Origin of the sequence: Natrinema salsiterrestre, from assembly GCF_029502005.1 — an archaeon.
GTDB classification, from domain to species: domain Archaea; phylum Halobacteriota; class Halobacteria; order Halobacteriales; family Natrialbaceae; genus Natrinema; species Natrinema salsiterrestre.
This window is the reverse complement of record NZ_JAMQOT010000003.1, coordinates 170191-227522: the sequence shown is the minus strand read 5'-3', so window position 1 is coordinate 227522 and position 57332 is coordinate 170191. Positions and strand designations below refer to the sequence as shown.

Below are 57332 nucleotides of genomic sequence, written 5' to 3'. Positions count from 1 at the left end.
GGACCTGTCGCGATGACTCACGTCGCCGATCGAACGGAGAGCCGATACCCATGATGGCGCTCGACGACATCACGGTCCTCAGTCTCGAGAGCGGGATCAGCGCGCCGCTTTGCACTCGAATGCTGGGCGACTTCGGCGCGGAGGTGATCAAGGTCGAGCGCCCGGGCGTGGGCGACGTCAACCGCCACTGGGATTCGGTGGTGGACGGCGATTCCTCGGCCCACGTCTGGGTCGATCGCAACAAGCTGAGCGTCGAACTGAACTTGAAGTCCGACGAGGGGCTCGAGATATTCCACGAACTGGCCGAGGAGGCCGACGTTGTCGTCCAGAACTACTCGCCGGGCGTGGTCGAACGACTCGGCGTCGGCTACGAGGATATCGCGGCGATCACCGACGACATCATCTACCTGAACATCTCGGGATACGGGCGAACGGGCCCCTACAGCGACCGCAAGGCGTACGACATGGTCATGCAGGGCGAGACCGGGCTCATCCTCATGAACGGCTCGCCGGACGCACCGGCGAAGATCCCGCTGAGCGTCTGCGACATCAACGCCGCGACCTACGGCACGATCTCCGCACTGCTCGCGCTCTTTCACCGCGAGCGGACCGGGGAGGGCCAGAACCTCGACGTCACCATGTTCGGCGGGATGCTCTCCTGGCTCGGCTACTTCCCGCAGAAGTACTGGCACGCCGACGAGGTTCCAGAGCGCATCGGGATGCGACACCACTTGCTGACTCCGTACGGGCCCCACGAGACGGCCGACGACCAGTACGTCAACTTCGCGATCCTCAGCGAAGCCCACTGGGAACTCCTCTGCGACGCCGTCCTCGAGCGACCCGACCTGCTCGAGGACGAGCGCTTCGAGACGAACGAAAAGCGCGTCGCGAACCGGGAGACGCTCGAGCCGATGCTCGAGTCGCTCATCGCGGAGCGCCCGCGCGACTACTGGGCCGAGCGGCTGGCCGAGGCGGGCATTCCGTGGGGCGACGTCAACCGGCTCGACGAGGTGCTCGACCATCCCCAGACGGACCACCTCGACCTCGTGAAGGAACTCGAGACCGAGGACGGCCCGGTGCCGTACGTCGACACCCCGATCGACTCCGACTCCCTCGAGTTCGCCGCCGAACCGATGCCGGACCTCGGCGAGCACACCGACGACGTGCTCGAGGCGCTGGGGTACTCGAGCGACGACATCGAGCGGTTACGCGAGTCCGACGCGATCTGAGTCGACGGGTGCGTTCGGCCGCCGCTCACTCCGTCTCGGAATAAGACAGTCCTGGTGTCACTACGAATCCGATGAGGACGCCGAGGACGGTCACGCCGACGCTGACCGCCAGCCGTGCTTCGGGGGTGGCGATCGTTTCGAGGGACGTCTGTACCGTCTCGGTGACTCGGGCCACGTTCGTACTCGAGTCTCCCCGTCCCGGTAAAGAAAGTGCCGGCCGCCCGGACGGTCTCGGAAAGTGAAACGCGGAGGCACATTTCATTTCCCTCCCCGTCGTGGTGGAACCTATGTCATCGACCGAACCGAACGGGGAGATCGTCCTCGTCGACGGTGCGCGAACGCCCCACGGAACGCTGCTCGGCTCGCTGGCGAGCGTCGGGGCGGTTGAACTGGGCCGAACGGCCCTCGACGGCCTCCTCGAGCGCGTCGACGTCGAGCCGGAGGACGTCGACTGGGTCGCTCTCGGCAACGCCATTCAGGCCGGGATCGGTCAGGTCCCGGGCCGACAGGTCGTCGTCGAGTCGGCGCTGCCCAACGAGACCGAAGCGACGACCGTGAACGAAGCATCTGGATCGGGGCTGCGTGCGATCGCACTCGCCGCGGATCGCATCCGGGCCAGCCGTGCGGAGCTGGCGGTCGCCGGCGGCTTCGAGTCCATGTCGAACGCGCCGTGGATCCTCCCAGACTATCGCAAAGGGCGACGGTACGGCGACGTCGAACTCAAGGACTCGATGCTCCTCGATTCGCTGTGGGACGTGAACCTCGACGTCCACATGGGCGAAATCACCGAGCGACTGGTCGACCGCGAGACAGTCTCCCGAGAGGCGCAGGATCAGTACGCACTCGAGAGCCATCAGTTGGCCGCCGAGGCGATCGAATCGGGCGCGTTCGACGACGAGATCGTTCCGGTCGGGACCGACGGCGCAACCGTCGACCGGGATCAGGGGCCGCGACCGGAGTCGACGCTGTCGGACCTGGCCGAGTTGCCGGCGTCGTTCCGCGAGGACGGGACGATCACGGCGGGGAACGCTTCGAAGCTCAGCGACGGTGCCGGCGTCGTCCTGCTGGCAGACGGCGACGCGGCCGCCGAGCGCGGCCTCGAGCCATTGGCGACGCTGGTCGACTACGACCTCGTCTATCGGGACCCCGACGAGTTCAACGAGGCCGTCGGCGACGTCGTCGAGGGGCTCCTCGAGCGCAACGGACTCACGGTCGGGGACGTCGACGCCTGCTGGATCAACGAGGCGTTCGCGGCCCAGTCGGTGTACGTCATGGACCGCGTCGGGATTCCACGCGAGAAGATGAACCCCTGCGGGGGCGCGGTCGCGTTCGGCCACCCGATCGGGGCCTCCGGCGGCATGCTCGCCGCGAGCCTCGGCTACCAGTTGCGAGACGATCCCGACGTGACCCGCGGCCTCGTCGGGATGAGCGTCGGTGGCGGCGGCGCGATCATGGCGCTGCTCGAGGAGCGCTGACAGACTCTCTCGCGAACCGATCAGATTTCCAACCGTGGGGAGCACGACTATACCGCTCCCCGAGAGATGGACGGACATGAGAGACGCAGACGCGGCCGGAGTCGCCGGCGAACTCGCGACGTTCGTGGCGTCGCTCGCCGCCGACGACGTGCCGGACGAAGCGTATCGACTGGCGGAGCGTGCGATCCTCGACACCGTCGGGGTGACGATCGCGGGCGCGGGTGCCGACGCCGGGGAGATAGCAGCCGGTGCGGTCGGCATCGAAAGCGGCGCGACGACGGTCCTCGGGCGAAACGACCGACTCCCCCTGTCCGACGCCGTGTTCGCGAACGCGACGGCGGGCCACGCGCTGGACTTCGACGACGTCGCCCTGGCGGCGATGGACGGCCATCCGAGCGTCCCGATGGTCGCCCCGCTGCTGGCGATCGGCGAGCGAGAGGCCGCAACCGGTCGGGAGCTCTTGACCGCCTACGTCGCCGGGTTCGAGGCACAGAACTACCTCTCGAGACCCATCAGTCCCGGTCACTACGAGGCCGGGTGGCACGCCACGTCGACGATCGGCCTCTTCGGGGCCGCCGCCGCGGTCGCGAAGCTGCTCGAGCTGTCCGCGGAGCGAACCGAAAACGCGCTCTCGATCGCCGCCTCGATGCCGGCCGGCCTCAAGCGCAACTTCGGGACGACGACCAAGCCGATCCACGCGGGGCAAGCCGCCCGCTCCGGGACGACCGCAGCCCTGCTCGCCGCCGACGGTGCGACCGCCGACTCGAGGGCGATCGACGGTGACCGGGGCTTCTTCGATCTCTACCGGGGCGACGGCGAAGCGGACCTCGAGCGACTCCCGGACCTCGGCTCGCGGTGGGCGATACTCGACGACGGCATCGACGTCAAGAAGTACCCGTGTTGCTACTACACCCACGCCGCGATCTACGCCGCGATCGGACTCGCGGACGAACACGACCTCTCGGCCGCGGAGATAGACGAGGTAGCCGTGACGGCCTCGCAGGGAGCGGCCGACGCCCTCGCACACGACGACCCGGAGACGGGACTCGAGGCGAAGTTCTCGATGCCGTACCTGATCGGGAGCGCGATCGCCCGCCGGCAGGTCGATCTGTCCGCGTTCGACGAGGATCGGATCGACGACCCTGACGTCCAGACCGTTCGCGAACAAGTCTCGGTGACCGTCGACGAGGCGCTTCCGTACGACTCGAACGCCGCCCGCGTCGCGGTGACGACCCAGGCCGGCGAGGAGTACGAGCGCATGCGAGAGCGGCCGCCCGGGACCCACGACGATCCGCTCTCCGACGACGAACTCCGCGCGAAGTTCCGGATGTGCGCCGCGCACGCACCGGGATCGGTCGCCATCGACGACGCGCTGGCGGCGCTGGACGACCTCCGGTCGGTGACGGACGTCGGTGACGTGCTGGAGTCGCTCTGAGCCGCCGGCCCGCGGGACCGTCGCGTTCGCGGGCTTCGAGACGTTTACGTGTGAGCCGTCCCCACGTACCGGCAATGACGCTGTACTCGCGGGTTCGCCCCCTCGCGTTCACACTGCCGGCCGAGACGGCGCACGATCTCGGCAAACTGACGCTCCGGGCGGCCCAGTCGACACGGCCGACGCGGACGGCGCTCTCGTATGCGTATCGGTACGACGATCCCGCCCTCGAGGTCGACCTGTTCGACGCCACGTTTCCGAACCCGGTCGGCGTCGCCGCCGGCTTCGACAAGAACGCCGAAGTGACCCACGCGCTCGAGGCGCTGGGCTTCGGATTCGTCGAGATCGGAACCGTCACGCCCTACCCGCAGGAGGGCAACGATCGGCCCAGACTCTTCCGCCTCCGCGAGGACGAGGCGATGGTCAACCGGATGGGATTCAACGGCCAGGGGATGGAACGGGTCAAGTCCCGACTCGAGGACGACGGCACGCCCGACATCCCGATGGGCGTGAACGTCGGCAAAATGAACGCCTCGACCGAGCGCGAGGCCATCGAGGACTACCGGCGCGTCTTCGACCGGCTCTCGCCCTTTGCCGACTACGTCGTCGTGAACGTCTCCTGTCCGAACACGCCCGACGAGTTCGACGAGGGCTCGCCCGAGCATCTCCGGGCGATCTTCGAGACGCTCGAGGCCGAAAACGACCGCGACGTGCCGATCCTGGTGAAGATCGGCCCCGACTCCCCCGACGACTCCGTCTTCGACCTCGTCGACATCGTCCGGGAGTTCGACCTCGACGGCATCGTCGCGACGAACACCTCGACGAGCCGCGAGGGGCTCGACTCGCCCCGTCGGGACGAGTGGGGCGGCCTCAGCGGCAAACCGCTCGCGGACCGGTCGACGGACCGTATCCGTTCGATCGCGAAGTACACGGACGGCCAACTTCCGATTATCGGTGTCGGCGGCGTCGATTCGGCCGACAGCGCCTACGAAAAGATCCGGGCCGGCGCTTCGCTCGTCCAGCTCTACACCGGCTTCGTCTACGAGGGGCCGTCGACTGCGAAGCGGATCAACCGGGGGCTCTCGGCGCTGCTCGAGCGCGACGGCTTCTCGTCGGTCGAGGACGCCGTCGGTGCGGACCTCGAGTAATCCACCCGCCGTCGAATTCCGCGAGATACCGTGCTTGCGTGGGCCGATCAATCGAGGTGGAACCGCTCGACGGAGCGGACGGCGTAGGCCGCGGAGAGCGACCCGGCAGTCACTGCGAGGGCACACGACGCGACCGTTCCGACGATGCGGACGACCGCCGGAGACGGGCCGATCGCCGACGCGATCGCGTGGCCGACGATCGAACTGTGGGCGGCCAGTGTCGGGATCGCGACGAGGAAGACGACCAGCGAGTAGCCGGTAAACGCCAGCTTGCTCGGGACGATCGCTTCGGTGCTCCGGGAGACGCTGACCGCCTCGAAGCGGGGGAATATCGCGCCGACTCCGGTGGCGATCGGGGGCGCAGCGACGGCGAGCACGAGCGCGCTCACGGCGAGGGTGAGGACTGCCCCCATCGAGTGGGGACTCGCCGCCCCGAGTCCGACGACCGCCACGAGGGTCACCGGCACCACGAGGAGGACGCTGGCCACGACGTGTCCGGCGACGAGCGCGCGGCCGGGAGCGTCGCTCAGGAGCGTCGCCGGGAGCACGGCCCCTTCGTTCCCCACCACGTTGAGTGCGAACAGTGCGCCGGCGATCCAGGGACCGAAGCAGACGATCCAGATCGGGAACCCTCGACCGATCGTTCCGGTCTGGACGGCGTTCATTGCCGGGGAGAATAACAGAAAGAGCGGGTAGACAGCGAACGTGAGCGTGATCGGAGCCCGCCGCGCCCGCTTCCAATCCGTCGCCGCGACACCCGCGACCGGCTGTGGAAGGACGCTCGACAGTCGGCCCGCCGTCGACGAGGACGCGGGCTCGACTTCGTGCTCGATGTGAACGCCGTCAGCGTACCAGACTCCGGCCGCGAGTCGCGGGAGGACGGCGGCGCTGGCGAGCATGAACGCGGCACTCGCCAGCACCGTCCCGACGCTCCGACCGATCGACGCCGCCGGCACCGTGCCGACGAGCGCGAGGTCGCCGTACCAGCCGATCGGCGTCGGGGCGAGGAGGCGATACACCGGCTCGAGAACGGACGCGAACGACTGCGTGAAGAGCACACCGAAGTAGACGACGGCGAGCACCGCGATCAGAACCGACCGGAGTCGCGTCAGCAGTCTCGAGCGAACGCCGGCGCTTCTGACGACCAGTGAGACGAGGAATCCAGTCGTGAGTGCCGTCGCCAGCGTGATGCAGACGGTGAGAAAGAGCACGGGTGCCGACAGCACCGAGCCGGTTCCCGCGGCGAACAGGAGCGAGCCAGCCATGGCGAGCAGGACGCTCGGGACGCCCCACAGGACGAGCTCCGCGAACGCGAACCCGGCCAGCAGTTCGCGGTGGGAGACGGTCGTCAGATAGCCGTCCAGTCGATCCGGACGGAGCGCCGTCGCGTACGCTCGATACCCGCCGAACCCGGCGACGAATAGCCACGCGTAGACGAACCCGGGCCGGATCAGCGCCAGTGGCGTCTCGATGTCCCCGGACGCGATTCCCGCACCGAACAGGTAGGTCCCGACGATCCCGCCGAGTCCGACCGGAACGAGGAACAGCGCCGCGATCGCGAGCGCGATCACCTGAACCGGGTTCCCAGTCACCACCCGCCAGCGGCGGCTGAGTTCGAGACGAGCGATCGTGACGACGCGGTCTCGTGCGAGCATCGTCACTGCACCGTCGCACCGTGGTCGGTCGTGACCGCGAGGAACACGTCCTCGAGCGTCGAGTCGGACCCGCTTTCGACCTGCCGAGTCAGGTCCTCGGGAGCCCCTTCGGCGACGATTCGGCCGTCCGAGAGGACGCCGACGGTATCCGCGAGCTCCTCGACGACGGGGAGGATGTGCGTCGAGAGGAAGATCGTGTGGCCCTCCGACGCCATCTCCGCGATGGCGTCGATGACCGTTCGCGCGGCTCGGGGGTCGAGACCGCTCGTCGGCTCGTCGAGGAAGAGCACGTCCGGTTCGTGCAACAGCGCCTGAACGAGTCCGACCTTCTGGCGCATCCCCTTCGAGTACTCCTCGATCCGTTTCCCGGCGTCGCCGGCCAGATCGAACCGCTCGAGCCACGCGTCGATCCGTCGCTCCGCCGTCGACGCGGGGATATCCCGGAGCCGCGCGAAGTACTCGAGCTGTTCGTACCCGGTCAACTCGTCGAAGACCGGCGGTTCCTCGGGGAGGTAGCCGATCAGGTCCCGGACGGCGTCGCGGTCGCCGACGGAGGCACCGAGGATTCGCGCCGCTCCGGCAGACGGCCGAGTGAGCGTCGTCAGCATCCGCATCGTGGTCGTCTTTCCCGCCCCGTTCGGACCGAGAAAGCCGTAGACCGTGCCGGGCTCGACCGCGAAGTCGATGCTATCGACGGCGACGGTGTCGCCGAATCGCTTCCGCAAACCGGTCGCCTCGATCGCTAATTGAGTGTCGGACATCGGAGTCTCTCTCGACGACTTGTTACCTGCGCAACTTTTTAGTACCGAATAGAATCGCAGACACGACACGGAGACGTCGAAGCGATGATAGTGTCGCCGACGCTCGGATCAACTCACCTCGGGATCGTCGATCGCGTCGTCGAGTCCGTGGTGTTCCGCGGGACCGACGACTTCGTCGGTTCGTTCCGCGCGGATTTCCCGGGAACTGGAATCATCCCGCTGGGATTCGATCATCGGCTCCGCCTCACCGCCGGTCACTGAGAGGTACACCGATCTGAGCTGTTCCGTCTTGTCCGCACCGTCCGACTCGTCGCTCGCGTCGGCCGCCTGGTCTACTTCGGTCATGTTCGATCGTCATCGAATTCGAACGGATCGGGTGTGAATATAAGCCGGCCGCGACTTTCAGGTCCTGAGAATCGTCACGCGGAACGACCTACAAGCGGGTTCTCGGCGCATCCGGTCCGGAACGGCGGCGGTCCTCACTCGACGTCCACGCGCGTTCCGTACCCCGAGTCGCCGACGACCGCACCCTTCTCGGCAACGATCGCACCGCGGACGACGGTCGCGACCGCTTTCCCGGTAAACGACTCTCCCTCGAACGGCGTCACGCAGTTTTTCGAATGCAACTCCGTTCGGTCCTCGAGCGTCCATTCGCGGTCGGGATCCACGACGGTGAAGTCCGCATCAGTGCCGACCTGCAGCGACCCCTTCTGCGGGTACATCCCCCAGACCTGCGCCGGGCGCGTCGAATGGCGACGGACCCACTCCTCGAGCGTGAATCGACCCCGATCGACGAAGGTGAGCATGGCCGGGACCTCGGTCTCGAGGCCGACGAAGCCCGAGATCGCGTCCCAGGTGTTCCCGAAGGGGTCGTCGACCATCTTTTCTTCGGGCGTGTGGGGCGCGTGATCGGTGGCGATGCAGTCGATCGCGCCGTCGTCGATGCCCACGTCCCAGAGTCGCTCGCGTTCGTCGGCGTTCCGGATCGGCGGCTGGACGCGGGCGACGTTGCCCTTCTCGCGCATGACGTCCTCGGTGAACCAGAGGTAGTGAGGAGTCGTCTCGGCGGTGACGTCGACCCCTCGGGATTTCCCGCGGGCGACGGCTTCGGCGGCCGAGCCAGACGAAACGTGGAACATGTGGATCTTCGCGCCCGTCTCCTCGGCGAAGGTGAGCATCCGCTCGACGGCCTCCCGTTCGGCGATCACAGGTCGCGAGTGGGAGTGATCGATCGGCTCGTTTCGCCCCTCGGCCTTGAACCGCTCCGTGTAGTGGTCGATAATCTCGCCGTTCTCCTCGTGGAAGCCGAGCCGTTTGCCCGTCTCTCGGATCTTCTCCATCGCCTCGAGGATCTCGCCGTCGTTCGGCGGCGGCACGTCACCGACCGTCGAGCCGAGGAAGATCTTGAACCCGAGCGGGCCGATCTCGGCGATTTCGGGGATGAGCTCGAGGTTCTCCGAGGTGACGACGGCGTAGCTCTGGAAGTCGACGTGGGCCGAGGCTTCGCCTCGCTCGAACTTCAGCTCGAGGTGCTCGGGCCGGTCGATGACCGGGTCCGTGTTCGGCATCCCGACGACGGTGGTCACGCCGCCGGCGGCCGCCGCCCGCGTCGCGGATTCCCAGTCTTCCTTGTACTCGAGGCCGGGTTCGCGGTTGTGGATGTGACAGTCGACGATACCCGGCACGAGGACGTTCCCCTCGGCGTCGAGGACGCGATCCGCGTCGGGGAGGCGGTCGCTCCGCCCGACGGCGACGATGGTTCCGTCCTCGACGGCGACGCCCGAATCGGGCGAACGACCCGCGGGCGTGACGACGGTACAGTTGCGCACGACGAGATCGACGGTCATTGGCGAGGACTTGCCGAGGGCGGCGCATATAGCTTCCCCAAACGGGTCGCGGCCCCCTGTCGACGAGGCGACTGTGGAGTTGCCGAGCGCTAACTCGGGGTCGGCCGTCGCTCGAATTTCCCGCCGACGAGCGCAGCGAGTGCCAGGATGACGAGGTCCAACGCAAGCGTGAGAAACAGACCTACTGCGAACATGGAGACGATACCGAATCCGACCGCGACAGTGCCAGTGATCGCCGCAGCCATCCGTCCGTCGTCAGCGAGGAACCGATACACACCGAATCCGACCCCGATCTGAAGAGCGAACGCGACGATACCCAGGAGACCTATTGCAGGCATTTATTACACAGTATATATTCGAATATATGCTTATTTCGAATATCGTTCAGAAGCGTTCCAGACGAGAGACCCACGGTAGGGTTGAACCGACGACACACTCGAGTACGTTGACGTCCGTGAGGACCGTGACCTCGGTCGGCAGTTAGCCAGTCATTCCGTCGTTTCGTCAGAGTCCATCGATCCGAAAAGCGCTTCTCCCGCATCGATCGGCGTCGAATTCGCCCACTCGCCACGCTCTGCTGTCGCCGTCTGCAACTCCGACCTCGGCTTCGGCGTGATTTCGAGGACGGATCCGATGAGCGTGGCCGAAATTCGATCGTTCGGTTCGATACCCAATCGCTCTCGAACTCCCTTCGGAAGCGTAACCCGTCCGTGACCGTCGACCGTGAGGGTGACCTCCTCCCCCGCAGATTCGTTTCGACCCGGACGGTGTGCGATGTTTCCCATTCTCGATCACCTGTTACAAGGTTGGTAGAAAGACCAATGCTAGGGCCGACACTACGAATATAGCGATCGAGCACCCACGCGACGACGGTTTTGAAAAACCACTACGTTACGACGAAGGCGCGCTCGAGCCCCGCGTACGTCCCGATCGGCCGGCGAGTGATGTCGACGGCAGGTGGTGCGTGGTGATCTCGACTGGCCGTGTCGACCGACCGGGTGACCGCCGAGGGCTTGAGTCCGAGCCCTCCCCTACTCCTCCCGCAACTCCGCGAACAGGTCCGGCGGCACGGAACAGCCACAGGGCTCGACGGTCCCGGTGGTGGGGCCGGTGACGACGGCGAACAGGACCGGCTCTCCACAGTGTGAGCAGTCGGGGATCGACGAGGATCCGTCGTCCCCCTCGGACTCGCTACACACGGCGATCACACCCCATCCGTTGAGACCCCAAAACTGGACTCGAGGCTGGTCGTGTCGGTCGATTCCGAGTGCGTGCGGGACGTTTATATCCCGTTGGTTTGAACGTAAGCATGGCTCCTGAACCCTTGCGGGTTGGGAAGCCAGTCTCGGGTGGTGTGCACACCCGGGACGTTTGCGGACGCCCCCGACGGAGACCGGCTTCCGTTCTAATAGTTGATCTAATGTGACTTATATCTACTGCTAATTCGTCGAAACAAGGACGGACTCGAGGGCAACGAGAGCCGACAATCGAACGAGACGAGACGATACGCTACCGGTTTTTGAAATCGTGGTCGTCGCTCAGCTCGCCGAGCCGCTCGAGTTCCCGTTCGGCCTCGGCGGACCGTCTGTGCTGGGGCGAGACGATCGCCTCGCCGGAGCCCTCGATTCGGTCCTCGGGATCGTCGACGGCGATCCACTCGCGGAGTCGCGAAAGGGCGTTCCGTAGCATACGTGACCGATGGGGAGCCACGCTCAAAAGTGTATTCCAGGTCGGATTTTCGACTGACAGATCGGTCGACGTCACGACACGGTCGTGTCCTCGGCTTGCCGTCGGAAACCCGCGATCGAAGCCGTAGGCACCGCCTATCGGTCGAGTAGACACCGGCTACGCGGCGGTACGAGCGCGATACTAAACAACGAGCTCCTGATCGGGTCGGGACGATGGACTCGCCAGCGATCCGCGACAGCACGATCCTCGTGACCGGGGGCGGGGGCTTCATCGGGAGCCACCTCGTCGACGCCCTCTGCCCCCACAACGAGGTCAGAGTGCTCGACGACTTCTCGACCGGCGACCGAGCACACCTCCCGGAGGACGCGACGGTCATCGACGGCGACGTTCGCGATCCGATCGCCCTGCAAAAGGCCGCCCGCGGCGTCGACCTGATCTTCCACCACGCGGCGGTCGTCAGCGTCAGCCGGAGCGTCGACGAGCCCCGGCAGAGCAATCGAACGAACCTCGAGGCGAGCCTGCTGGTCCTCGAGCAGGCCCGCCGGGAGGACGCCCGGGTCGTCGTCGCCTCGAGCGCGGCCGTCTACGGCCACCCCGACGAGCTTCCGGTACCGGAGACGGCGCGGACGAATCCGACCTCGCCGTACGGCGTCCAGAAGCTCGCGCTGGATCAGTACGCCCGGCTCTACGAGGAGTTATACGGCCTTGAGACCGTCGCGTTGCGATACTTCAACGTCTACGGCCCGCGCCAGCAGGGCCCCTACAGCGGCGTCATTTCGACGTTCCTCGAGCAGGCGCGAGCGTCGGAACCGATCACCGTCGAGGGAGACGGCCGCCAGAGTCGCGATTTCGTCCACGTCAGCGACGTGGTCCGGGCGAACCTGCACGCGGCGACGACCGATGCGGTCGGCGAGGCGTACAACATCGGCACGGGCCAGCGAACGTCGATTCTGGACCTCGCCGAGACGGTCCGCGACGCGACCGGGTCGTCCTCGTCGATCGTCCACCGGGCCCCTCGTTCCGGCGACATCAGACACAGCGGTGCCGACACCTCCAAAGCGACCCGCGAGCTCGGGTTCGAGGCTCGCGTCGGTCTCGAGTCCGGAATCCGGTCGCTGATCGGCGACGGACGGAGCGGCGGAACCGGTGCGGACGCTGAGGTACCGCTCGGACCGAATCGAGAAGAGGAGTCGTATAGCTAACCCGACTTCCGTTCACTTCTTTCCTCGATTCGATTCTCCAGTCGGGTTGAATCGGACGACGTTCGAACCCGGCTCCGGCGGCCTCGACGAATCCGTTTTTCGCTCGTATCCGATCGAAAGAGTGTCGCACCAACAGGGTATTACTGACTGAATCCGGAGCGAATCCGCGCTAACCGTCCGAACGTCCAGTCGTGTTTATTCAGACCGTCGATCAAAGACCGCCTATACCATGACTGGCGAGTGTCCCAGCAGGACGACCGTGCGGAGAGTATCCGCAGTCCCCGTTACCGATCGCCGGCCACTCGCCGGACTCGAGAGAGTCGGCCGCGCGCATCGAAACCACAGTGATCGTGATATACAGATGAACCGCTATCAGAATATGTGTTATAAAAAACAATTTGTAGAGCGGTCACGAGGGTATAGGACATGAATTACGCGACGACAACCCCTCACCAGCCATGAGCAACCGACGACACGGTTTCACGCTACTCGCCGGGCACAGGTCGTCGATTGTCGGTGTAGCCGCGTCGACAGTTGCCACGAGCTCGTGGACGGGCGTCCTTCCCGAGTCCAGTCGACCGCTGCAACTGGACGGGAACGCACACCTCGCGGCTCTCGCGGGCATCGTCGCGCTCGCAGTACTCGGTGGCGTACTCGTCGCCCGTAACCGATACGAACGACCGGTCTCGCGCCCGAACGAGACGGAGTCCGAACGCGAGGAGTTCGTGACCGATCGGGAGCTGGTGCGCCGACTTCTCAGGGAGAACGGCGGGCGAATGAAGCAATCGAACATCGTCGATTCCGTCGACTGGTCGAAAGCGAAAGTCAGCCGACTGCTCGCCGATCTCGAGGAGGACGGTCAGATCACCAAGCTTCGGCTCGGGCGGGAGAACCTGGTCTGTTTGCCCGGCCACGAACCGACGGCCTCGAAATCGCCCGAACAGGCCAACGACGACTAGCACTGCCGTTTCGCTCCGCCGGGGTGCGGGCGGCTTGGCCCTGCTCGAGCGAAACGGAGTACGGTCGACCGATCGTTCCTATCAGCAATCGTTGTTTTCTGCCGTCGAGCCCGCCACTGAACACGCACTGCTGGGCCGTAGTATTCGGTTTCTTAGCGTAATGGTTCTGCCTGTTTATCCGCCGAACCCCCGACGTGATGGATGCCTTCACGGCAACTATGAACGCACGCAAACAGGTACTCGTCGTACTAGTCGCGCTGCTAGTCGTTTGCTCGGGCGGGGCGATGGCCACAGCCGCAGCGTCCGGCAATGGCGTCGACCAGAGCACCGACAGCAGCCAGGACGAGTACGACTCGGCGAACGCGGATTCGACAGACGAATCGGATACCGAACGAGAAGAGACGGACACAGCGACCGGACTTCAGGAAGATAACGCGACACCGATAGAGGCCGACGACGGAGAGAACGAAACGGACGCCCAACAGGGCGCGTACGTGACGTTTAACGACCAGACGACCGAGGGCGATACGGTCGTCGTCGAGAACGTCTCGCTCGCGAGCCCCGGCTTCGTGACGATCCACGACAGCAGTCTCCTCGTGGGGAACGTCCTGGAGAGCGTTATCGGCACCTCCGAATATCTCGAGGCGGGCACGCACGATCAGGTCGAAGTCACGCTGGACGAGCCGCTCGAGGAGGACGAGACCCTGATCGCGATGCCACATCGCGACACGAACGATAACCAGCAGTACGATTTCGTCGAGACCGACGGTCAGGCAGACGGACCGTTCCTCACGCCCAACGATGAACCAGTGACCGACGAGGCAGTGGTCACCGTCGGAGCAGCGGACGATGTCGAGGAAGAACCGGTCGAAGAAGAGCCGGTCGAGGAAGACGACAACGTGACTGAAGAACCGGTCGAAGAAGAGCCGGTCGAAGAAGACGACAACGTGACTGAAGAACCGGTCGAAGAAGAGCCGGTCGAAGAAGACGACAACGTGACTGAAGAACCGGTCGAAGAAGAGCCGGTCGAGGAAGACGATAACGTGACCGAAGAGCCGGTCGAAGAAGAACCGGTCGAAGAAGAACCGGACGACGAAGAGCGCGTGGCGATGGACGGACTCACGATCAACGTCCAGATCGAGCAACTCAACGTCTTCCACGTCACTCAGGACGAACTCGACGACCTCGAAGACGGCAATGCGTCGAGCATTGGCGACGATCTCGGGGATCGAGCGATGTCCTTCGATCAGGTGAGAATGGCAATCTCCGTCGGAGACATTCAAATAAACGGTGCCGACCATGTGTCCGACGAGCAAGCTGATGATAACGGCCTCGGGATCGAAGACGACAACGAAACCGATACCGAAAGCGAGACCGGCGGAAACGGCGCCGACGAATCCGCCGAGGAAGCGGCCGGCGACGTGCAAGTAACGATCGACGAAGTTACTGTGTTCATCGTCCTCGAGGACGCGCCGGACGAGGAAGAGGGTGAAGAGGAACCCGTCGACGAAGAGGATAACGAAACCGAAGAGGTCGACGAACCCGTTCTGGAAGATCCCGTCGACGGCGACAACGAAACTGACGACGCTGAAGAAGATAACGAAACCGAGGAGATCGACGAACCCGTTCTGGAAGACCCCGTCGACGGCGACAACGAAACTGACGACGCTGAAGAAGACAACGAAACTGAGGAAATCGACGAACCCGTTCTGGAAGACCCGGTCGACGAAGATAACGAAACTGACGACGCCGAGGAAGACAACGAAACTGACGGCGTCGAAGAAGACAACGAAACCGACGACGTTGAGGAAGAACCCGTCGACGACGAAGACAACGAAACCGACGTCGAAGAAGAACAGACCGAATCGTTCGACGTCAGCGAGCTGGATGCTCCCGAGAGCGCCGAAGTCGGTGACACGATCACCGTGACGGCGACGGTCTCGAATCCGAGCGATCAGGAGCAAACCGAGACCATTCAGTTCCGTATCGACGGTGACCTCGCGGCCGCACAGACCGTAACGCTCGAGGGCGAAGAGAGCGACGAAATCGGATTCGATGTCGATACGAGCGGCCTCGAGGCCGGAAGCTTCGTCCACATGATCCTGAGCGACGAGGCCGGAGAGGTCGCGTTCCTCGAACTCACTGAGGATGACGATACTGACTCCGAAGCCGCAATCGGGACCCTCGTGAGCTAAGGCCCGTCAGCTCCGCAACGGCGCATTTTTGCCTTTCGCGCCGTCTCGACGGAACACTGCGATGCGGCCGTCACGACGAATCACCTGCCGGCAGTCGATTTCTTCGATGACGGATCCGTTCCGTCGACTGGGACGGCGTCCCCGACTTCGATACCGGAGCGTCGACTCGCTGGATTCTCTACCGAATCGGGGGGAGCGTCCGCGGGCGACGCAGCGGTTCGTGCTCGCCGTTCAACCCAGTAATCGATAGAGACTACTCGCAGCGACGGCGAGAAACACGAGCACGCTCGAGAGAACCGGATCGACGCTCGAGACGACCGGCAGGCTGAGCCCGGCGAGTGCGATGATGGCGAGACCGAGAATGCAAAGCCCGAGATGGATTTGCAGGATTCGCGAGTGGTCGTCGGTGTGGCCGTCGACGTACTGGAAGACCTCCTCGAAATGCTGGCCGGATTGAATCGTCTTCGAATCGGAATCGTACTCGATGACGGCGTCTTCCTCGAGTTGCGGGAGATGGGTCTGCTGAAGGGAGACGTAGACGCTCTTGTAGAGGTTGTTCGGAACGGGCGTGGTATCCGATTCGGTCGCGGCGATCTCGCTCGCCACGTCGGAGACGTCGACCTGTCTCCCCTCCTCAGCGAGCAGCTGTACGATAGCCCGCCGTCTATCGTTACCGAGGATGTGAAACACCTCGCTCTCTTCGAGCGGGTCAGTTCTGTCCGTTTGAACTGACATCGATTGGAGAGAAGGGGAAGCGGCACTCGGCTGACAATCCACCACCAGTGGGCATGTCTCCCCACTTCACGCACCACTAACTTTAACTTTTGCAGAGTACGGTGTCGTTTGGTTCCCCGGACGGAAGCGACGGATTCGCGAACGGTGGTAGGCGGAGGATACGATCGTTTCTCCCTCGGCCCATCGCTCGCGTACGGGAGGTGTGGCGATGGCTCGCGTACGGGAGGTGTGGCGATGGCTCGCGTACGGGAGGTGTGAATGGGGCGTCGTCGGAACGAGCGTGAAGACGGATCGGGACGAGAGCCGGCGTCGGGGCCCGTTCGATCGCGTCGTCGGATCAGTCCGGGCAGTACTCGAGGGTCGGCGTCGGAGACGCGGGCGACAAAGAGCAGGAATCGAACTCAGTCGCCGGGAAGGTGACCACCGGATTGCATCTCCCGATAGGTCGTACAGGACGGACAGCCGTGGACGATGTCGCCGTTGTCACCGAAGACGCGAGCGAACTGCTGTGTCACGTGCGTTCCGCAGTTTCGACATCTGGCGCCGGCTGTCGACGATTCCATGGGCTTCCAGTCGTGTTGTGTGGAGTTCATGGTTTGTGGGGTGTACTCGGACGAGTCTCGCGAGCTCGCTGGCGGGGTCGTCGCCTCACCGTGACGCGTTCGACCCCATCGCGATATCGCGAGTCGCCGCGGTACCGGTCCGAGCATCATGGTATCGAGGGGAGCAAACGCGAATAAAGGACGGAGACCGTTCAGCGGCGAAGCGGCGGTGAGAACCGGGAAATAGGGTCTTTCCGACCGACAACGGACCTGAGGCGGTTCGAAACTGCAGATCGAATCACGGGCCGCCGAGAGACCTCAAGCCGAGTTCAGCCGTGTTGGGCCGCATTCGGCGCTCAAACAGGGTATTGATCGACCCGCCGTTTCGCCGAAACATGTAGTTTCCGAGGCGAAATACGATCTTACCTCACGGAACGAAATGGCGACACGGTGTAAGGTACATCGTTATAAAATACCACTATCGCTTACCGATTTCCGTGCCGGAACATACTGGTGGTGCCTCCGACAGTGGTGGCCCGACTACCGACTCTCTCGAATCGCCGCCTCTCCCGAAGAGCGAACGGACCCTGTCCGCCCCGAACGAATGACCAGGCCAATGTCAACGCACGCGAGCGATATGCGATCGGAATCGACTGCCAATCCGTCGGCCCAGCTCGACGTCCTCGGGGACGACTGTGCTCGAACGATCCTCGTCGCGACGAGCGACGGCCCGAAGACGGCGAAGGAACTGACCGAACGAACGGATAGCTCGTCGGCGACGGTCTACCGACGAATCAACAACCTCCTCGAGAGCGATCTCCTGGCGGAGTGTGTGCGGTTCGACGACGACGGCTCGCACACGACCGCCTACGAGGCGACGGTCGACGTCCTCCGGGTTCGGATCGCCGCGGACGGGATCGACGTTGCGGTTTCGGACGGCGAGGAGTGATCCCGTCCGAACGTGTCCGAATCAAGAGTCGTTTCGGGTCGGAGCGAACCCGATCCGGGTTCACCGGGTGATGACTGGTTCGAGCGCGCCGGCGACGGGTCGTTCCGATTCGGGAGACTGCTAGAAGAATAGCCGCTTTCGATCGAGTAAAACCGTATAAACGTGGGAGAAAGGGGCTGTATGATACGGATAACAAATATCCACTCAGTAGAACGGTCAGTGTGATTGAGCAATGCACGATCTGACCGGCTTCCAGCGCGACCTGTTGTACGTGATCGCAGGTGCCGATCGGCCGTCGGGACAGACTGTCAAAGACGAGGTCGAGAAGTACTACAGTTCGGAGATCAATCACGGACGGCTGTATCCGAACCTGGACACGCTCGTCAACAAGGAGCTGGTCGAAAAGGGCCAACTCGACAGGCGAACGAACTACTACGCGATCACCGAGTCCGGTCGACAGCAGATCGAAGAGCGACGGGAGTGGGAGGAACAGTACGTCGAATTTTAGCGCTTCGAACGGCGGCGGACTGTCGTCCAGCGATCGGTTCGTCTCCGCCCTGCACGCCCGTCGAGCAGCCGCCGGTTCCTGTCGGTAACACGACCATAACAAAGAACGCGAGAGTACACCGATGCACCGAGAATGACAGGCGCTCTGTTCGGACGGAGATCGAACGGTGACCAGCGAACGTCGGTGTGTCATCGATGAGCCATCGACGGAATACCTGGATGGGGCTGGGCCTCGTTCGGCGGTACCCGATCGATCTCGCAGCCGTCTCGATCGGTGCGGTACTCGCGTACCTGATCGTGACGTCGGTCGGACGCGAGAGCGGCCTGCGGCTCTTCGTGACGTTTCCGCTCACCCTCTTTCTTCCGGGCTACGCACTCGTGTCGGCGCTGTTCCCGGCGAGCGCGCGCGACCCGGCGGAGACGCCGACCACGACTGCCGAGGGCCGCCCTCGAGGAATCGACGTCACCGAGCGCGTCGGACTGGGGTTCGTTCTGTCGCTGGCGATCGTCCCCCTGGTCGTCATACTGCTCCCGGTCGCCGGAGTCGGGTTGACTGCGACGTCGATCGTAACGGTACTCAGCGTCGGGACGGTCGTCGTCGCACAGGTCGGCGTCGTTCGGCGGCTCCGAACGCCGGACGGCGTACGGTTTTCCGTCTCACCGGGCGTGGCTCTCGGGCGTCTCGTCGGCGACGACGACGCGCTGGCGACCGCGTCGACGGTGTTTCTCGTCCTGGCGATCGGAGGGGCGATCAGTGCGTTGTTCGTGGCCGTCCTGTTTCCCGTGTCGGCCGGCGGATTCAGCGAACTCGCGCTCTACGGCGAAAACGAGGACGGCGAGGTCGTCGCCGGCGAACTCCCCAGCGAGATCGAGGCGGGGGAATCGATCCCCCTGACGATCGAAATCGAAAACCAGGAGGGGACCGATCGGGAGTACACCGTCGTCGTCCAGGAGCAGTTCCTCGAGGACGGGACGGTCGTCGAGCGCACGGAGTTACGGCGCATCGACGCGACGGTGTCGGACGGCGCGACGGGAACCGGAGAACGATCGGTGACGCCCACGGCCGAGCCGGGTGACACGGTTCGGATCAGCGTGTTGCTCTACGACGGCGCTCCGCCGACTTCGCCGACGAACGAGAACGCTGTCGAGGAGACCCACTTCTGGGTCACGGTGACCGAGGAGTGAGGGCGAGTCGAGACTCGCCGGTCGGAGCTCGGTCGACGGAGTCCGATTTCTTTCGCCCGTCACGGTGATCCCGTTCTCGAGGAGACGGCGGCGAACGTCGCGTCGTTGAGAGCGGTATCGGAATCACCGACAGTCAGTTCGCACCCGATCACACGGACGCGTTGACGGCGTGGAAACGGGTCGACGGAACGGAGCGGTCGCCATATCGTTCCCACGGAACGGTGTCGAGGGATACCACGGGAGGAGAGCGCCGACTGCGGGACGGAACAGGAGCGGCAGAACGCGAGAATCCCGACGGCTATCGGCTCGCACGCTGGAACGGAAACTGTAGCTCCGGACGACGTGAGACGTGCTGTGCGATCGAGAGGCCGAGGACGACGACACAGAGTGCGAGTGCGACGATCGGAGCCATGGCCGTCGTCAGCGGTCCGATCGCGAACGCCGTCAGTCCGAAGGCGACGGTCCCGAGGAGCGTCGCGGCCGCGTACCGGCGATGCCACTGCGTTCGATCCTCGAGGTGGCGATCGAGGTACGGTTCGAAGCGCTCCGTGCTCGGCAACAGCTCGATCTCGTGACCGTCCGGGTCCCAGTCGACGATCCCGTGATCTTCGAGCATGGGCAGGTGGGTCTGGTACAGCGAGATGTAGACCCGCCGTCGCTGTGTCCGGGTCACGTCGTCGATATCGGTGTCGTTCTCCCAGGCGGCGACCTGTTCGACGAGCGGGGCGAGGTCGCAGGACCCACCCTGCCGTTTCAGGAACTGGACCGTTCGCCGCCGGCGCGCATTGCTAAAGACGTCGAACAGTTTGGCTTGCGTGAGTTCGCTGTCAGACATGTGTGCCCTCGGTGTGTCGGATCGGCTCCCGTTCCCGTCCGACGGGTGTAGTCGGATTCCTCACAGCAGGGGATGCCAGCGTGTGACACTTTACTATCACTCTGCTACCCGTCCGAAAGCGAATTGTACCAGTTAGCACCCGTGACTGACGTCTCAGACGAGGGTTTTCGGATTCACTCCGGCAGGGACGTTCCATCGCGGGCGCAAACGAGCGAGAGACGGCGGTCGCCGTCCGTTCGGCTCGGTGATACTGTAGTTCGTGGCTACGGACGCCACAGGCCGGGGATAACAAAGCCTCGTTACCGGCTGTGTGAGCACGACTGCCCACGCGGGTATCGATTCACTATGAAACGAATACGGGACGGACCACGAGATGGATTACCGGTTCGAACGGACGCGACGGGCCGTCGTCGCGGTCGAGCGAGCGAGAACAGGGGAACCCCGCCGGACGAGAGAGGTGAGAGGCGATGAGCGAAGCGGTCCGCGAGGTGATACGCGGCGACGGTTGTCTGATCGACGACGACGCAACGGTCGGCTACGGCGAGTTCGACGACCCGACTCGGATCGGCGACGACGCGACGATCAGGGCCGGGTCGATCGTCTACGGCGACGTGACGATCGGCGACGGGTTCGCGACCGGCCACGACGTGCTGGTTCGCGAGGGGACGACGATCGGCGACGACGTCCTCGTCGGAACGAAGACGGTCATCGACGGGGAGACGACGATCGGCGACGACGTCAGCCTCCAGACGTCCGTCTACGTCCCGACGCAGACGACGATCGGAAGCAACGTCTTCGTCGGCCCGGGGGCGGTGTTGACCAACGACGAGTACCCCGTCCGGACCGACGACGGACTCGAGGGGCCGACGATCGAGGACGGCGCGTCGATCGGTGCGAACGCGACGCTGTTGCCGGGCGTCACCGTCGGCGAGAACGCGTTCGTCGCGGCCGGTGCCGTCGTTACGGAAGACGTCCCGGCCGACAGTCTGGCCGTCGGGACGCCAGCCACCGACCGGGACTTACCCGAGCCGCTCGAGGGGGCGAACCGGCTCGCATGACCGAACCGAATCCAGAGACCGACGGCGGTATCGATTCCGGTGGCGGTTCCGAGTCCGGTACTGACGCCGGTGTGGGTACCGACGGGACGGACAGCGAGCTCGGGTCGGACGGGGCGTCGACGCCGGTTCCGATCGCTGATCCGGAACTCAGTGCCGACGCGATCGAACGGGTCGAATCCGTCCTCGAGAGCGACCGGCTCGCCGACGGGCCGGAAGTGAGAGCGTTCGAGGACGAGTTCGCGACGTACTGTGGCACCGACGAGGGAGTGGCGACGGCCAACGGAACGACCGCGCTCCACGCCGCGCTCGAGGCGCTCGGCGTCGAAGACGGAGACGCGGTGATCACCTCGCCGTTTTCCTTCGTCGCGAGCGCGAACGCGATCCGACTGGCCGGCGGGACGCCGGTCTTCGCCGATATCGATCCCGAGACGTACACCCTGGACCCGGACGCCGTCGAGCGGGTACTCGAGGAGCGAGACGACATCGTCGGTCTCCTTCCCGTCCACCTCTACGGGCTGCCCGCCGACATGCCCGCGCTGTGTGCCCTCGCCGACGAACGCGATCTGTTCGTGGTCGAGGACGCGTGTCAGGCCCACGGGGCGGCGATCGACGGCACTCGAGTCGGCGGGTTCGGCGACGCCGCCTGCTTCTCGTTCTACCCCACGAAGAACATGACGACCGGCGAGGGCGGGATGATCGTCACCGACCGTGCCGACGTCGCCGATCGATCCGCGAGCTACGTCAATCACGGCCGGGACACGAGCGGCACCGGGGGATACGACCACGTCGATCTCGGCCACAACTACCGACTGACGAGCGTCGCCGCGGCGATCGGCCGCGTTCAGCTCGAGCGGCTGTCCCAGTTCAACCGCGCTCGGCGGGAGAACGCCGCCGCGTACGACGACCGGTTCGCCGACCTCCCGCTCGAAACGCCGACGGAGCCGGCGGGATCCCGACACGTCTACCATCAGTATACGGTTCGAACCGACGATCGGGACGGGCTCGAGACGACCCTCTCGGAGCGGGAGGTCGGAACCGGCGTCTACTACGAGACGCCGATCCACCGCTTGCCCGCCTACGAAACGGTCAGCACGGCCGCGGCGACGCTGCCCCGAGCCGAACGGGCGGCCGACGAAGTCCTCTCGCTTCCCGTCCATCCCGGGCTCTCCGAGCGCGACCGACGGATCGTCGTCGAAGCAGTGCGCGATCACTTTGCCAGTCAATGACTACGAACCGGAGGACGAACACAACGACCGAAGAACCGATTCGGGCCGGCGTCATCGGCGTCGGCTCCATGGGACAGAACCACGCCCGCGTCTACGGCGAACTACCGACCGTCGACCTCGTCGGCGTCACGGACCGCGACGACGAGATCGCCAGAACCGTCGCTCGCGAGCACGGAACAGAGCCAGTCCGACTCGAGGCGCTGCTCGATCGGTGCGATCTCGTCACGGTGGCCGTCCCGACCGGAGCCCACTACGAGACGGTTTCGACCTGCCTCGACGCGGGGGTCCACGTCCTCGTCGAGAAGCCGATCGCCGGGACCGTCGAGGAGGGGCAGCAGCTGGCCGAGCAAGCGCGCGAGGCCGGGCTGGTGTTGCAGGTCGGCCACATCGAACGGTTCAATCCGGCAGTCCGGACGGTCGCGGATCTGATCGACGACCTGGACGTGATCGGCGTCGAAGCCGAGCGGCTCGGCCCGCCGGTCGACCGGGCGGCACCGGGCAACGTCATCTACGACCTGATGGTTCACGACGTCGACATCGTCGGTTCGATACTCGACGCGAAACCGCGATCGATCGCCGCGATGGGGACCGACGACGGGCAGTACGCCACCGCGACGATCGAGTACGGCGACGTCGTCGCGACGGTGACCGCGAGCCGCGTCACCCAGAAGAAGGTGCGAAAGCTCACCGTCACCGCCCGCGACTGTCTCCTCGAGGTGGACTACCTCGAGCAGTCGGTGTTGATCCACCGCGATTCCTACCCCGAATACCTCTCGGGCGACGGCCAGCCCCGCTACCGCCACGAGAGCGTCGTCGAACGCCCCCACGTCGACACCGGCGAACCGCTGCGATACGAGCTCGAAGCGTTCGTCTCGGCGGTTCGAGCCGGTTCGGAACCGGTCGTCACCGCCGAGGACGGCATTCAGGCCCTCGAGACGGTCCAGTTGATCGACCGGCTCGCGACGGGGCCGACGGACGACACCGAGGACGACCCGTCCCGGGAACGGGAGGTGGAAGCCTGATGTCCGGAGATTCGACCGGCCGGACCGACGGAGCCGACGAATTCGAGGAAAGCGATTCCCGGGCGGCGTCCGGGCTGTACGGCTCGAGCCTGTCGGAGCGCCGACAGCGCAACCGGGTGACGAACGGCGAGCTCCCGGTCGCGGTCTACGGACTCGGCAAGATGGGAGTCCCGCTCGCGGCCGTCTACGCCGAGACGACGGGGAACGTGATCGGCGTGGACGTCGATCCCGCGGTCGTCGACGGGGTCACGGACGGCGAGAGCCACGTCGTGGGGGAGCCCGGACTCGACGCCCTGGTCGCCGAACAGGTCGATGCCGGTCGGCTCACGGCGACGACCGACGGGACGGAGGCGGCCGAGATGGCGCGGATCCACGTCGTCATCGTTCCGACGCTGCTGGATGACGACGACCAACCGGACCTCTCGACGGTCGAATCCGTCGCAGGCGATATCGCGGCCGGGCTCGCTCCCGGCGACCTGGTGATCGCGGAATCGACGCTCCCGCCGGGGACCTGTCGCGACGTACTCGAGCCCCACCTCGCGGCCGAGAGCGGCCTCTCGCCCGACGAGTTCGGGATCGCGTTCTGTCCGGAGCGGACGTCGTCGGGGACGGCGCTGCGGGACATCCGCGGCCGGTATCCGAAGGTCGTCGGCGGCGTCGACGCGGAGAGTACGCGAGCCGCGGCGCTCGTCTACGACGAGGTCTCGGAGAACGACGTGCACGCGGTTTCCGACGCGACGACGGCGGAAGCGGTCAAGGTGTTCGAGGGGATCTACCGCGACGTCAACATCGGGCTGGCAAACGAGCTGGGCCGACTCGCCGACGAGCTCGGAATCTCCGTTCGCGAGGCGATCGACACGGCCAACGATCTCCCGATGTGCCAGTTACACGATCCGGGGCCCGGCGTCGGCGGCCACTGTATTCCCTACTACCCGCACTTCCTGCTCGACCGGACCGACGAACCGATGGACCTGACGCGGACGGCCCGCCGCGTCAACGACGCAATGCCGTCGGTCGTCGTCGGCCGGCTCGAGCGGGAACTCGAGCGCGTCGACACCGGCCTCGCGGACGCCTCGGTCGTCGTCCTCGGGATAACGTATCGCCCCGGCGTCGAGGAAACCCGCGCCTCGCCCGCGATCGGCGTCATCGAGACCCTGCTCGAGCGGGGAGCGGACGTCGCGGGCGTCGACCCGCTCGTCGATCCGGCCGACTACGGCGCGCGCCCGGTCGCGACGGACGACCTGACCGAGGAGGCCTTCGACGCCGCCGTGATCGTCACTCCCCACGAGGCGTTCGACCGAATCGACTGGGACGCCCTCGAGCCCGCGGTCGTCGTCGACGGACGAGACGCGGTCGATCTCTCGGAGACGGCACATCGCGAGTACGCCTTCGCGGGCTCGAGCGACGGCCGGCCGCCGCGTCCTGAGCGACCCCCCGCTTCGGAGACCGGATCGACGCCGGCGGACGGCGAACCGACGCCGCGGCCGACGGACGGTGGAACCGATGTATAAGGGCAAACGGATCGGCGTCGTCGTGACGGCCTACGACGAGGCGGCGTTCGTCGGTCGCGTCATCGAGACGGTCCCGGACTTCGCCGATCGGATCTACGCCGTCGACGACGGCTCGCCGGACGAGAGCTGGGACGTGATCCGACGCGTCGCCGAGAGCATCAACGAGACCGCGGCCGATGGAGACGCCGAACCGGCGCTCACGGTGGCCGACGGGGGGGACGACCGGCGCGTCGTCCCGATTCGTCACGAGGAGAATCACGGCTACGGTGCGGCCGTCAAGACGGGCTATCGTCGTGCCGCCGACGACGGGATCGACGTCGTCGCCGTCATGAACGGCGACGGGCAGATGGATCCCGCGATTCTCGATCGGATCATCGACCCCGTGGTTACCGGCGAGGCCGACTACGCCAAGGGGAACCGACTCCTCCATCCCGAGGACCGCGAGGACATGTCGCGGTTCCGGTTCGTCGGAAACGCCATGCTCACCGGCCTCTCGAAGTTCGCCTCGGGCTACTGGTCGATCGGCGACCCCCAGAACGGGTACACGGCCATCTCGGCGGAGGCGATCGACGGGCTCGACCTCGAGTCGATCACCGACCAGTACGGCTTCCTCAATCACCTCCTGACGCATCTCAACGTCGCGGGGTATCGGGTCGCGGACGTACCGATGTCGGCCGTCTACGGCGACGAAGAGAGCAGTATCAAGTACGTGCCGTTCGTCCGGTTCGTCTCGCTGCTGTTGCTCCGGAGTTTCTGCTGGCGGCTGAAGACGCGGTATCTCGTTCAGTCGTTCAATCCGGCGGTCGTCTTCTACGGGACGGCCGGCCTGGGTCTCGCCGGCGGGCTTACAGGAATCGTCGGCTCGCTCGGCCGGGCGGCGCGAGGCGAGGACGGCATCGCGGGCGTGGTCGCCTCGTTCGTCGCCGCGTTGCTCGGTCTCGTCTCCCTCGGCACCGCGATCCGGCTCGACGCCGAGGCGAACGAACCCCTCGAGGTCCACTCGGTCGATCGCACTGGAACGGCGAAACGGGATCGAGAGGAGAAGGAAGACGAGGACCGAACACAAGCACGCCCGCGCTCACGGTAGCGTCGGGCTCGAGGACCGAGACGTCGGTCGAACCGCGTCGCGTTTCCGCGACGACGGGGGACGGTACCAGCGGTTTCTACAGTAGCCACTGCGAGTCGATGCAAACCCGATCGCGCGACGGCTGTGCGATCAGTGTGTGAATAGTCGCAGTGGCTACGATACCGGCGGTGGCGGAACGGGACGGTGTCTACTCCGAAACGGACCGCGGACTCACTCGATGGAGTACGTGACGATGTCCTCGCTCTCGCAGGCGGGACACCGATTCGTCCCGGCCGAGACGTTCGTTCCGCAGTTTCGACACTCGTAGACGACCGTGACCGTCGGGACGCCGTCGCCGTCTTCCGAAGCGGATTCGGGAGTGTCCGCCGCGGTGTTCCGGCCGGGTAACAGTTCACTGAGGAGTGTGGAGAGACTCATAGAACGGGGGCTTGTCGGACCTTTTCCGGATACGAATAAAAGTGTTTCGTGACCAACGAGACGGCAGTCGTTTCGGTGAGACGGTATCGGCGCGAAGAGCGAACGAACCCTCAGATCGTCCGTGAACGCGGCTGTAGTGCTCGTTTCGTCGACCCGTCGAGTCGGCCGGGTTCGCCTCGAGACGTGGCCACGTCGACGAGGAGGTCGGTGAGGTTCACCAGCCCGCCCACGTACTCCCGCCGTCGGCTCTGCCACCGGTCGCCTGCGTCGTCGGCCGCGAGAATCTCGAGGGACCGATCGCGAATCGCCTCGTACTCGTCGAACTGTTCGGCCAGACCGGCGCGCTCGAGTTCCCGGAACTCGCCGTACTCGTGGTCGTCGGTGCCGCGATACCGGAACGCGGGCGTTCCGAGGAGCGCGGCTTCGGTGGCCATCGTCCCGGTGTCGGCGACCAGCAGCGAGGCCTCGGCCATCGCGTCGTGGATCAACGCGGGGTGGAGGTCGTACGGCCGTGCGGGAAGGTCCCGGAGGTCCATCTCGTCGCCCTCGTCGGAGACGAAGACGGTCGCCGCTTCGCTCAGCCGCTCGATCAGGTCCCGTCGCTGGTCGGGACGAAACCCCTCGAGGCCGGCGTCGTGGAGCGCGTCGAGGGCGTTGAATCGGACGATGACGTACGGTTCGTCCGGACCGACGTCGAGGTACTCGCGGATATCGCCGTTCGTCTCGAAGACGTCGGGATGGAGATAGGCGCACTCTTTGAAGCCGTCGAAGGTGTAGTGGTCGTCGCCGAGATCGCGGCGGGTGACCGCCGGCGAGAGGATGCAATCCGCGAAGGGTCGCGAGACGGTGTGATTGAAGTCCCCGGGTTCGTCGTCGAGCACGAGTACCACCGGCGTCCGCGTGAGCGTCCCGGCGTAGGCGGCGAAGGGGCCGCGACCGAAGACGACGTCGGGAGCGAACCGAAGCGCTTCGATCCCGATCCTGCAAAACTGGCCGCCGAGTTCGCGGGCGAACTGGAGCGTCGAGTACCCGTCCGTCCGGTGGCGGCCGTACGCTCGGTAGGGGAGGTCGAAAAAATCGAGTAGATCGGTCGTACAGGCGTATTCCCGGGTGAGAACGAGCACCTCGTGTCCCGCTTCCTCGAGGCGATCGACGGTGTGTCTGTACAGGTGAACGTGTGCGGGCGTGTTTGCCAGGACGAGAATCCGCATCGGTGTTCGCTACCCCCTCTCGACTCTTTGTAATCGCATAGCTACACCGCCCCTTGATCGAACGTCGACGTGTCCGGCCCTCACATGCCGGTGTACGTGAAGAAAACTCTCGAAGCGGTGTGGCTAACAAAACGACGCCGATCCCTTCTTTCAGCTGCTTCGAGATGGACGTCCTCACGCTCACGACGAACGCCGACGCCCCGTTCATGATCCAGCAGATGGCCGCGCTCGAGGACCGGGGCGTCTCGTTTTCGACACTGTCGGTCGCCGGCGACGTCGACGCCGATACCGACCGAAGCCCGGTGGATTACGTTCGCACCGTTCCGAAAGTCGTCCGAGAGTCCGGGAACGGATACGATCTGATCCACGCCCACTACGGCCTGACGGCGCCGATGGCGCTCGCACAGGTCCGGAAACCGGTCGTCCTCTCGCTGTGGGGATCGGACGTACACGGACCCGTCGCACCCATCAGTCGACTCTCCGTCCCGCTGTGCGACGCGGTCGTCGTCATGTCCGAGCGGATGCGCGAGGCCATCGGCGGCGAATGCACGGTGATTCCGAACGGCGTCGATCTCGAGACGTTTCGGCCGGAACCCCGGGCTCGAGCCCGATCGGCGGTCGGGTGGGACGACGGGGACGCACACGAGGTGCTATTCCCGTACCCGCCCGCACGCGAGGTGAAAAATCATGCCCGGGCCGAGCGGATCGTCACCGTGGTCGACAACCTCCTCGAGCGGCCGGTGCGGCTCCGGACCGTCTACGGCGTCGACCACGACGCGATCCCCGACTACATGAACGCCGCCGACGCGCTCCTGTTGACCTCCGACAGCGAGGGCTCTCCCAACTCGGTGAAGGAGGCGCTGGCCTGTAACCTCCCCGTGGTCGCCCTCGACGTGGGCGACGTCCGGGAGCGGCTGGCCGGCGTCGCCCCCTCGCACGTCGCCACCAGCGACGACGAATTGATTCGCGGACTGATCGACGTCCTCGAGCGGGGCGAACGATCGAACGGCCGGGAGGCCGCCCGCGAGGTCAGTATCGACCGGACCGCAGAGCGGATGCTCGAGGTCTACGAGCGGGTCGCCGGAAAGAGGATCGAAACCAGCGGTGAAAAACGGCGAGCACAGGGCGTCGATCCGCTCGAGTGAGGGACCCGTCGGGCACCACTCGACGGGAATGGACAAAGCATAGTTTTCAGGCCAAAAGATATGTTCTGTCAGTCCGTAGAACGGCGCATGGGAGAAGACGGCATCCGGACCGCCGACATCGATCCGTTTCCGGAGACGGACGGCGACGCCGGGGTGAACGAAACGGCCGAACGAGAGTGGACGGCTGCAACGACGGCGTTCGAACGCGTCGAGGCCGTGCTCGGTCGAACGACCGACTGGCAGAGCGCGAGCGAGATCGCCGATCGGGCTCGCGTCTCCGAACCGACCGCCCGCAAGCATCTCACGGCGCTGGCCGAGACGGGCCACGCGGCGACGGCGGAGACCGAGACTGCGACCCGCTTTCGTCGCAATCCGGACCGGCGACGGCTCGAGCGAGTGCAGCACCTCGCCGACGAGCATTCGCGCGGGGACCTGGAGACGACCATTCGCGATATGAAAGCGCGGATCCGCTCGTTCGAAGACGAGTACGGAGCGACGAGTCCCGAGGAACTCGTCGAACTGCTGGAGGCGGACGACGAAGACGGCTGGGACGACCTCTCGCGGTGGAAGACGACGCGTCGAAACCTCGCGTTCGCGAAGACCGCCCTCTCGTTCAAAGAGACCCGACTCGTCGACTCGAGGAGTACCGGGGAGGAACGCGCGGAGAATGCCTGAGGAACGCGGCCCGATCGACTGGGACGCATTGCGGGCAGTCGAGGGCGTTTTCCGAGACCGACTGAACGGATTGGTCTCGGACGTCGAGTACGTTCCGAACGCGATCGATCCGGTCGAATTGCGGATTACACTCGGCGTCGGGTTCGAGGCGAACAGCAGCCGATTCGACGTCCAGTGGTGGACGAATCACGGATACAAGTACCACTACAGCGAAGCCGACCTCGAGTTTCGGTTCGGCTGGGAGATTCGACCGAACTATCCGGACAAACACTTTCATCCGCCCGAAAACCCGGCCGAACATCGCGAGTCGTGTATCACACACGAGGAACCCGAACTGGTCACGCTCGCCGTTATCAAGTGCTGGTGGGACGCGCTCGAGGCCGGCGATCCCTCGACGCTGAACGTGAACGACAATCCGCCGTGACCGTGATCGCCGTCCGGTCGGCAGGATTCCGGCGATTCGCGACTACTGTACTTCCGCCCGATACCACGCCATCGCCTCGGGCACGTGCGCCTCGAGGGGCTGATACTCGTAGCCCAGCTCCTCGCTGGCTTTCCTCGAGGTGTAGAACAGCCGCTGTGTCGCGAGGCGGGCCATCTCCCGGTCGAAGGGGAACACCCGGCGATCGGCGACGGCGTCGACGGCTTCGGCGACGGGGCCGGCAGCGCGGATCGCGGTCGCGGGAACGCGGATCCGTGCGGGGGAGCCGTCGGCGGCGTCGGCGATCCGGGACACCGCCCGGTCGTAGGTGAGGTTCTCGCCGCCGAGGACGTAGTGTTCGCCGGTGGTGCCGCGTTCGTACGCCGCCAGTAGGCCGTCGACGACGTCCGAGACGCCGACGATGCTCAGGCCGCCCGGCAGGTGGGCGGGCATGGTCCGGTCGACGCCCATCGCGAGCAGCTGGGCGGTGAACGCCTCGTCGCCGGGGCCGAATATCGACGTCGGGTGGACGGTGACGGCGTCTCCGTCCGCCTCGGCGTATCGATCGACCAGCGCCTCCGCCTCGGCTTTCGACGCCTGGTAGGCCCCGATCGGTTCGGCCACGTCGGTCTCGTCGGCGAAATCCGCGTCACCCTGCGGTCGGCGCGTCCCGGCAGTGCTCGTAAACACCACCCGGCCCGCATCGGTACGGCGACACGCGTCGAGCACCTGCTCGGTCCCGTCACGGTTCACCTCCCGGACGGTCTCGGGGCCGGCGTCCCAGAGGCCGATCCCCGCGAGGTGGAAGACGGCGTCGGCACCGTCGACGAGTTCTCGCAGCGACCCGTCGTCGAAGAGATCGCCGACGTACCAGTCAACGTCGTCGAGTTCGCCCCGGTCGGACGTCGGCCGACTGAGCCCGCGAACCGTCCAGTCCGCCTCGAGCAGGCGGCGACAGAGGGCCGTCCCGAGGAACCCGGTCGCGCCGGTGACCGCCGCGGTCCGAGATTCGGTCGTCGCGGTCATCGACCACCCTCGAGTTGCGGCGGGACGGCGTCGCCGGCCACGGCCGCGTAGACGCGGTAGGCCGCGGAGAGGGCGGGATGCGTGTCGTCAGCCGGTGGCAACCCGCCCGTCGGAATCCGATCTCGGAGGCGTTCGAGGTCGACGTCGGCTCCGTCGACGGCGACCGGTCCCTCGTCCCCGCGAACCGTCTCGAGCGCGTCGTCGCTCTCGATCGACCGCCCGAGCAGGGAGGTCGCGACGGCGTCGACGGCGTCTGCCGACCCCGCGAAGAGCGTATTCGCTGCGACGGGGTCGCCGCCGTAGGCGATCGTCGCGTCCAGCACGGCGACCGCGGGGTCGAGGACGCGCGTCGCCGCGACCGGAGCCCGCGAGGGAGCCGCGTCGCACTCGACGAGCGAGCCGAGCGTTCGCATCGCACCCGCGACCGGTCCGTCCTCGGTCGGCCGGAGCGACGGCACGACGACCACGCGACTCTCGACGAGGCGATCCGGAACCGAGAGCGGGATCGGACGCTCGTCGATCGCGCAGACCTCCTCGGTCCGAGCGTCGTCCGCCAGATCGACGAGCGTCGCGTCGAATCGCTCGAGCAGGCTCGCATAGCCGAGATACGCCGCTGTTCGGTCGAAAGAGATCCGCTCGTCGCTCGCCCCGGCGACGGCGATTTCCGCGTCCGTCCGCCGCTCGAGGCGGGCGACGACCGAGCCGACGACGGCGGGGTCCGTGACAATGCCCGACGAGGGGTGGAACGGGTAGTGTGCGTCCGGCACGACGGTGATCCGATCGGCGTCCGCGAGCGTCTCGAGCGCCGGCCCGAGCACGTCTCGAACCGGCGACTCGAGGGCGGCCATCCGGGCGTCGATATCGGGAACCCACCCGCGGCGATCGGCGCCGTCGACGGCGGCCGCGCGGACCGGTGCGGTGCTCACGGGGACACCTCCGGCGTCTCGAGGTCGTCGGCGGCCGCGTTCGATTCCCCGCGCTCCGCTGCGAGGTCGTAGGCCCGTTCGGCGAGCGCGAGCGCGCGCCGGCCGTCGGCCCCGTCGATCGGCGGCCGCTCGCCCTCGCGGATCGCGGTACAGAAGTCCGCGAGCGCGTCGTAGTGGGCCTGGAGGTAGAAGGTGGGGCCGAAGACGTCCGGGTCGTCGCCGGTGAGTCGGCTCGCGAGGTTCGACAGCGCCGATGTAGCCGCGCCCGCGTAGAAATTCCCCGGCAGGTGGTCCCGGTTGCTGATCGTCCCCGTCACGCCCTCGAGGCGCAGCCGGGTGTTGACCTCCGGCAACTGCTCCCACTGGTAGGTGCCACAGTGGAGCGTGATCGTCGTTCCCGTCTCCGGCGCTTCGACGAGTACGGTCGCGGCGTCCTCGGCTTCGGTGTCGAGCGTCCGCCCCATCGCCGCGTCCCTGACCTCGAGGTCGCCGAACAGCCACTCGAGGACGTCGAAACAGTGAATCCCCAGTTCGAACAGCGAGCCGCCGCCGGCCGCGTCGGGGTCCGTGGGCCACTCCGGCGGCGCCTCGCGGGCGGGCGGTCGCCCGAGCGGGTGGTCGTTGAGTCGCGTGATCGAGGCGTAGGGAACGTGGCCGACGCTCCCCTCGTCGTAGGCCTCCTTGACGCCCGCCACGTCCGGCTGGTAGCGGAGCGTGTGATCGACGCCGACGGCGATCCCCGCCTCGCGGGCGGTCTCGAGCAGCCGATCGGCCTCCTCGGTCGAGCGGGCGAGCGGTTTCTCGACGAAGACGTCGACGCCGGCCTCGGCGGCCCGCTCGACGGCGTCGGCGTGGAGGAAGGGGGGCAGCGCGACGACCGCCGCGTCCAGCTCCTCGGACTCGAGCAGCGTCCCGTAGTCGTCGTACGTGCGAGACACGCCGGCGCGTTCGGCTCGCGTGCGGTTCTCGGGAACGGCGTCGGCGGCTGCCGCGACCTCGACGCCGGACATCGCGACTGCCGATTTCAGGTGTACTGAGCCGATGTTTCCGACCCCGAGAACGGCCAGCGAAAGTCCAGTCGAGCCGGTCAATCGGTTCAAAAGCGGTAGTGCCATCTGCCAGAGACCGGGGCCGGAGCGGGCTTTGTTATCAGCGTCGTATCGATCCGGGGCCGCGTGTAGCATCTCGTTCACGCTCGCTCGCCCGCTGTAGCCACGGAATTCGATCACGGCGGCCGACAGGTCAGTTCCAGCTCACGGTCGGATGGCCGTCGGCGACCGTCGACACGCCGGTGACTCGACGGGCGACGTCTGCCATCGTCTCGACGGTCAGCTCGGTCTCGGAACGGCGCTGATCGAGGTAGGCGAGGATCGCACGCATGCGACGATCGTCCCGTTCGCGGGTCAGGTTGTTCGGGTGGAGCCACATGTGGAAAATACCGTCGTTCGTCGCTGCTTCGTCGATGCCGTACCGAGCGAGCGCGACCATCGGATCCTCCCAGACCGATTCGGCGACCGTCCGCGCGGGCCCCTCGAACCCGAAGAGGAATATCGAAGCGGGGATGTCGACGAGCCCGTGTTCGTCGATGGTGGGTTCCACGAGTATCGATCGGTTGAGCACCGTCAGGTCGAACATACACCGAACGCCGTATCCGGTCGGCGATTTGCTGCGATAGGCTTTGATCCCCTGGTCGGCCAGGACGTCACGGTGACCGACGTCGTTGCGCGGATAAACGAACGATTTGACCGACTGGTTCCAGTCCGAGGCGATTTCGATACTGCGCTCGAGTTCGGCGACCGCGAGCTCGCGGTCCGTCTCGGGTCGACCGAAGAGGACGTGGGAAAACGAGTGGCTGGCGAACTCGTGATCGACGTCCGACTCGAGGGTTTCCCGCACGAGGTCCGGACCGAAGCGCAAGTCTTCGCGATCCCGCCAATCGCTTCGTTCTCGTTCGAACCAGCCGTTCGGGGCCGGATGATCGGCGTGCTCCCCGTCGCAGCGATCGAGCAGCAGGTGACCGACGACCGCCCAGGTCGCCGGAACGTCGTACTCCGAGAACAGGTCGAGTAAAACCGACCAGCCGCGGCGACCGGCCTCGACCCGTTCGGACGGCGGCGTCGGAAGATCGTGAAAGCCCCAGCCCAGTTCCGCATCGAGAGAGATCACGACGCTACCCACAGCAACCACCCCATCGGTCCTGTTCCATAGCCCAACTGCTTTCTCTCGGATATCTTTGTTATGAATGTCTTGCCTGAGCCACTTGTCCTCATCGTGAGCGTACGCGGCCAGTAAGCGGGAATTGTGCGCGACCGCCGGTGAGGTTCTCAGTAATTCGATCGAACAAGAACACGTCAATCGAGCCGGATACTGAAGCATCTCTATAACAAAGCGGTCCTCGGTCGATCAGCAGGTTAGCAGGCGTTCGTAGCGTCTCAACTGTTCAATCATGAGCGGATCTACAATACCCTCCGAGCGAGCGTTCGTGCTCGGACTCGACGGCGTACCGTGGAGACTCATCGAGCGATGGAGCGACGAGGGTGAACTTCCGAACATCGCCCGAGTTCGCGAGGAAGGGGCGTCCGGAACGCTCGATAGCACGCGTCCACCGACGACGCCGCTCGCGTGGCCGTCGATCGCGACGGGCGTCTGGCCGGACAAGCACGGCATATACGGCTTTCAAAACCTCTCTTCGGAGTACAGTCACGAAATGTATACGAGCCGCGATCTCGCACAGCCGGCCCTCTGGGACCAGCTCGGACCGTCACACGTCGGAAACGTGCCGATGACGTATCCGGTCCGCGAGATCGACGGCACCATGGTCACCGGGATGATGACTCCCTCGACGGATCGGGAGTTCGCGCATCCGCCCGAGCTACAGGACGAGATCGACGCCCGGATCCCGAACTACGAGATCAGCCTCGACTACCCCGAGTACGCCGATCGACCGGACGAGTTCGAGGCCGCCGTCGACGAGATGCTCGCCAAGCGCCGCGAACTCATGCGGATCCAGATGGATCGGGCCGGCGACGACTGGCAGCTGTTCTTCTTCGTCTACACCGCACCGGACCGGTTCCAGCATCTCGTCTGGGACATGGATCGATTACTTGCCCACTACAAGAAACTCGATCGGATCGTCGGCGACGTCGTTGACTACACGGACGACCACGACGCGGACCTCTACATCGTTTCCGACCACGGCTTCGGCCCGATCGAGGAACTCGTCTACGTCAACCGCATCCTGGAACGAGAGGGGTACCTGTTCCAGCGCGAGGACGAGGGTACTCGAGGGGCGCTCGCCAGCCTCGGTATCTCCCGCGACGCCATTACCGGCGCACTCAGCCGCGTCGGAATCACCGAAGAGACGCTCGTGCAGTCCCTCCCCCGACGGCTGGTCGACTCCGTCGCCGAACAGATCCCCGGCGATCACGCCCTCTACGACGTCGACTACGACCGCACCGTCGCGTTCGTTCACGATACGGGCAACTGCTACATCAACGACACCGACCGCTTCGATCGCGGTCTCGTCGCCCCGAGCGAAGTAGGGCAGGTGAAAGCCGACATCAGGGCAGCGCTCGAGTCCGCCACCGACGAGAGCGGCGACCCGCTACTCGAGGTTCACGACGGCGACGAACTGTTCCCGACGGACGACGAGTCCCCGGATCTGGTGGTCAGCGGCCGCGGGGCCTACGAGTCCCGGAGCGGGATGGCCGAATCGGTCCTCGGCGACACCGGTACCTACGAGGCGAGTCACCGCAGCGAGGGGATCGTCCTGTGTCGCGGCCCCTCGATCGAAGCGGGGGCGACGTTGCGCGGCGCCCGCGTGGTCGACATCGCACCGACCCTGCTTCACGGAATCGGCGAGCCGGTGCCGAAAAACGCCGACGGGCGGGTGCTGTTCGACGCCTTCGACGACGACGCCACGCCGGCGACGACCAAAGTCGAACGCACGGCGACGAGTCGGCTCGAGACCGACGAGGAGGTCGACGAGGAGTTCGGCGACGTCGAGGATCGACTGAAGGGACTCGGGTACATGGAGTGACGGAGGCCCGCCGATCGAGTGCCGGGCGACACGTGACGCTGTCCGCACACCGTCCTCGACAGATCGCGTTTTCGGTCCCGCAGCCGGTGCGGTCGCGCGATGTCCGCACAGTCAGGACCGGTCCCGCTTGAGCGATACGGTGATGACGTTACCCGTTTCCGATCGGTCGAAGGAGACGTGGCCGTCCGAGAGATCGACGACCCAGTAGACGAGCCAGAGCCCGAGTCCGGACGTGTGATAGACGTCGTCCATTCCCCAGTCACCGGTCAGGACGCGGAATTCGACCTCCGGAATCGGCGGGCAATCGTCCCGAATCTCGATGTCGACGGTTTCCGGCCCGGACCGAACGGTCACCGACAGCTCCGGATGGCCGTCCGCGGCGTGCCGAACGGCGTTCTCGAGCAGTTCCGTGATCGCCAGTTCGACCTCGTGGAGGGCGGTCGCCGTCGCCGACTCCGGCATCGTCGTTTCGATGGTCGCGTTCGGGTACCGGTCGCGTATCGTTTCGATGGCGTCAGTGACGAACGGGACGAGATCGACCGCGCTCGGAACCGTGTTCCCGGTGAGCAGATCGATAATTTCGCGTTGCTTGTCGGTGCTCTCGAGGAGATCCCGGCCCTGCTGTTGAATTATCTCTGCGCGTCCGCGAGCCGGGTCGGACGCCTCGCTGGCGATGCACTCGGCGTTGCCGAGGATGACGGCCATATCGTTTCGCAGGTTGTGCCGAAGCAGCTTGTCCATGACCGCCAGTTGGCGTTCCCGCCGCCGTCGGTCCGTGATATCTCGAGAGAAGCCGACGATCCGGACCACCTCGCCGTCCTCGACGATCGGTTCGGATCGCACCCACACCCACCTGCTGTAATCGGCCTCCGGATTGACGCGATACTCGATGTCGACCGATTCGCCGCTCGAAGCGCGTTCCATCGCTTCCCGAACGCAATCGATGTCGTCGGGGTGGACGACCTCGAGGAACTGCGTCGGGTCCTCCCGGAGCGCCTCGACGGGGCGGCCGAAGACGTCCTCGTAGGCCGGGTTGACGAACAGGAGCTCGGACCAGTCGCCGCTGAACATCCATAAGACGTCGCCGACCGTGCCGGCGATCGTGCGGAGTCGGCTCTCGGCGTCGCGGCGGTCCCGTTCCGCGGCCACCTGCTCGGAGATGTCCCGAGAGCTGACGACGTATCCCTCGAGGGTATCGTCGGGGAAGTCGGTGAAGCGACTTTCCAGCCACACCCACTCGCCGTCGCTGGTCGCGTGGCGATAGCGGACCGTCGCCGACGGCTCGTCCGACGAACCGATCGCTCGGAACTGTGCCGCGACCGTCCGTTCGTCGTCCGGGTGGACGTAGTCGCGGGCCGACTGGCCGATGAGCTGGTCCGGTTCGTAACCCAGGATCGCCTCGCTCGCCTCGTTGACGTAGACGTACTGCAACTCCTCGTCGACGACGGCGATTTTGTCCTGCGTGTACTCGAGCAGGAACGGTGTCAGCTCTCCGATCTCCATTCGCCTGATCTGGTATGATTTGGGAGAGGGGGCAGAAAAACGTGTGGGAGTTATTAGCATTCAAGCGCCGCCCGGCGGAGACCCGTCGGTCGACCGTCCGAGCGCGGACCGGACGGGCCCGCCGGCGTGGTCGCGTTCCGCCGCAGCGATCGTGACTGTCCGGTATGCGATTATTTACTAATGTCCTGTCTCCGCTCCGATGTAATCGGTCACAGAACGTTATGAACGGAGCCCAGATTCGAAACGGTCCAGTCGCCCGTAGCGGCGTCCGGCCCGTCCACGACAACGGTGCCACTCGTCCGGTTCGAAGAGAGCGCGTCCACGCGCTCGCCACGCGATCCACGCGACCGACCGGGGTGGCGATGCGATGAGGGTGCTGTCGGTGGTCGGTGCCAGACCGCAGTTCGTCAAAGCGGTCGCCGTCTCACAGCAACTCGAGGGAGACCACGAGGAACTCCTCGTCCACACCGGCCAACACTACGACGCCGAACTCTCCGAGGTGTTTTTCGACGAACTCGCCCTTCCGGAACCGGCGTATCACCTCGGTGTCGGCTCCGCTCCCCACGCCGCACAGACGGCCGAGATGATGACCGAGTTGGAGCGAATCGTCGACGCCGAGTCCCCCGACGTCGTCCTCGTCTACGGCGATACCAATTCGACGCTCGCGGGCGCGCTCGTGGCGGCGAAATCGTCGCCGCTCCTCGCTCACGTCGAAGCCGGCTTGCGATCCCACGATCGGTCGATGCCCGAAGAGACGAATCGTCGGCTCACCGATCACTGCTCCGACGTCCTCTTCGCTCCGGGGCCACACGCGAAGCGGACCCTCGAGGCGGAGGGGATTTCGGAGAACGTGTACGTCCCGGGTGACGTGATGTACGATACGCTCCTCCAGATCCGGGAGCGACTCGGCGGCGGCCCGACCGGCGAGCCCGCCGTTCCCGACGAGTACGTCCTCGCGACGGTCCACCGCGCGAAGAACACGGACGATCGGGAGCGACTCGCGGGGATCGTCGACGCACTGACGCGACTCGCGACGCCGGTCGTCTTCCCGGCGCATCCGCGAACGGTCGACTCGCTCCACGAACACGGCCTCTGGGAGCAGTTGACTGCGGACGTCCGCGTCATCGACCCCGTCAGCTACACCGAGTTCATCGAGCTGGTCGAGGGTGCCCACTGCGTCGCGACGGACTCCGGCGGGGTCCAGAAGGAGGCGTTCTACCTGGACACGCCGTGCGTGACGCTCCGCGACGCGACCGAGTGGACGGAGACGGTCGATGCCGGATGGAACGAACTCGTCGGGGCGACGCCCGAGCGGATCGTCGACGCCGTTCGCGCCGCCGAGAACCCGCCGTCAAAGCCCGACCTGTACGGAAACGGGAACGCGGCGGCTCGCATCGTCACCCACCTCGAGCACCACGTGGGCTGAGATGACGACGGATTCCGACCCCCGAACCGACCCCGCCCCGACGACCGAAGACGGAGCCGATCGACCGCCGCTCGGAGGCGACCGGATAGCCGATCTCCAGCGCGACCGGTCCCCCCTCCCCGACGATGCCGCGTTCGCGCTGTGTCTGACCCACGACGTCGACCGCCCGTACAAGGGACTCCGATCGCTGTACTACGCCCTGCGAGAGCGGCCGGGGTATCACCTGCGAACCGCGCTCTCGTCGTCGAATCCGTACTGGCAGTTCGACGAGATAATGGCCCTCGAGGAGGCGTTGAACGTCCGATCGGCGTTTTATTTTCTGAACGAACAGCACCTGCTGACCGATCGGTCGGTACGCGAGTGGCTCTCGCCGGCGAACTGGGTCCAGCACCTCGGCCGATACGATATCACCGCCCCCGAGATCGTCGACGTCGTTCGCGAGCTCGACGCGGGCGGCTGGGAGGTCGGGCTCCACGGATCGTACCACTCCGCGGACGATCCGAACCGGTTGCGCGAGGAGAAGACCGCGCTCGAGGACGTGCTCGGCCGGTCCGTCACCGGCGGTCGGCAACACTACCTGCGGCTCTCGGTCCCGGAGACGTGGGAGCACCACCGTGCGATCGGCCTCGCGTACGATGCGAGCCTCGGCTCGAGCACGGACTGCGGATTCCACGCGGGATACCGGCCCGTTCGCCCGTTCGACGACGACTTCCTCGTCTTCCCGCTGACGATCATGGAGCAAGCGCTCCCGGATCCGGGTGCCGACTTCGAGGCCGCCCGCGAGATCTGCGAGCGTCTGCTGCAGGAAGCGGCTGAGAACGACGCCGTGATGACGGCACTCTGGCACCCCCGCTACTTCAACGAGCGGGAGTTCCCCGGCTATCGATCCCTGTACCGATGGCTCGTCGAACGCGCACTGGAACTCGGCGCGTGGGTCGGGTCGCCTCGGGAACTCCGCGCGGAACTCGAGGGCGACGCGCGCGGCGAGTCACGGGTTTCGAGCGTCGGACCGTGAGCCGGAACGGCTATCGGAGACCGAAATCGGTCGGGAACGGTGGCCGGCCGTCGAGGATCAGTCGCTGCCGACGCCGATCTGCGGTTTCGGTTCGGTTCGGTTCGGCTGGTCGAACTGCCGGACCGAATCGAGCCCGCTGACGTCCCCGCGGGCGGACGCGATGTCGACGATCACGTCGGTGAGATTCGCCGTCTCCGAGAGGAACTCGTTTCGTCGCCGTTGCCACGTTTCGTCGACGGCGTCGTCGCGAAGCAGGGTCGTCGACAGCTCGAGGATCTCGTCGAACCGAGACACGTTGTGGATCAGCCCCTCGTTCTCGAGTTCCAGGAAGTTCCCCATGTCGGAGTCGCCGACGAACGAGTTGGAGCGGATCGCCGGCGTTCCGAGCAGCGCGGCTTCGGTGACCATCGTCTGCGTATCGGCGATCAGCAGCGTCGCCTCGGCGAGCGCGTCGTGCATCAACGCCGGGTGGAGGTCGAACGTTTGCGCCGGGAGGTCCGCGAGGTCCACGCCGTTCCCTTCGTCGGAGACGAGGACCCGCGCGTCGTCGCTGAGCCGTTCGACGAGGCGCCGACACTGGGCGCCCGTGATCCCCTCCTTGCCGACGTCGTGTTGCGATCCGAACGCGTTGAGCCGAATGATCGCGTACGGTTCGCCGGGGTCGAGCTCGAGACGCTCCCGGATCGACGGGTTCGGCGCGTAAACGTCCGGGTGGAGGTACGCGCACTCCTTGAACCCCGAGAACACGTAGTGGTTCTCCCCCAGATCCTTCCGGAAGGTGTGAGGTGTGAGGATGGCGCGAGCGAACGGCGTCGAAACCGAGTGGTCGAACGACGCCGGTTCGGAATCGATGAGCAGGACCGTCGGCGTCCGCGTGACTGCGCCCGTGTGGGCCGCGTATCCCCCCATCCCGAAGACGAGGTCCGGATCGAACCGTCGCGCGTGCCGGATGGCTCGCACGTAGTGCATCGGCAGGCGACTCAGCAGCGATCCCTTCGACGTGTCACAGTAGCCGTAGACCTCGAAGGGGAGCTCGTACCACTCGAGCAGATCGACCGTACAGGTGTACTCTCGAGCGAGGACGAGCACCTCGTGTCCTCGCTCCTGAAGCGCCCGTACGGCGTGTTTGTACAGGTGAACGTGTGCCGGCGTGTTCGTGAAGAACAGGTATCTCATGTTGAAAGCCACCGCATTCTGGACGAAGAATAGGCAATTCACCGTGTTTGTTATCTCGGCCGTACCGATACGCTCCAAGGAACGTATCAAAATAGTCGACTCTAGTGCAGTCAGTATAAATCAGTAGTGCGGACATACCGGGAATCTCGATAGTGGCTCGAGCGCACTACTCGCTCGAGAGACGTGCTTTCATCAGTATCGATGACCCTCCACACGCGCTTACAGAGCGAATAACAAGGTCATCAGTAAGGACACGATGAAGTAGTATGGACGTCAAACGGATCGACCTCGAGGAGTGGGGCGACGCACTGCCGACATCCGGGTACGAAGTGTTTCACGAACCGGCGGCACTCTCCGTCCTCGAGGATCACACGAATGCGGATTTACAGTTGTACGGTGCCTACAAGGGCCAGCAAGCAGTGGGGTTACTACCGGTATTCGTCACCGACCGATCGATCGGGCGGGCGGTCCTCTCGCCACCGGTTTCGCTCAGCGTTCCTCGCCTCGGGCCGATCGTCACTCCCAACAGCCCGAAGCGTCGCAAACGGGAACGAATCAACAGCGCCCTGGTGGAAGCCGTCGTCGACGACCTCGACATCGAGAAGCGATCGACCCTCTTTCGGATGACCTGTCCGGTCGACTACGCCGATCCACGTCCCTTTCGCTGGAACGACCTCTCGGTGGAACCGGAGTTTACCTACGTCGTCGATATCGAGGACGCCGACGACCTCGAGGACGCCATGGCGGGGTTCAGCAAGAGCCTTCGAAACGAGATGCGTCGGTACGACGAGGTCGATCTCTCGATCGAGACCGAGGGCATCGACACCGCCCTCCGGATCTACGACGACGTCGTCGACCGGTACGAACAGTACGACGACACCGCACCGATGTCGCGCGCGTTCCTCCGCGATCTCCTCTCGAGCCTGGACGACGACCGGTGGCGGGTGTACGCCGCGCGGACCCCCGACGGAACGTACAAGAGCGGGATCATCACGCTCTACTCGGGCGATTTGGCCTACTACTGGCACGGCGGAGTCACCGCCTCCTACGACCACGTGAGCGTCAACAACCTCCTCCATCGGGTCATTCTGGACGATCTAGTTACCGATCCCGAACTCGAGACGGTGACTGGATACGACCTCGTCGGTGCGAACACCGAACGGCTCTGTGAGTACAAGGGGAAGTTCAACGGGGAGCTCCGACCGTATTACGTGATCGAGTCGTCGGGACTCGGAATGCAGGTCGCAAAGACAACATACAAAAAAATCTCCGGTTCACTGAGCAAGGGGTAAGCCATCATCAGTCGGGATAGTCCTCGCGGGAAGGATTTATTTTTCGAGCACATTAGTCTTCATCTCCTCGCGCAGATATTACTTCATCCCACTTATTAAGAGAATCCAATAAAGATTATCTACGTGGTGTAGGACCATAGCAGACTACTGTTAGCTCAACGTATCACTATGTTCTTGAAATGTTTATATAATGACTAGAGGTGGATCAAGCAAACAGTACTGTAAGCACCTCCACATTAATAGTTAATGTTGCCTCTTGTTATCCGTCAATAAAAGCCTCATAAATAGGACGGCCATATTCACGTGAATATCTATCAGAGCAGAAGGTCACGCCTAATTTGCAAATGATTGGTGACCCCGAGAGTTTCCCGAAAAAGAAATCGATTGATCGACGATCATATTTGAAAGCGGCCGTAGCCGCAGTCGGAGCAACCACGCTCCAAACAACGGCAAGCGCATCTGCCGAGGACTATGACGTTATTGAAGTGGGCAGTGGAGAAACGTTCAGCAAGAGACTTTCTGACGGAGAAACATGGAAAAACGTACTCATTGATATCTCGGCAGAAGGGGCTGCTTATAGCATCATAGCCGTTGCTGATAACTGGGAAATTAAAAATATCGGCGTTCTAGGAACGTTCGACAGCCATACGAATGGCTCTGCGTTTAATGTAGAAGTTCCGTCGGCCGACGCGACCGGTCTGATCCAGAACGTTTACCTTCCAGGTGCGTACGAACCGGGACACGACTATAATGGCCCGATGGGAATCTATGTCACGCGCAACCACGGTGGTGATCTACTCATCCAGAACGTCAACGTTCAGAACATGCAGGACAACGGAATTTATGCCTCATCGACCGGCCATGAAGGGTCGGATGGTGCCGATGGATCGGTTCGTATCGAAGACTCGTATTTCCACGGCAACGCGACATGTCATACTCGAATCGGAACCTCGAGCTCCTACGTTAAGAACTGTGTCGGGTGGAACGGAATCCACCGTGGACACTGGCAGTATTACGAACACTCGGACATGATCGACTGTGACTACGGAGAGAACGGCACTGACATAATCCTCGGTGGCAGTTCATACCCAAAACAGGATACTGCCGAACTCAGCGTCAAGAACTCACGGTATGACACAGTGAGCAACGCTGGTAGCGGAATTAATGGCTCGTCGGCAGGGACACCACGGCACCGGAGTCCAAGTGATATTGGCGCGCCGGCTTCAGCCGAAGAAGCTGCCAGTGGTCAGTCAGGGGATAGTACAGACGACAATAACATAGATCCGTTCATTCCGGCAGGTGATTTTTCGCTTGAAGTGACTGCTCAAAATGATTTCGCCGAGTATCTGATTGAACTTGATGCTGAAGCCGTCGAAGTGGGTAACGAAGCTGAACCTGATGATGAACAGTACACGGATCGAGCCTTTGAATCGGGAGAACACTGGTATATTCACGGATATACCGGCGGTTCGGCCGATAATTTCCGCGTTACTGGTGGTGAAATTCTACGAGTTGGAGAAATACAGGGAACGTCACGGATAACTGCGAATGGAACACCTCTTGATTTGAGTGTATTTGATACCATCACGTCTGTCCCGGGAGACAAGGATTCTCAGTTGCCGAATGTAGTCGTGATCGACGGGGAAGGGACCAGCGACACGGCGAGTTACGAGTTCGTTGTCAGTGACACGGTTGAACCGAGTAACGACGAAAACGCGACGATCGACGAGGCCGCTACCGTCGATGGTACGCATGCCAGTGGCGTTGTGGCGGATTACCTCGACGCGTGGCGGTTCAATAGCGAAATTGAACAGTTCAGTATCGACGGGGACGCCACCGTCCGTGTTAATGGTGTTGAGGTTGATCCGGACCGCTTCGATGACGTCGGTGAAAAGGAGGAAGCCCAGTTGCCGAACGTGATTGTAATCGACGGGAACGGGACCAGCGACACGGCGAGTTACGAGTTCGTTGTCAGTGACACGGTTGAACCGAGTAATGACGAAAACGCGACGGTCGACGAGGCCGCTACCGTTGATGGTACGTATGCCAGTGGCGTTGTGGCGGATTACCTCGACGCGTGGCGGTTTAATAGCGAAATTGAACAGTTCAGTATCGATGGGGACGCTACCATCCGGGTCAACGGTGTCAAGGTTGATTCGGACCGCTTCGATGATGTTAGTAGTACGTAGAGATACTATCGCGAATTAGTTTATTTCGGTAATTCATTACGTGTCTCGCTAAAAGCGATCTTCCACCGACGTACCTTTGAAGTAAGATCATGGTTCGTCATGTAATGATTGATAATATACATTATCTGCGGGTATATTGTCTCTACCACATGTATGGCGTTTCATGAAGGTCTTTTCATGGCCTATAACTACCTGATGAAAGAGAATCTATCTCCCTAGGTTACAATGGAGGTACTACGGAAGTTTCGCGCCTTTGTCTCCGATCCCAAAGGAAAGGTGTGGTGGGCAAAACACAGCGTCGGCGAAATATTACTACTCATCCGACAGCGTCGCCTAGGTGCACTTATCAGTTATTTCATCGCAGCAGTGACCGGATGGAGAGTGTATGACTACTATATTGACTGGATTGGAAAACGCAACGGTATGACAATCAGACGGGAGATCCGAGGCAATCCGATGGTGTTAAATCTTGAGGACGAAGGACTCTCCCGGGACCTCTTTCTCTATGGTGTTCGAGAGCAACGCGGCATTCAAATATTCGAACAAGAGCTCAAACAGATACGTGATGAAGTTGATAACGGGCTTGTTCTCGAAATTGGTGCAAACATCGGGTACTTTGCACTGATGGAGTTAGAGGTGCTCAGAGATTCGGCCGAAGTAATCGCGTTTGAACCCGATGAGCGGAATACGAAGCTACTGGAACAGAACTTGGAGCTAAACGGTTACAGAAATAGAACAACTATCGAGCGAGTTGCAATAGGACCGGAATGCGGTAAAGCCGAACTCGAGCTGTCGACCCACAGCAACTTAAATAAAATACGAGCTCCATCGACATCCAGTTGGCGATACGATACCGGCGAATCAATTACCGTCGACATGTGGTCGGTAGATGAATATCTCACCAAGCAAAATCACTCGCCAGAGTCGGTCATTGCTGTCCGTATGGACATCGAGGGTCTGGAAGTTGAAGTGCTTCAAAGTCTCAAACCAGTCCTCGAAGCTGATGGTCCACTGGTTTTGTCTCTTGAAGTCCATGCCAATCTTCTCGATCTCGAAAAGACCCAACATCTCCTAGATATTCTCGATCATCATGGCTTCATTGTTGCCGGAGCATTAACCGAAACAATAACGATCGAGCCATTTGTCAGCCCCAAGGACGTTGATGATATTCAAGATCTTTCCGACTGTGAAATGGCCTACAATCTAATTGTTACAAAAAAATCATCAACCGAGAAGAAGCCCGCTGAGCCGCTCAAAGCCTCAAGTTCTGACTGAGACAGTGGTCTCCAGAAATCGAATCAGTCTTACGTCTCTCATATGTCGTACGGAGTCCATAGCCGAGTGAGCTCTAACGCAATACATTGCAGAAACTCATTTATGATATTTAACCCGCGTGTTTCAAGTATTTTTGGCCGAAAGCATCGGTCGTGTTTAGTTTGTAGCATTGTGCCAGACTGCGAAGGCTTGGAGCCAGGATTCAGCTGTTGACGGTTGTGCGTGACTGAAGCAGTTTGAGAACGAAGAGGTACGACGTTTTATCTCGCGAAAGACACGTTCAGCAGCGTTCCGATTTCCATGTTTTTCGAAGCGAAATCGGAGCCCAGATCGACGGAGTGCAGTCTGGAGATGTTTTGCTCCATCGACGAGAAACACAGCGTTCTCGACGTCGTGTTTCTCGGTCAGTTCCTGTAAAAACAGCTCTGTAAGAGCGGTCGTAGTTGTCGAAAACAGCCGTATATGGAGCAATTCGTTCGAGTTGGGAGCGACAGCAGCATACAGCCAGTACTGTTGATTGTCGATTCGAATCACCATCTCGTCGAGCGCAACGTGATTCGGTGACGCATCAGTGGCAGGCTGTAGATCACACTTGTGTATCCAATCGTGAACGGCCTTTCGAGATCGCTGGACACCGAACTTCTATAATTCTCGAACGGTATTCGAAAGCGATAGTCCGGACAGATGGAGTCGAATACCCAACTCCATCAGTTGACGCGGTGTCCGCTCACGCTCCACAAAATCCAAATCAATCCAGCCGCTACTACCGCTGAGGCGTGCGATTTCTGCCATGAACCAGCTGGAAATCAGCACGCCTCACTTTTCACGCTTAACTAAACACCACCAAAGCATCTTTGAGAAGTCGCCAAGAGCCGTGGGAATAGCGAGTCTTTAGACGACCTTAAGTGTATTGAAGATGAGAAGGATACTGCATACGTTTTGGGCGTAATCCCATTTATCAAGAATCGTCGGTACTGACCGCTGGTAATCGACATATGTCGGTATTGTCTAGTTTCGAACCTCCGCTGGCGTCTGTCCGTTGGGTGATCGTTGCGGTCGTTGGGTGCTATGATAGTGTACGAACTGTTCAAGCCAATTTCTAACGCTTACGCGATTGCTCACCCACGAGTTGTGGAAGCGGTCACCACGCATCTTTAGAGTGTGACCACTTTTCAATCAGGATTCGATCAACTTAGTCGAGATGACTGCTCAATTCTATTCGAGAGAGGGAAGTCGGATAGCCATCAACGAGAAACACGGTGTTAGAGAGATCGTATTTCTCGGTCAATCAATGGAGAAACGCAGCAGCTGGATCAGTGGCTCGTCGTCCGAACACTGCGACATCGAGAATGAGCTGTGGATCTATGTTTATTGCAGCGGACATCCAAGACCGGTTGTCATTAATCTTGACTGTTGTTTCATCAATGGCGACCCGCGACGGCTTCGCCGTCCTCAGAATGTTTCACGTTCTGATGGGCCGCACGGGAGCAAAACTCTACGGCCTGCTCGTTTTCAAACCGTACTAACTAGACGGTGCCCTAATACTCGATCTCTCTGTCACAGTTTGACCAGGTGAGAAGTTGTCAAAACAGTTGTTGAGAACTTATGATACGTGGAAGAAACCATAGCCACACACAGCATTAGCTATGAAAGTGTTGAAATTATTTTTCGGAAATCAAGTACGCCTGAAAAGGCTATTAGTGACAGCCAGACAAGAGTGCCAAAACCGATGACAGCAAATAGCGTTATGAACCCAGTAACGTAGTCAGATACCACATAGACACACGCAGACATTACACTGGTAATTGATAAAATAACCATAACGTTCCGGAGTATCAACCTTGTCTGAAGGTCGAATTCGAGCCCAATTATATATACGTTCGTGAATGTATATATAGAATATGTGGCCAAAGTTGCAATTGCGGCCCCAACAACACCAATTCTTGGAATTAAAATTATGTTCAAAATCACGTTCAAGACAGAGGTAACACCTTTGATGATGGCTCGTTCTCGTGCCCGGCCGAGAAAATCGAGTCCATTACTCGTAAGTGCAGTAATCGACTGTAACACAGCGTAAACCGCCAGTACCTGTAATATGGGAACGGCACCGAGGTAGTCATCACCAAAGGCGAGCGTGACTAGCGGTTCTGCGACGAGTATCAGCCCAGCTGCTGCGGGAATGTATACTGCCAACCCGTGGATGAGCGCTTGTTCGTAGAGTTGAGCTGCTGTCTCTGTGTTGCCTTTTGCTTTCTGTGATTCGTAGGTCGGGGAAAGTGTGAATCCGAGAGCTGACATTGGTGTCTGGATGAAGGTGACGATTTGTCTACCAAGCGTATAATACGCAACTGCGATTGGTCCAAGGAAGAATCCGACGATGACCGTATCAACGCGCTTGTCGAGTACGTCTGCAGTGCCCGTAGCTGTCAGTGGGATAGTATATTCTACGATTCGCCGCCGGAGATCGGACTCTCTCTCACTCCGTTTGCCACTTCGATAATGCCGAATATACAGATACATGAGTCCGAGCACGGCAGTTATGGCAAACGCGATAATGTAGCCAAGGAGAGCACCAATTGCACCGTAACCTAGAACCACGAAACCGAGTGCAAGTACGAGCCTCGTCCCACGATCCACGGCGTGAAGGACCGCACCCGCCTTAATTGCCTCGAACCCCTGAAGTACCGTTCGCACGAATGTCACTAATGTCCCAAAAATCAAAAATAGGACTCCGAGTAAGAGAAAGGGAACAAGGTCGGACTCACCAATGAGATTTGCTATGTATTTGTAACTGAGAAGAGTCCCGAAGCAGACGACCGCGATCGTCAGAAGATTCAAGACGAAAGAAAATTTGAGGATATGTCTGATTTGACCGGAGTCCGTTTCCTTGTACTCCGCAATATATCGGCTAGCCGATTTAGCGACTCCGAGTTTGCTAAAGGTTTTAATCGTACCTAGTACCGAAATTGCTAAAAATAGTAGTCCGTATCCGTCCGGGTTGAGTAGATGTGCTAATGCGACAGTGAGAATTGCTCCGGAGATAACTGAAATGATCTGACCAACTAATTCGGCCTTGAATCGATCAGCCAGTTGGGAAATAAGAGGCATTTCTACTGATTCTGCCTTCCACTGACAATTATCTGTTTGGGAGAACTGCAGAATTTGAAACGTCCGGAGATGTATTACACTATGGGTTATAAGTGGTAGAGACAGCACGCTGGTAACAGAGAAATTCGCTACCTGAAAATGATGGAGATGCCATGGTAATGGCATTTATGGCCCTAAACGATATCGGACGTCCCAAATGGAGAATGTGAAATTATGTAACTTACTAGCTATTATAATTTACATCAATGTTTTTATTAGCCAGAATTGTACTTATCATCAGAAAGAGGTGACGATCAAACCGTCAAAGGTAAACGAGTTCGTCATCGTGTGGGCGGTATTACTCCCGTCAATCATCAGTAAGTGAGAGCAGATTATTACCACCGTGTCTGTCAGGGAAAATGTGAATTGGTTAACTCTAGACCGAACCTGTAGTGCCCTCATTCCGCAGTTCCTCTTATATGGAATAGTTCAAACTCCCCGTTCGACTGAATTCGATTGACGCCCCTCTGTGATGAGATTGAAGCTAACTGTGACTGTGAATACCGCAACTCCTGATATGAACGTATTTCTCGCGCTCTGTCGGCCTGGGTTATAATGATATATCGATCGGCGGAGTATTGCTGTGTTATTCCCTCGTCGATTTCCTCTCCAGTTATGGCACTGTACTTTTGTGTACGGTCTAAATTACCGTGTATCGCATCGGCATGTCGGTTCGGTCCAGCGCGAATACCAACGAACGTAACATTCGCATCTTGCGTCTCGAAGGCTTTTTCATGACCTTCCATTGACATATCTGTCACATGGGGAGAGGCGTTGTAAATGTACGGCGAGGGAAAGACAGTAAGTAGAGAAAGAAATAATACTATTGCAAACCCGACAACAACGACGCTCTGGAGAACTGTCTTCGGTATCTGCCCTGAAAAAGAAATTATACTGTATGCGATAGTAACAGAGCCCGTGATGGTGATGAAAACCATCATGAGTCCAAACACGCGGAAGTACATCTCAGAGTATGAGGCGAAGAAGTATAGACCGAAGATTCCAGCCAGAGTGATCAATGAAATAGTAAAGTACGGCAGTAAGCCGTTCGTATTGCTGGTGAGAGTCCCGTTCTTTTTCAAAATGGCCCATAAGAGGAGAAGTCCCGTAAGTCCGAAAAAAACGACACTCGAGCTGAATAGTTTTAGGAATATAGTGATGACACTTCCACCAATTGCGGCAAGCGATTCACTCTTAGAGTTAACGGAGGATGCTGCCGTTCCATCGGCAACAAAGTATGTGACAGCACTTGAGATAGCATACTCCACCACACCACCGAAAAAATCGTGATTCGCAGTCCAAGCAAGAAACGCGACCACAAGTGCCAAACTCTGTCCGTAGATCGGACGATGATCAACGACCGGATGTGAATTCCGATAGTAACGATACAGATACTGCATTATACATATTCCGCAAAACACGGCGATAAGGTGTGCTGCGAGTTGTGGATGGAAGACAACCAATGCGAACGACGTAATCACGAAAAGTACACCAACAGCCGACGGGGTGCGGGATGACGCAGAACTCTGAATGTATTGTAGTAGGATGTAAATATAGACTGCTGAAAAGAAGATCGCCTGCGACATTGCATGGGGAACGATATATGTGCTGAGAGCCGTAACCGGCAGCAATAGAAATGCGCCAAAGGCGCCGACAGCTGTGCTGTATCGACTTTCAAACACGAGCGATGTCGATAACGCCACAAAAAGGAAGAATAAACACGACAATAGAACGATTACAAGTGATGCCGCCTGTGTAAGGTCAATTCCGATGGTAACGGCGAAGAAGGTCGTGATTGTATGAAGAGCAGGATACTTCAACTCGAACGGCGAAATTATCCCTGACTGAACGCTTCGCATCCACCCGAGATGAGTAAGTGCGTCGCCAGCACCGTAAAACCGGTACCCTCTCAATACAGGGAGGCCGACGAATGCCCCCATCGAAATACCACTGAGCGCGAGTGCGAGACGGCGATTCCAGTCAGTATTCGCCCGAATGGAAACAAGTAGTGCAACGAACAGCGCACATCCGAATAGTACCCAGAAGGAGAGGGGGGTATTCGAGTACAGCGAAAGTTCGTACCCGGTTGCCGGCGTCGAGTAAGCCGTTAGAATGGCGCCGGTGAGCGCGAGAAATCCGATTGTGAGGAGCCCCCTCTTTCTCAGTGTCGAAGGTGAATGTGACATTATCTGTTCGTCTACAGAATTGTACCTTGTTATGAAGCGTGTGAATGAACGTAGTTTCTGTATATGCGATAGCACGTCGGGGAGAAGGGTTACTGGTAATCAGTTGGCCAGCAATAACAGGGACACTCGGATACCGACCGCAAACGCTCCATAACAAAACGTTCGGCTTCTGAACATCTGCATAAGGTTACCTATACGACGATGAATGTACTGAATATCACGTCGAAGGAGAATTCACCTCCATTCGAACTCCAGGTACAGGCACTCGAGGAACGGGGCGTCGACTGTACGACGGTCTCTGTACCGGGGACGGTGACGGCGGACTCGAGTCGATCCATCCTCGACTATCTCCGATTTCATCCGACTGTTTTGAAGGAGTCGTTGGGGTCGTACGATCTCATTCATGCGAATTATGGGTTGACGGCACCGTTCGCGATAACTCAACCGCGACTACCCGTCGTACTGTCGCTCTGGGGAACGGATCTCGATGGGGAACTCGGTTGGATCAGCAAACTGTGTGCGAATTTCTGTGATGCCACGATCGTCATGTCGGAGCGGATGGAACGGGAACTGGGTCAGCGCTGTCACGTCATTCCCCACGGAGTCGATTTCGCTCTGTTCGAGCCGTCGCCGCGGTCGGAGGCGATGGACCGGCTCGGCTGGGATCCGAACGCGAAACACGTCCTCTTCCCGTACAAAGCCGAACGCGAGGTGAAGAACTACCCGCGGGCAAAACGGATCGTCGAGGCAATTCGCGACGACGTTCCGGAGCCGGTACACCTGCAGACGGCCCGCGAAGTGCCGCATTCGGAGATGCCCCTGTACATGAACGCCGCCGACTGTCTCCTGTTAACGTCCGACCGCGAAGGGTCGCCAAACGTAGTCAAAGAGGCGATAGCCTGTAATCTTCCTGTCGTTTCCGTCGACGTTGGAGACGTTCCTGAACGGCTCGAGGGCGTCACGCCCTCCGCAGTCTGCCGATCCGATCGGGAGCTTCGACGCGCGCTATCCTCAGTTCTCGAGCGGGGTGACCGATCAAACGGACGCGAACGGGCCGAGAGAATAAGTACGGAGTGGATGTCCGCCCAGATTCACGACGTGTATCGCGACGTCGTCGATCAGTGAGGGGTCTACGGCGGTGTCCCGTGAAAAACGGATAAGAGGTTCCGTATTCAGGGCCCGAACGTCTTCAAGAAAGCCTCGGGATGCCCCTGTTGCCTCTCTGGCAGTTCGTTCGCGGTAGTCGAGGGACCGACGGCAGCGAGACGACGGCCTACAGTCGACGACGTCCGATCAGTGTTGCAACCAGTGCCGCCAGGACCGCGGCAGTAACACCGAAGCCGGGCATCTCGTCGTCGCCCTCGTTGACGGTCACCTCCGCCGTCGCGTTCGCTGCCCCGACCGTGTACGTGCCGGCTTCGTCGAACGTGGCGTTCGTCGACAGCGTGGTCGTTTCGCCGGACTCGAGCGACACCGTCCGCTCGTCGACGGTCTCGCCGTCGACGGTGAACGGAACGGTAGCGTTTCCGGGTGTCGCGCCGTCGTTCTCGACCGTGGCCTCGATAGTCGCGGATTCACCCACCGTCACTGTCTCTGGCACGTTCAGGTCGATAACCGAATGCGAGGTGCACTCTCCGGACGCGATCACGACCGGGTCGTCCATGTCGAGCGAGGCCCGTTCGCGGCCGGTTTCGGTCCCCGAAATCACCTCCCAGTCGCTGACGTGGCCATCGTACACCTGCTTGGCAGCATCATCGTTGAACCGCGGCTCGATCGTGATCGAGAACTCGTCGTCCAGTCCGCCGCTGAACGCGGCACCGTCGCTCCGGTTCTCGGACCAGACCCAGGTGATGCGACTCGAGTCCCCGCTGTGATCGAACTCGTCGTCGGCGCCGTCGTACCCGTCGTCCTCGACGACCCACTCGCCGTCTTCGGGCAAGCCGGTGAACGTCATCGTCGCCGCGCCGCCCGGCGAGTCGCCATCGTATCGGTCGTGAACCAGTACGAGACTGAGCCCGTCGCTCCCCTCGTACAGGAAGACGGAACTCGTATCGTCCTCCTGAAGGTGGGTCGTCCCGTGAGAGCTGTAGGAGTACGAGCTCGGGGTGGTATTCGGCGTGCGGTAGTCGTAGAATTCCTCGACGGTCCGAACGCCGTCACCGATCGGTTCGACGGTCACGCAGTCGTCTCCCTGCGCAACCGCGTACTCGTCCGAATCGGGGGGAGGAGTCGCTGCGCCGGCCACTGCCGTCGCACTGACGGCGAGCGCGACCACGACAGCAATCGTGACGAGAACCGAATACGGTACCGTATTCGCGGAACTGTTTCGTCGTGTCATTATTCGCTCTGGATCCGTCGAGACCGTTCACACGAATTGTTATGTCATCGTTTCTGATCGTATAACGCGGTATTTTCGGTGTCTCCGACGGGGATCTCCTGCAGACAGGTGACGGAACGTAGCCGCATTTCTCACGGTGGGGTCCGTCGATTCCGCTTTCGGATCGACCCCGATCGCACGGATCACCGGTCCGCAGCGCGCGTTACTGTCCGAACCTCGAGTTCCGCGGGTGACCGGCCAGCCGAATCGGGAGTCTCGATTCGAGTGAAGGTCCGTCCTCGGGGACACCGAATGCGTCCTCGAGTACGGCAGGCCGCCTGTGTCAACGACCGAGAGGCGCGACCGGCGGCGTCGCTCCGAGCGTCTTCGCCGTGGACTCCGCCGTCGAAATCAAACGCAGATCGAGCAGCCGTCACCGTTCCGTTTATCGCCGGTATCGGACGATCAGCACCCCGAGAACGGCCATCAGTATCACGGCACCGACGCCGAACCCGGGCATTCGATCGCCGCCATCGCTGATGGTCATCTCCGTCGATCGATCGCCCACCCCGACGGTGTACGTCCCCGCCTCGTCGACCGTTGCCGTCGTCGACAGGGTCGCGGTCTCGCCGGGCTCGAGGGTCACGTCCTGCTCGTCGACAGTCTCACCGTCGATGAGGAACGGAATTTCGGTCGTTATCGTCCGTTCACCGTCGTTCGTGACTGTCGCCGTGATATCGACGGGGTCGCCCGCCGTCACCGTTCCGTCCGTCTCCAGATCGGAGATCGCGTACGAGGTGCAGCCCCCGGAGCGGAGCTCGATCGGTTCGGACATGTCCAGCGACGTGCGTTCGTGGCCGTCCTCGGTCGCTGAAATGACCTGCCAGTCGGTAATCTCCCCCTCGTACACGCGGAAGTCGGCCGCGTCGTTAAACGCCGGCTCGATCGTGAGATCCAAGTCGTCTTCCAGCCCGCCGCGGAAGGCGGCCCCGTCGTTTCGGCCGTCGGTGTACGCCCAGGTGATTCGACTCGAGTCCCCGCTGTGATCGAACTCGTCGTAGCGACCGTCGTAACTGTCGTCCTCGATAACCCACTCGCCGTCCTCGGGAAGGCCGTCGAACTGCATCGTCACCGCCCCGCCCGGCGAGCTACCGTTGTACTGATCGTGAAGCGCGACGAGGCTGATTCCGTCGCTTCCCTCGTACAGGAAGAGCGAGCTCGTGTCGTCTTCCTGGAGGTGGGTGGTGCCGAACGAGCTATAGGAGTACGAACTCGGGGTCGTATTCGGCGTTCGGTAGTCGTAAAACTCCTCGACGGACTGCGAGCCGTCGCCGAGCGGTTCGATAGTGTAACACTCGTCACCTTGCACGACCGCGTACTCGTCGGCGTCCGACGGTGCGGATTGACCCGCGACGGTACCGACACCGACTGCCGTTCCGAAGGCGAACGCGATGAGCACTGCAACTGCGGCGAGAACCGAGCACGTTCCGATTACGGAGATATTATCTCGTATTATCATACTTGTCAGGTCTTTCTGGGAGGGCGGAGTATCCGCTACTCGAACCAGTCACGGGACATATTATTGTTATGCAGATGATTAGTCCCCGGGCAGGGCGTTCCCTCCGACTCTCACTGATCGATACTGTACCCTACTGCCACGGATACTCGGCCGACACATCAGCTCACCGGGACCGGACGGTAGCTGGCGCGCTCAAGGACTGATCACAGAGAAGGGAATCGTTCGAACTCGATCAGAAACCGCGAGCGAATCGTGACCGGGCCGACCCGTTATACGGTCCAACTTACCGACCGTGGAAACCGTTTATCCGTCAGTTTCGTTCCCGCCGTCACCGCTTCCGTCGTCGATCGGTTCGGTTTCGTCGTCACCGTCACCGGTCCCCTCGTCGGTTTCGTTCTCGTCATCGGATTCACCCTCATCGTCCGTCTCGTCACTGTCGTCGGGTTCGCCCTCATCGTCATCGGATTCACTCTCGTCGTCGTCACCGAACAGATCGTCGAACGGGTCGTCATCCTCCTCGCTCGAGTCGTCTCCACTATCGGCTACTTCCGAATCGCTACCGCTATCGCCTGCTTCGGAATCGCTACCGTCCGACTCAGTGACGGTCGTCCAGAAGTACGCGTGTCGGTAGGCGTTCTCGTGGGTCGGCGTCTCCGGGACCCCATCGGTGTACAGCAGCACGGAGATTCGAGCGGACCCCTCGCCGGATGCTGGCGTGACGTTTCGCTCGTAGTATTCGGTCGCTCCCTCACTGACTCCCGCGTCGATCCGTCGGAGCTCCGTACGTTCGACTACATCACCGTCCTCGAGACGCTGTTCCTGGACGACGACCGTGTAGTTTATATCCCGATCTTCCTGGTTTTCGACGGCGATAACGAACGGGAACGACTCACCCAGTTCACTCTCCGAGGGGTACCCCGATGCGACGAGTTCCCCCGATTCATTTTCGGTGAGCAACTGCAGGCTCGTATACTGCTCCCCCTCCTGCGGAGAGATGAACGCGTACCCGGCTGTCGTCAGTGAGAGTACCACGGCAAGGACGAGTACGACGTTAACGGCGACGTGAAGCGACGATTCGACGCCGAAGATTGCCACGTAAACCCCTTCGAGTCGTCGACCGAACTCGATTTCGTAGCGATCAGCTGGGGGAACGACCGATCGTCGAATAGCAGCGAGCCCGGCGCCGAAGAGACTGAAACAACTCACGGTAGTAACGACAACCGGTCCAGTATATCCCCAGGGTGTCGCGGCAATACCCAGGGCGAGCAGCGGCAACAGTGCGACACTCAATCCGAACGAAAGCGCCACGCGCTCGATGTCCGTCATCGATACTACTTGTCGTATCAGCAGGCGGTCCTCGGTGGCCACCTCCTGAGCGGATGATGACCGCGGAAACAGCGTCGAAACGGTCACGTATCCAGGTGCAAAAAACAGGAGCGGAAATCCAATCGCCGCCCGTATCAGTGGCGAAGACACATCGACGACGGCCAATACGACGATCGCGAGGGCGACGAAGCCGGCGACTCCGACCAGATCGGTAGGTATCCAAGAAGCGAGGCGCTTGCTTCGTCGTCGCACGGTCGCGAACAGATTGATCGGGATCTCTTTCATTATAGTTGTCAGTTATCAGTTGGTCGATTACGCCAGCTATTGTTACTCGTCGGATAACCCGGTATCAGGCGCTCGAATTCCCGGTATTACTAATACGCTTATCAGAGTCCAGAGCGGATCGTGTCCTGAGCTGCACCTCTTTCGAGTGTGATATCGCTGCACCGGCCGATCGAAGACCGGATCCTCTCGGTGGGGTCGGCCTCTGGGCGAGCGCATCTGTCGAGTCGTCGCGCCCGAGTGTACTGATCGGTGTCCGTTCACACTCGCGGTAGGTTGTCCGTGACTGATTGCAAATGAGGGAGACGGGAGTCTCGGAATCCGAGACCCATCGATGCGATCGAACCCGTTGCTGTCGACGACGGAAATATGATGCTTACAAAGTGGCTGTGAAGGAATCCGTCTGGCATGGAACCCCGATCGACTACCGAACCGACTCCGACGACCGAGATCGAGGGATCGAGCCCATGAGTATCGACGTCCACATCGCGACGGGAGACGACCTCGAGCGGTGGAACGGGTACGTCGAACGGTCGCCACAGGGAACGCTGTGGCACGAACTCGAGGCGC

Annotated in this window: 52 protein-coding genes and 2 pseudogenes (2 of these 54 only partly in view); 27 read left to right on the top strand and 27 right to left on the bottom strand. The window is 62.2% G+C overall.

Features of this window, described 5'->3' with window-relative positions; genetic code table 11:
• Positions 1 to 16, top strand: the 3' end of a protein-coding gene (locus NDI89_RS10610) for a MaoC family dehydratase (RefSeq protein ID WP_277521540.1). It extends 572 nt beyond the left edge of the window; the window shows 16 of its 588 coding nt (coding positions 573-588); its start codon lies off the left edge, out of view; it ends in the stop codon at positions 14 to 16.
• Between the two features lie 34 nt (positions 17 to 50).
• Positions 51 to 1229 carry a CaiB/BaiF CoA transferase family protein gene (locus NDI89_RS10605; RefSeq protein ID WP_277521539.1) on the top strand — a complete coding sequence of 393 codons (1179 nt, stop codon included), beginning with the start codon at positions 51 to 53 and terminating at the stop codon, positions 1227 to 1229.
• 25 nt (positions 1230 to 1254) lie between these two features.
• Here the strand turns inward: NDI89_RS10605 and NDI89_RS10600 are convergent, their stop codons facing one another.
• Positions 1255 to 1404 carry a hypothetical protein gene (locus tag NDI89_RS10600; RefSeq protein ID WP_277521538.1) on the bottom strand — a complete coding sequence of 50 codons (150 nt, stop codon included), beginning with the start codon at positions 1402 to 1404 and terminating at the stop codon, positions 1255 to 1257.
• Between the two features lie 112 nt (positions 1405 to 1516).
• Here NDI89_RS10600 and NDI89_RS10595 point away from each other — a divergent pair, with 112 nt between their 5' ends.
• From NDI89_RS10595 to NDI89_RS10585, 3 genes are all read left to right on the top strand, one after another.
• Positions 1517 to 2704: a thiolase family protein gene (locus NDI89_RS10595; RefSeq protein ID WP_277521537.1), complete on the top strand. Its 1188-nt coding sequence runs from the start codon at positions 1517 to 1519 to the stop codon at positions 2702 to 2704.
• 76 nt (positions 2705 to 2780) lie between these two features.
• Positions 2781 to 4139: an MmgE/PrpD family protein gene (locus NDI89_RS10590; protein WP_277521536.1), complete on the top strand. Its 1359-nt coding sequence runs from the start codon at positions 2781 to 2783 to the stop codon at positions 4137 to 4139.
• A gap of 74 nt (positions 4140 to 4213) precedes the next feature.
• Positions 4214 to 5284 (top strand): quinone-dependent dihydroorotate dehydrogenase, encoded by a 1071-nt coding sequence (locus NDI89_RS10585; protein ID WP_277521535.1) that lies wholly within the window; start codon positions 4214 to 4216, stop codon positions 5282 to 5284.
• Positions 5285 to 5331: 47 nt separating this feature from the next.
• Here the strand turns inward: NDI89_RS10585 and NDI89_RS10580 are convergent, their stop codons facing one another.
• The 8 genes from NDI89_RS10580 to NDI89_RS10545 all read right to left on the bottom strand — a co-directional run bounded on the left by NDI89_RS10580 (position 5332) and on the right by NDI89_RS10545 (position 11236).
• Complete coding sequence (locus NDI89_RS10580; RefSeq protein WP_277521534.1) at positions 5332 to 6939, bottom strand: hypothetical protein; 1608 nt, start codon at positions 6937 to 6939, stop codon at positions 5332 to 5334.
• Between the two features lie 2 nt (positions 6940 to 6941).
• Positions 6942 to 7700 (bottom strand): ABC transporter ATP-binding protein, encoded by a 759-nt coding sequence (locus NDI89_RS10575; protein WP_277521533.1) that lies wholly within the window; start codon positions 7698 to 7700, stop codon positions 6942 to 6944.
• 108 nt (positions 7701 to 7808) lie between these two features.
• The gene (locus NDI89_RS10570) at positions 7809 to 8045 is read right to left on the bottom strand and encodes a hypothetical protein (protein WP_277521532.1); all 237 of its coding nucleotides are present in this window, start codon (positions 8043 to 8045) and stop codon (positions 7809 to 7811) included.
• 134 nt (positions 8046 to 8179) lie between these two features.
• A complete protein-coding gene (locus tag NDI89_RS10565) occupies positions 8180 to 9547 on the bottom strand; it encodes a dihydroorotase (RefSeq protein ID WP_277521531.1) in 1368 nt (455 codons plus the stop codon).
• 89 nt (positions 9548 to 9636) lie between these two features.
• Entirely contained in the window at positions 9637 to 9885 is a 249-nt protein-coding gene (locus NDI89_RS10560) for a hypothetical protein (RefSeq protein ID WP_277521530.1), read from the bottom strand.
• Positions 9886 to 10035: 150 nt separating this feature from the next.
• On the bottom strand, positions 10036 to 10332 hold the full coding sequence (locus NDI89_RS10555) for an AbrB/MazE/SpoVT family DNA-binding domain-containing protein (protein ID WP_277521529.1): 297 nt from the start codon (positions 10330 to 10332) through the stop codon (positions 10036 to 10038).
• 246 nt (positions 10333 to 10578) lie between these two features.
• A complete protein-coding gene (locus NDI89_RS10550) occupies positions 10579 to 10746 on the bottom strand; it encodes a hypothetical protein (RefSeq protein WP_277521527.1) in 168 nt (55 codons plus the stop codon).
• 310 nt (positions 10747 to 11056) lie between these two features.
• Positions 11057 to 11236, bottom strand: coding sequence for a hypothetical protein (locus tag NDI89_RS10545; protein ID WP_277521525.1), 180 nt, complete (start codon positions 11234 to 11236; stop codon positions 11057 to 11059).
• A 212-nt stretch (positions 11237 to 11448) separates the two neighbouring features.
• Between NDI89_RS10545 and NDI89_RS10540 the strand changes: the two genes are divergently transcribed.
• From NDI89_RS10540 to NDI89_RS10530, 3 genes are all read left to right on the top strand, one after another.
• Positions 11449 to 12438, top strand: coding sequence for an NAD-dependent epimerase/dehydratase family protein (locus NDI89_RS10540; RefSeq protein WP_277521524.1), 990 nt, complete (start codon positions 11449 to 11451; stop codon positions 12436 to 12438).
• 458 nt (positions 12439 to 12896) lie between these two features.
• Positions 12897 to 13397 carry a helix-turn-helix transcriptional regulator gene (locus tag NDI89_RS10535; RefSeq protein WP_277521523.1) on the top strand — a complete coding sequence of 167 codons (501 nt, stop codon included), beginning with the start codon at positions 12897 to 12899 and terminating at the stop codon, positions 13395 to 13397.
• Positions 13398 to 13615: 218 nt separating this feature from the next.
• Positions 13616 to 15592, top strand: a complete 1977-nt coding sequence (locus NDI89_RS10530) for a DUF7282 domain-containing protein (protein ID WP_277521522.1) — start codon at positions 13616 to 13618, stop codon at positions 15590 to 15592.
• A gap of 231 nt (positions 15593 to 15823) precedes the next feature.
• Here the strand turns inward: NDI89_RS10530 and NDI89_RS10525 are convergent, their stop codons facing one another.
• Together NDI89_RS10525 and NDI89_RS10520 are read right to left on the bottom strand one after the other, a co-directional pair.
• A complete protein-coding gene (locus NDI89_RS10525) occupies positions 15824 to 16327 on the bottom strand; it encodes a DUF7344 domain-containing protein (protein WP_277521521.1) in 504 nt (167 codons plus the stop codon).
• Positions 16328 to 16728: 401 nt separating this feature from the next.
• Entirely contained in the window at positions 16729 to 16890 is a 162-nt protein-coding gene (locus NDI89_RS10520; protein ID WP_007109247.1) for a DUF7563 family protein, read from the bottom strand.
• Positions 16891 to 17485: 595 nt separating this feature from the next.
• Between NDI89_RS10520 and NDI89_RS10515 the strand changes: the two genes are divergently transcribed.
• The 3 genes from NDI89_RS10515 to NDI89_RS10505 all read left to right on the top strand — a co-directional run bounded on the left by NDI89_RS10515 (position 17486) and on the right by NDI89_RS10505 (position 19510).
• Positions 17486 to 17818, top strand: coding sequence for a winged helix-turn-helix domain-containing protein (locus NDI89_RS10515; protein WP_277521520.1), 333 nt, complete (start codon positions 17486 to 17488; stop codon positions 17816 to 17818).
• Between the two features lie 232 nt (positions 17819 to 18050).
• Positions 18051 to 18326: a PadR family transcriptional regulator gene (locus NDI89_RS10510; protein WP_277521519.1), complete on the top strand. Its 276-nt coding sequence runs from the start codon at positions 18051 to 18053 to the stop codon at positions 18324 to 18326.
• A gap of 194 nt (positions 18327 to 18520) precedes the next feature.
• A complete protein-coding gene (locus tag NDI89_RS10505; protein WP_277521518.1) occupies positions 18521 to 19510 on the top strand; it encodes a DUF1616 domain-containing protein in 990 nt (329 codons plus the stop codon).
• 298 nt (positions 19511 to 19808) lie between these two features.
• Here the strand turns inward: NDI89_RS10505 and NDI89_RS10500 are convergent, their stop codons facing one another.
• Entirely contained in the window at positions 19809 to 20345 is a 537-nt protein-coding gene (locus NDI89_RS10500) for a DUF7344 domain-containing protein (protein ID WP_277521517.1), read from the bottom strand.
• Between the two features lie 467 nt (positions 20346 to 20812).
• On the opposite strand from NDI89_RS10500, the gene NDI89_RS10495 reads away from it, so the two are divergent.
• The 5 genes from NDI89_RS10495 to NDI89_RS10475 are packed head-to-tail and all read left to right on the top strand — an operon-like array spanning position 20813 to position 26249.
• Entirely contained in the window at positions 20813 to 21403 is a 591-nt protein-coding gene (locus NDI89_RS10495; protein WP_277521516.1) for an acyltransferase, read from the top strand.
• Positions 21400 to 22629: a DegT/DnrJ/EryC1/StrS family aminotransferase gene (locus tag NDI89_RS10490; RefSeq protein ID WP_277521515.1), complete on the top strand. Its 1230-nt coding sequence runs from the start codon at positions 21400 to 21402 to the stop codon at positions 22627 to 22629. Before NDI89_RS10495 ends, NDI89_RS10490 begins: the two co-directional genes overlap by 4 nt.
• Positions 22626 to 23651 carry a Gfo/Idh/MocA family protein gene (locus NDI89_RS10485; protein WP_277521514.1) on the top strand — a complete coding sequence of 342 codons (1026 nt, stop codon included), beginning with the start codon at positions 22626 to 22628 and terminating at the stop codon, positions 23649 to 23651. Before NDI89_RS10490 ends, NDI89_RS10485 begins: the two co-directional genes overlap by 4 nt.
• The gene (locus NDI89_RS10480) at positions 23651 to 25162 is read left to right on the top strand and encodes a nucleotide sugar dehydrogenase (RefSeq protein WP_277521513.1); all 1512 of its coding nucleotides are present in this window, start codon (positions 23651 to 23653) and stop codon (positions 25160 to 25162) included. Before NDI89_RS10485 ends, NDI89_RS10480 begins: the two co-directional genes overlap by 1 nt.
• On the top strand, positions 25155 to 26249 hold the full coding sequence (locus NDI89_RS10475; protein WP_277521512.1) for a glycosyltransferase family 2 protein: 1095 nt from the start codon (positions 25155 to 25157) through the stop codon (positions 26247 to 26249). Before NDI89_RS10480 ends, NDI89_RS10475 begins: the two co-directional genes overlap by 8 nt.
• Before the next feature lie 210 nt (positions 26250 to 26459).
• On the opposite strand, the gene NDI89_RS10470 is transcribed toward NDI89_RS10475, so the two are convergent.
• Together NDI89_RS10470 and NDI89_RS10465 are read right to left on the bottom strand one after the other, a co-directional pair.
• Complete coding sequence (locus tag NDI89_RS10470) at positions 26460 to 26666, bottom strand: hypothetical protein (RefSeq protein ID WP_277521511.1); 207 nt, start codon at positions 26664 to 26666, stop codon at positions 26460 to 26462.
• 110 nt (positions 26667 to 26776) lie between these two features.
• The gene (locus NDI89_RS10465; protein ID WP_277521510.1) at positions 26777 to 27877 is read right to left on the bottom strand and encodes a DUF354 domain-containing protein; all 1101 of its coding nucleotides are present in this window, start codon (positions 27875 to 27877) and stop codon (positions 26777 to 26779) included.
• Between the two features lie 164 nt (positions 27878 to 28041).
• Between NDI89_RS10465 and NDI89_RS10460 the strand changes: the two genes are divergently transcribed.
• The 3 genes from NDI89_RS10460 to NDI89_RS10450 all read left to right on the top strand — a co-directional run bounded on the left by NDI89_RS10460 (position 28042) and on the right by NDI89_RS10450 (position 30121).
• Positions 28042 to 29022, top strand: coding sequence for a glycosyltransferase (locus NDI89_RS10460; protein WP_277521835.1), 981 nt, complete (start codon positions 28042 to 28044; stop codon positions 29020 to 29022).
• An 87-nt stretch (positions 29023 to 29109) separates the two neighbouring features.
• Positions 29110 to 29697, top strand: coding sequence for a DUF7342 family protein (locus NDI89_RS10455; RefSeq protein ID WP_277521509.1), 588 nt, complete (start codon positions 29110 to 29112; stop codon positions 29695 to 29697).
• Complete coding sequence (locus NDI89_RS10450) at positions 29690 to 30121, top strand: hypothetical protein (protein ID WP_277521508.1); 432 nt, start codon at positions 29690 to 29692, stop codon at positions 30119 to 30121. The genes NDI89_RS10455 and NDI89_RS10450 overlap by 8 nt, the downstream gene beginning before the upstream one ends.
• A 42-nt stretch (positions 30122 to 30163) precedes the next feature.
• Here NDI89_RS10450 and NDI89_RS10445 read toward each other — a convergent pair whose 3' ends face one another.
• The 4 genes from NDI89_RS10445 to NDI89_RS10430 all read right to left on the bottom strand — a co-directional run bounded on the left by NDI89_RS10445 (position 30164) and on the right by NDI89_RS10430 (position 34248).
• On the bottom strand, positions 30164 to 31144 hold the full coding sequence (locus NDI89_RS10445) for an NAD-dependent epimerase/dehydratase family protein (RefSeq protein WP_277521507.1): 981 nt from the start codon (positions 31142 to 31144) through the stop codon (positions 30164 to 30166).
• Positions 31141 to 32070 (bottom strand): DUF362 domain-containing protein, encoded by a 930-nt coding sequence (locus NDI89_RS10440; protein ID WP_277521506.1) that lies wholly within the window; start codon positions 32068 to 32070, stop codon positions 31141 to 31143. Before NDI89_RS10440 ends, NDI89_RS10445 begins: the two co-directional genes overlap by 4 nt.
• Entirely contained in the window at positions 32067 to 33185 is a 1119-nt protein-coding gene (locus NDI89_RS10435) for a Gfo/Idh/MocA family protein (RefSeq protein WP_277521834.1), read from the bottom strand. Before NDI89_RS10435 ends, NDI89_RS10440 begins: the two co-directional genes overlap by 4 nt.
• Before the next feature lie 127 nt (positions 33186 to 33312).
• Complete coding sequence (locus tag NDI89_RS10430; RefSeq protein WP_277521505.1) at positions 33313 to 34248, bottom strand: polysaccharide deacetylase family protein; 936 nt, start codon at positions 34246 to 34248, stop codon at positions 33313 to 33315.
• A 268-nt stretch (positions 34249 to 34516) separates the two neighbouring features.
• Between NDI89_RS10430 and NDI89_RS10425 the strand changes: the two genes are divergently transcribed.
• Positions 34517 to 36109, top strand: a complete 1593-nt coding sequence (locus tag NDI89_RS10425) for an alkaline phosphatase family protein (RefSeq protein ID WP_277521504.1) — start codon at positions 34517 to 34519, stop codon at positions 36107 to 36109.
• A 111-nt stretch (positions 36110 to 36220) separates the two neighbouring features.
• Here the strand turns inward: NDI89_RS10425 and NDI89_RS10420 are convergent, their stop codons facing one another.
• On the bottom strand, positions 36221 to 37612 hold the full coding sequence (locus tag NDI89_RS10420; protein WP_277521503.1) for a PAS domain-containing sensor histidine kinase: 1392 nt from the start codon (positions 37610 to 37612) through the stop codon (positions 36221 to 36223).
• Positions 37613 to 37979: 367 nt separating this feature from the next.
• On the opposite strand from NDI89_RS10420, the gene wecB reads away from it, so the two are divergent.
• Both wecB and NDI89_RS10410 read left to right on the top strand, forming a co-directional pair.
• Positions 37980 to 39038: a non-hydrolyzing UDP-N-acetylglucosamine 2-epimerase gene (gene wecB, locus NDI89_RS10415; protein WP_277521502.1), complete on the top strand. Its 1059-nt coding sequence runs from the start codon at positions 37980 to 37982 to the stop codon at positions 39036 to 39038.
• A gap of 1 nt (position 39039) precedes the next feature.
• Entirely contained in the window at positions 39040 to 40053 is a 1014-nt protein-coding gene (locus NDI89_RS10410; protein ID WP_277521501.1) for a polysaccharide deacetylase family protein, read from the top strand.
• Between the two features lie 57 nt (positions 40054 to 40110).
• On the opposite strand, the gene NDI89_RS10405 is transcribed toward NDI89_RS10410, so the two are convergent.
• A complete protein-coding gene (locus NDI89_RS10405; RefSeq protein WP_277521500.1) occupies positions 40111 to 41229 on the bottom strand; it encodes a DUF354 domain-containing protein in 1119 nt (372 codons plus the stop codon).
• A gap of 266 nt (positions 41230 to 41495) precedes the next feature.
• Here NDI89_RS10405 and NDI89_RS10400 point away from each other — a divergent pair, with 266 nt between their 5' ends.
• The 3 genes from NDI89_RS10400 to NDI89_RS10390 all read left to right on the top strand — a co-directional run bounded on the left by NDI89_RS10400 (position 41496) and on the right by NDI89_RS10390 (position 45985).
• Complete coding sequence (locus NDI89_RS10400; RefSeq protein ID WP_277521499.1) at positions 41496 to 42521, top strand: GNAT family N-acetyltransferase; 1026 nt, start codon at positions 41496 to 41498, stop codon at positions 42519 to 42521.
• Positions 42522 to 42865: 344 nt separating this feature from the next.
• Complete coding sequence (locus NDI89_RS10395) at positions 42866 to 44710, top strand: hypothetical protein (protein ID WP_277521498.1); 1845 nt, start codon at positions 42866 to 42868, stop codon at positions 44708 to 44710.
• Between the two features lie 225 nt (positions 44711 to 44935).
• Positions 44936 to 45985, top strand: a complete 1050-nt coding sequence (locus NDI89_RS10390) for an FkbM family methyltransferase (protein ID WP_277521497.1) — start codon at positions 44936 to 44938, stop codon at positions 45983 to 45985.
• Positions 45986 to 46141: 156 nt separating this feature from the next.
• Here NDI89_RS10390 and NDI89_RS10385 read toward each other — a convergent pair.
• The 4 genes and pseudogenes from NDI89_RS10385 to NDI89_RS10370 form a co-directional block, all read right to left on the bottom strand.
• A pseudogene (locus NDI89_RS10385) lies at positions 46142 to 46777 on the bottom strand (IS6 family transposase).
• A gap of 216 nt (positions 46778 to 46993) precedes the next feature.
• Positions 46994 to 47435: pseudogene (locus tag NDI89_RS10380) on the bottom strand (DDE-type integrase/transposase/recombinase); the annotation flags it as partial.
• Between the two features lie 194 nt (positions 47436 to 47629).
• Complete coding sequence (locus NDI89_RS10375) at positions 47630 to 49093, bottom strand: flippase (protein WP_277521496.1); 1464 nt, start codon at positions 49091 to 49093, stop codon at positions 47630 to 47632.
• Positions 49094 to 49530: 437 nt separating this feature from the next.
• Positions 49531 to 51318 (bottom strand): hypothetical protein, encoded by a 1788-nt coding sequence (locus tag NDI89_RS10370; RefSeq protein WP_277521495.1) that lies wholly within the window; start codon positions 51316 to 51318, stop codon positions 49531 to 49533.
• A gap of 201 nt (positions 51319 to 51519) precedes the next feature.
• Here NDI89_RS10370 and NDI89_RS10365 point away from each other — a divergent pair, with 201 nt between their 5' ends.
• Entirely contained in the window at positions 51520 to 52443 is a 924-nt protein-coding gene (locus tag NDI89_RS10365; protein ID WP_277521494.1) for a glycosyltransferase, read from the top strand.
• A gap of 148 nt (positions 52444 to 52591) precedes the next feature.
• Here the strand turns inward: NDI89_RS10365 and NDI89_RS10360 are convergent, their stop codons facing one another.
• From NDI89_RS10360 to NDI89_RS10350, 3 genes are all read right to left on the bottom strand, one after another.
• A complete protein-coding gene (locus NDI89_RS10360) occupies positions 52592 to 53656 on the bottom strand; it encodes a CARDB domain-containing protein (protein ID WP_277521493.1) in 1065 nt (354 codons plus the stop codon).
• A gap of 424 nt (positions 53657 to 54080) precedes the next feature.
• On the bottom strand, positions 54081 to 55154 hold the full coding sequence (locus NDI89_RS10355; RefSeq protein ID WP_277521492.1) for a CARDB domain-containing protein: 1074 nt from the start codon (positions 55152 to 55154) through the stop codon (positions 54081 to 54083).
• 303 nt (positions 55155 to 55457) lie between these two features.
• Entirely contained in the window at positions 55458 to 56765 is a 1308-nt protein-coding gene (locus NDI89_RS10350) for a DUF1616 domain-containing protein (protein ID WP_277521491.1), read from the bottom strand.
• Positions 56766 to 57229: 464 nt separating this feature from the next.
• On the opposite strand from NDI89_RS10350, the gene NDI89_RS10345 reads away from it, so the two are divergent.
• On the top strand, positions 57230 to 57332 hold the beginning of the coding sequence (locus tag NDI89_RS10345; protein ID WP_277521490.1) for a lipid II:glycine glycyltransferase FemX. The gene runs 908 nt beyond the window's last position; only the first 103 of its 1011 coding nucleotides appear in the window; the start codon lies at positions 57230 to 57232; its stop codon lies off the right edge, out of view.

Excerpts from the sequence above, each read along its gene's own strand:
- NDI89_RS10395 (WP_277521498.1), top strand. The coding sequence starts at position 42,866 with ATGATTGGTGACCCCGAGAGTTTCCCGAAAAAGAAATCGATTGATCGA.
- NDI89_RS10575 (WP_277521533.1), bottom strand. The coding sequence starts at position 7,700 with ATGTCCGACACTCAATTAGCGATCGAGGCGACCGGTTTGCGGAAGCGA.
- NDI89_RS10375 (WP_277521496.1), bottom strand. The coding sequence starts at position 49,093 with ATGCCTCTTATTTCCCAACTGGCTGATCGATTCAAGGCCGAATTAGTT.
- NDI89_RS10435 (WP_277521834.1), bottom strand. The coding sequence starts at position 33,185 with ATGGCACTACCGCTTTTGAACCGATTGACCGGCTCGACTGGACTTTCG.
- NDI89_RS10490 (WP_277521515.1), top strand. The coding sequence starts at position 21,400 with ATGACCGAACCGAATCCAGAGACCGACGGCGGTATCGATTCCGGTGGC.
- wecB (WP_277521502.1), top strand. The coding sequence starts at position 37,980 with ATGAGGGTGCTGTCGGTGGTCGGTGCCAGACCGCAGTTCGTCAAAGCG.
- NDI89_RS10360 (WP_277521493.1), bottom strand. The coding sequence starts at position 53,656 with ATGACACGACGAAACAGTTCCGCGAATACGGTACCGTATTCGGTTCTC.
- NDI89_RS10410 (WP_277521501.1), top strand. The coding sequence starts at position 39,040 with ATGACGACGGATTCCGACCCCCGAACCGACCCCGCCCCGACGACCGAA.
- NDI89_RS10595 (WP_277521537.1), top strand. The coding sequence starts at position 1,517 with ATGTCATCGACCGAACCGAACGGGGAGATCGTCCTCGTCGACGGTGCG.
- NDI89_RS10425 (WP_277521504.1), top strand. The coding sequence starts at position 34,517 with ATGAGCGGATCTACAATACCCTCCGAGCGAGCGTTCGTGCTCGGACTC.
- NDI89_RS10390 (WP_277521497.1), top strand. The coding sequence starts at position 44,936 with ATGGAGGTACTACGGAAGTTTCGCGCCTTTGTCTCCGATCCCAAAGGA.
- NDI89_RS10515 (WP_277521520.1), top strand. The coding sequence starts at position 17,486 with ATGTCAACGCACGCGAGCGATATGCGATCGGAATCGACTGCCAATCCG.
- NDI89_RS10585 (WP_277521535.1), top strand. The coding sequence starts at position 4,214 with ATGACGCTGTACTCGCGGGTTCGCCCCCTCGCGTTCACACTGCCGGCC.
- NDI89_RS10445 (WP_277521507.1), bottom strand. The coding sequence starts at position 31,144 with ATGACCGCGACGACCGAATCTCGGACCGCGGCGGTCACCGGCGCGACC.
- NDI89_RS10420 (WP_277521503.1), bottom strand. The coding sequence starts at position 37,612 with ATGGAGATCGGAGAGCTGACACCGTTCCTGCTCGAGTACACGCAGGAC.
- NDI89_RS10475 (WP_277521512.1), top strand. The coding sequence starts at position 25,155 with ATGTATAAGGGCAAACGGATCGGCGTCGTCGTGACGGCCTACGACGAG.
- NDI89_RS10495 (WP_277521516.1), top strand. The coding sequence starts at position 20,813 with ATGAGCGAAGCGGTCCGCGAGGTGATACGCGGCGACGGTTGTCTGATC.
- NDI89_RS10570 (WP_277521532.1), bottom strand. The coding sequence starts at position 8,045 with ATGACCGAAGTAGACCAGGCGGCCGACGCGAGCGACGAGTCGGACGGT.
- NDI89_RS10560 (WP_277521530.1), bottom strand. The coding sequence starts at position 9,885 with ATGCCTGCAATAGGTCTCCTGGGTATCGTCGCGTTCGCTCTTCAGATC.
- NDI89_RS10530 (WP_277521522.1), top strand. The coding sequence starts at position 13,616 with ATGAACGCACGCAAACAGGTACTCGTCGTACTAGTCGCGCTGCTAGTC.
- NDI89_RS10460 (WP_277521835.1), top strand. The coding sequence starts at position 28,042 with ATGGACGTCCTCACGCTCACGACGAACGCCGACGCCCCGTTCATGATC.
- NDI89_RS10605 (WP_277521539.1), top strand. The coding sequence starts at position 51 with ATGATGGCGCTCGACGACATCACGGTCCTCAGTCTCGAGAGCGGGATC.
- NDI89_RS10510 (WP_277521519.1), top strand. The coding sequence starts at position 18,051 with ATGCACGATCTGACCGGCTTCCAGCGCGACCTGTTGTACGTGATCGCA.
- NDI89_RS10485 (WP_277521514.1), top strand. The coding sequence starts at position 22,626 with ATGACTACGAACCGGAGGACGAACACAACGACCGAAGAACCGATTCGG.
- NDI89_RS10370 (WP_277521495.1), bottom strand. The coding sequence starts at position 51,318 with ATGTCACATTCACCTTCGACACTGAGAAAGAGGGGGCTCCTCACAATC.
- NDI89_RS10525 (WP_277521521.1), bottom strand. The coding sequence starts at position 16,327 with ATGTCAGTTCAAACGGACAGAACTGACCCGCTCGAAGAGAGCGAGGTG.
- NDI89_RS10480 (WP_277521513.1), top strand. The coding sequence starts at position 23,651 with ATGTCCGGAGATTCGACCGGCCGGACCGACGGAGCCGACGAATTCGAG.
- NDI89_RS10520 (WP_007109247.1), bottom strand. The coding sequence starts at position 16,890 with ATGGAATCGTCGACAGCCGGCGCCAGATGTCGAAACTGCGGAACGCAC.
- NDI89_RS10400 (WP_277521499.1), top strand. The coding sequence starts at position 41,496 with ATGGACGTCAAACGGATCGACCTCGAGGAGTGGGGCGACGCACTGCCG.
- NDI89_RS10535 (WP_277521523.1), top strand. The coding sequence starts at position 12,897 with ATGAGCAACCGACGACACGGTTTCACGCTACTCGCCGGGCACAGGTCG.
- NDI89_RS10590 (WP_277521536.1), top strand. The coding sequence starts at position 2,781 with ATGAGAGACGCAGACGCGGCCGGAGTCGCCGGCGAACTCGCGACGTTC.
- NDI89_RS10465 (WP_277521510.1), bottom strand. The coding sequence starts at position 27,877 with ATGCGGATTCTCGTCCTGGCAAACACGCCCGCACACGTTCACCTGTAC.
- NDI89_RS10470 (WP_277521511.1), bottom strand. The coding sequence starts at position 26,666 with ATGAGTCTCTCCACACTCCTCAGTGAACTGTTACCCGGCCGGAACACC.
- NDI89_RS10455 (WP_277521509.1), top strand. The coding sequence starts at position 29,110 with ATGGGAGAAGACGGCATCCGGACCGCCGACATCGATCCGTTTCCGGAG.
- NDI89_RS10355 (WP_277521492.1), bottom strand. The coding sequence starts at position 55,154 with ATGATAATACGAGATAATATCTCCGTAATCGGAACGTGCTCGGTTCTC.
- NDI89_RS10545 (WP_277521525.1), bottom strand. The coding sequence starts at position 11,236 with ATGCTACGGAACGCCCTTTCGCGACTCCGCGAGTGGATCGCCGTCGAC.
- NDI89_RS10565 (WP_277521531.1), bottom strand. The coding sequence starts at position 9,547 with ATGACCGTCGATCTCGTCGTGCGCAACTGTACCGTCGTCACGCCCGCG.
- NDI89_RS10405 (WP_277521500.1), bottom strand. The coding sequence starts at position 41,229 with ATGAGATACCTGTTCTTCACGAACACGCCGGCACACGTTCACCTGTAC.
- NDI89_RS10505 (WP_277521518.1), top strand. The coding sequence starts at position 18,521 with ATGAGCCATCGACGGAATACCTGGATGGGGCTGGGCCTCGTTCGGCGG.
- NDI89_RS10540 (WP_277521524.1), top strand. The coding sequence starts at position 11,449 with ATGGACTCGCCAGCGATCCGCGACAGCACGATCCTCGTGACCGGGGGC.
- NDI89_RS10500 (WP_277521517.1), bottom strand. The coding sequence starts at position 20,345 with ATGTCTGACAGCGAACTCACGCAAGCCAAACTGTTCGACGTCTTTAGC.
- NDI89_RS10555 (WP_277521529.1), bottom strand. The coding sequence starts at position 10,332 with ATGGGAAACATCGCACACCGTCCGGGTCGAAACGAATCTGCGGGGGAG.
- NDI89_RS10580 (WP_277521534.1), bottom strand. The coding sequence starts at position 6,939 with ATGCTCGCACGAGACCGCGTCGTCACGATCGCTCGTCTCGAACTCAGC.
- NDI89_RS10350 (WP_277521491.1), bottom strand. The coding sequence starts at position 56,765 with ATGAAAGAGATCCCGATCAATCTGTTCGCGACCGTGCGACGACGAAGC.
- NDI89_RS10365 (WP_277521494.1), top strand. The coding sequence starts at position 51,520 with ATGAATGTACTGAATATCACGTCGAAGGAGAATTCACCTCCATTCGAA.
- NDI89_RS10450 (WP_277521508.1), top strand. The coding sequence starts at position 29,690 with ATGCCTGAGGAACGCGGCCCGATCGACTGGGACGCATTGCGGGCAGTC.